The organism is Mesorhizobium sp. B2-8-1 (assembly GCF_006440955.1).
Taxonomy (GTDB): Bacteria; Pseudomonadota; Alphaproteobacteria; order Rhizobiales; family Rhizobiaceae; genus Mesorhizobium.
Window position 1 is genome coordinate 170,408 of the sequence record NZ_VFTX01000009.1, and the last position, 57,671, is coordinate 228,078.

Here is a 57,671-nt window from a genome sequence, read left to right on the forward strand (position 1 = left end):
TATCTCGCCGTCGTCGCGCTCAAGGGCGCGCGATCACTGCCTAAGGCGGAAATCCCGACCGACGCGGCGGCTATGCATCGGTATATTCTTAGGAGCCATAACACCATAGATCTCAAGAGCGCACTCCATACCGCTTGGGACTTGGGCGTCGTCGTCCTGCCGTTGCGCGACCGCGGCACCTTTCATGGCGCATGCTGGCGTTATGAAGGCCGCAATGCAGTGGTACTAAAACAGACCTCGCGCCACGAGGCGCGGTGGCTATTCGATCTTCTACACGAAGTCTTCCATGCCAGCCAGCGACCCGACGCAGAGACGTTGGAGGTGATTGAGGCCGACGAGACTTCTTCCGACCGACGTAACTCCGACGAGGAGATCGCCGCCAGCCAATTTGCCGGAGATGTCGTCCTGGACGGCAAGGCCGAAACCTTGGCTCAGGCCTGCGTCCAAGCCGCTCGCAATTCCATCGAACGGCTCAAGAGCGTCGTTCCCATGATCGCTGCAAAGAACTCGGTCGGCGTCGGCGCGCTCGCGAACTACCTCGCATTCCGTCTGTCGTGGCAGGGTGTAAACTGGTGGGGGGCGGCGGCAAACTTGCAAGCCGACGACGGCGATCCGTGGACGATCGCACGCGACGTCTTCGTCGAACGCTTTCCGTACGACATCGACAACGAGCTCGATCGACAACTACTCGATCGGGCGCTTCATTGAGGTTTTCCCATGGCCGAGTTCCACAAACCCCCGCCGCTCGACATCAAGTGCACGGCGACCGACTGCGACAACGACCTTCATTGTTTCAAGCAGCTGAAGAAGATGACGCCCGATCAGCGCGGCAAGTGCCGAGCCTGCGGAGTGGACCTAGTCGATTGGAACCGGCTGCATCGTCGCGACAAGGGTGATGCAGCGCATACCTTTGTCGCGCTTCAGCACGAACTGATCCGTCACCACTTCTTCCATCGCCCAGTCGATGACGTAGCGATGCGCCATGCCCAGCGCAAAGGCCGCGACGCGCTAAAGGAAGCGGCGAGAGACCGTCTTGGCAAGTATCTCGCCTTAGCAGAGCCGCCCCGTGACGGATACCAGACGCCGCTTGAGGGCAATGCGATTTACTATGCGCAGCATGCAACGGCCACATGCTGCCGGACTTGCCTCGAATATTGGCATGATATCCCGAAGGGCCGCCAGCTGACGCCGGAGGAGTTCGACTATTGCGTGACCCTTGTCTACCTCTTCCTTGATGAGAAGCTGCCCGATCTGGCCGACGAGCCCGTCAAGGTGCCTCCCCGCCGTCGCGGCCTGCCACCCGAGCCGGAGGGATTCCATCCGTGATGAGCGCGGCAAAGCCCATCGACACCGAGCGTTTCGCCAAGCAGTTGCGTGCCCAGGCGATCGACATCGAGGGCGGCCGCGTCCTGATATCACGCTTGGCGGGGTCGGGTCAGGAGATCGATCTGACACTACCGGCGAACTGCAATGGGTATGGGCGCGTCCGCCATTTTCGACTCGCGACCGCTGAAGGCTGGCCGGCCAATCCGCTCCCAATTACCCCTGCATGCCGGGCACTAGGGATTACCCCGATTCCCGACTTGATGACGGCGCTTGTCTTTCAGAACGCCGCCTGCGCCTGGCGTTGCTGGTACTGCTTCGTCCCGGAGGAGCTACTCAAGGCCGATCTTAACCGCTCGGAATGGTTCACCGGTACCGAGCTGGTGGATCTCTACCGCCAGATTCCCGACGCGCCCAGGATAATCGATCTCTCCGGAGGTTCCCCGGACCTCGTGCCGGAATGGACACCCTGGATGATGAGAGCCCTCATCGACGCTGGTCTCGCCGAGACGACTTATCTCTGGACTGACGATAACCTCAGCACAACTTACCTGTTCGACGAGCTTGCGCCAGCCGATCTCGCCCTCATTCGCAACTATCGGAACTACGGCCGCGTCTGTTGCGTCAAAGGTTTTGACGCTCGATCCTTCGCCTTCAACACTCGTGCTGCACCACAGGACTTCGATCGCCAGTTCAATATTCTGGGGCGCCTGTTGGCGTTAGGGCTGGATGTCTATGGGTACGTCACGCTGACCTCGCCGCACGACGATGGCGTCGCACAGGGTGTCGCCGACCTGATGGACCGGCTACAGGCGATAGATCCTAAGTTTCCGCTTCGTGTGATCCCCCTGCGCATTCAGATCTTCACACCGGTTGAGCAACGGCTGGCGCGCGACCAGGCGCGGGAAAAGAGCCTTGCAGTTCAAGAAGAGGCGATTGCCGCTTGGACAGGCGAACTTGAGCGACGGTTTTCACCGGATTTGCGCACCTTGCACATCTGCGATGTACCGCTCCGCACGAGGGTCGCATGATCCAGTCGCGCCGCTCGCTTTCGCAAACTGCCTTTGCAGCCAAAGTCGACGCGTTGATTTGCGCCGCGATTTCAAACGGCGCGACGAACTTCGCGACGCTTCTGCACGGTTTGCCGGCGGTTTACCCGACTGAGCTGCTCGCGTCGCTGGACCGGCTGGCGGCCGGCGGCATGACCAACTCGGCATTCGCTGCGTCGGTCCGTCAACAAGCCGGCGCGAGTGGGTCGGACATCATCGAAGGTCGGTCTTTGCTACCCTTGCCACACCCGCTCGATTTCGAGTGGCGGTTCACTCCCGACGCAGCACGCTCGCTGCTCAATCGCGCCGCCGAAATGACGGCGGCCGACGGCGACATCCTATTATTTGGAACTCCTGGGCTTGCCGTCGAGGCATTGACCTTGCCGATCGGCCGCCGCCTTGCCTTTTTGGCCGAAAACAACTGCGTTACCGATCGAGTCTTGGAGCTCAATCGCGCCACTGGTTCGCCACTCTCCATCGCGTTCTGCAGTGGCGGCCTTCCCCGCCAGAGCGCCGACGCCGTCCTTCTCGATCCACCCTGGTATCTCGACTTTGTGCGGCCAATGCTCGCGGCTGCGGCGCATGCCTGCCGCCCAGGCGGTGTGGTACTGATCAGCCTACCACCCGACGGGACGCGGCCGAGCGCCGAAACTGACAGGCAAACGGTTATCGGCTTCGGCCGGAGGCTTGGGCTCGACCCGATCGAGCATTGTCCACTGGCCATCAGCTATGAAACGCCGTTCTTTGAGCGTAACGCTTTGGCCGCTACCGGGATCTATCCGCCGCAACACTGGCGGCGCGGCGACCTCTTGGTGTTCAGGAAGACGCGGGCGCCGACCCGGCACCCCCTCGCCGTTTCAGCGCAACGTCGCGACTGGACAGAAGCCCGCGTCGGCCGCATGCGGCTCTTCGTGCGCGCAAATGGCGAGACGCTTTCCGGCGAAGCTGGCCTTACCTCGCTGATCGATGGCGACGTGTTGCCAACGGTGAGCCGGCGCGACGCGCGCCGTCGCTTTGCGCAAGTTTGGACATCTGGCAACCGGATTTTCCGAACCAGTAATCCACAGCTTGTTCTTGAGGCAGCAATTTCCTGTGCTGGCGAGACGATGGGCTCTGGTGTCCAGCCACGCCTTTGGGCCACTATGCAAGAACACGAGCAGCTTGAGCGAATTGCTGGCGAGTTGCTGGCCCTGGCGGCTCTTGAAGCACAAGAAGAACGAGGTGCGCCGCTGGCGGCCCTTGAAGGGAGCATGACTTGGAGATCCAGTTCGACGCCTTACTGGAACAAGTCGACAGTCACCATTTCTGGCTGACCTACTTATCCGGCGCGACGCAGCCTACGAGCCGCATCGGGATCCATCTCGCCATCTTCTCTGAACCGTACCTGTCGATGGTGCTGTCGGGTGAAAAGACGATCGAATCGCGATTCAGCCGAAATCGCTGCGCACCATATGGCGAGGTCGGCGACGGCGATATCATTCTTGTGAAGGAGGTTTCCGGGCCGATCTGCGGCATCGCACTAGCACGACGCACCTGGTGTTATGACCTCGAAGCCGAGCCGCTTGACCGCATCCGCGATCGATTTGGTGCGGGCATTGGCGCCGATGACGAATTCTGGGCGTCCCGAGCCGATGCGCTCTACGCCACGTTGATCGAGCTCGAGACCCCTGCGACCATTGCGCCCGTAAACTGTGACAAGCGCGACCGTCGCGGCTGGGTTTCGTTGCGGCCTCGGCAGATGAGTTTCGTCTTCTGATGAGCCTGTTGCTCTGTTTCTCCGGCCAAATCGGCAGTGGCAAGTCGTCGGTCAGCGCGGCCGTTGCGGAGGCACTCGGTTGGCGACGCACTGGTTTTGGAGACTACTTGCGTAGCGAGATCACGCGTCTGGGTGGAAATCCAGACAGCCGTGAGGCCTTACAGGATTTGGGCCAGAGGCGCGTCGACGAAGACCCGAAATCATTCTGCCGCGACGTCCTAACCGCAGGCGGCTTTAAATCGGGCGACAATTTCATAGTGGACGGTGTTCGGCATGTGAGTATTTTCGACATTCTTGTCGCTGAAAGCAAGCCGACCAACACGCGCCTCCTGTTCCTCGGAGCTGTCGAGACCACGCGCATTGGGCGCGTTCAGACGCGGGACGACGCGCGAGATTTCGCTCGCGCAACAACACACCGCGTTGAGGCGGAATTAGGTGATACGCTCCCGCAACGAGCCGACGCTGTTGTCAATGCCGAACAGCCTTTGGACCGCGTAGTTTCATATTGCCTCAAGCTGATTTCAGGTTGGCAAGATAACCCGCACAGCACCGGCGCGTAGTTGATGACCCTCCTAGATTGGTGCGCTGGCTGACAGGTATACTAAGCTTCATCATCGGCACCATGATGCTGATTGCTGGCATACTTAGGACGGCGGCGCAATCAAAGGCAGGTTTGGCCAGATCGGGACCTGAACCCTGCTTTGTAGGTCTGCAATTTTTTGCCTAGGCGCTGAAGCTGCCGGTCTGCTTCCGGCCCCAGAGGCGTAGTGGAGTCTATTCAGAAAAGGCAATGTGAGGGATTATATCCACGCCATTCAAGGGCAGTCGATAATGCCTCCAACTTAGATTGGAGGATTCAATGATTCCCATTCAAATCGTATTTCTCGTGGCCGTCTGCCTAACCATAGCCAGCGGAATTGCCGCCACATCGATTGTCATTTTCGGGGATACTCGCCGGAATGCCGGGCACCGGGCCGTCGCCGAGCGATTCTCACAAATCACAGTGATCGGAGCGACCGCCATTGTTGCCCTGTTGACGAATTTTCCTTCCGGATAGCCTGGCAGGGTAATCCCAGATGAAATTTTTTCGGGCGCATTAATAGAAACCCTCGACTTCACCGCCCGTCTGGGTGCAACAATACAGGTGGGCAGGGGTAAAACATGAAGACAAGCGCATTTTTACTGTGCGCCGCCGTGTCACTCGGTGGCTGCACAACCAATGCTTCGAACGTACACAAGGACCCAACAGGAGAGAGTACACTCAATTTGTGTCGCATACTCGCCACCAACCCGGACCAAGCCTACCGGACCGAGGTCGCGAAATTACTCGTTCGACGCGGGGCATCAGCAGAAAAATGTACCAAGCTTGTCACGGCCGATAATGACGTTGCAACAGCGATAGCGATCGGTGGCGCGGCAGCCGCTGCGGGTGCCGTGGCCGCCAACAATGGATACGGCGGTGGTGGATACTACCCTCAGAACTACGGGGTCGCTTGGGATCAATTCTACAACCAGTACTACCAACTCATCTGGCGATGCCGTGACCGTGCCACAGGTCGATTCGTCTACGATTCTCATTGCAGCAGCAAACCTATGAATGATTTCACATGGCCTGGCTGGAGCGCCTAATTGCCACGATCAAAACGGACCGTGACAGAGGCAACTGCTAAACTCACACATGCTGCCGTATCGCGGGCCAGCTTCCCATTCGATTCTTCTGTCAAGACGATGTTCACCGCATCGCGATGTTTAGCTTGCAGCCAAAATACATTCGCTGCTTACTGTTTCCGGGTTTTGGCGAACGGCTTGGGTGATGAAGTTGAAGATCAGAACGGTTTTGTCTGCTGTCTACATGGCGGCAGCTTTCGGGGCCGGCACACAAACCGTCCTCGCGGATGATGTCTCCGCTTCGGGGACGGGTTTTTTCGTGAACGGAAAGGGATGGGTTGTTACCAACGCTCATGTCGTGGAGGGGTGCACTACTATCAGTGTCCCGCGATTGGGGATGGAAGCGACCTGGCTATCGACAAGCAAAATGACCTCGCCGCATTTAGGCTCGGCGATGGCGAAGGCAAGCCCTTTTTGCCGCTTCGCCGTTCTCAGCCACGGCTTGGCGAGGATATTGCCGCCTACGGCTTTCCGCTCACGGGCGTGCTGTCCGACTCTATCAAAGTCACTACAGGGAACATCAATTCCCTTGTTGGCATTGAAAATGACACACGATATTTGCAGGTATCCACTCCCCTCCAACCTGGCAATTCTGGCGGGCCAGTAGTCGATCAATGGGGATCTATCGTCGGCGTCTCGACAGCAGTGCTAGGCTCCGGTTTCACGAATGCCACCGGAATAGCTGCCCAAAACGTTAATTTTGCCATTCGGTCGAATGTGGTCGAATTGTTCCTTCAAAGCCGAGGAATCCAATTCGATGCTGCCGATCCTGCATCTGACGCAAAGCCGTTTTCCACCGCCGATCTATCGGACAAGGTTGTTCCCTCCGTCGTCCAGGTCCTTTGCCATGGCGGAGGGAAGACAGTTGCTGACACTGCCATTCCTCCCACGGCGGCCGAAGCACCCGCACCTCGATCTGAGACGTCATCCGATGCGTCCATCAAGGAAGCGGCAGTCGAGGTTGTTCGCAATTTGATAGAACGCGACGGCGGTGATGCGTCGTCATCTCTGCGCGCCGTCGCTTCTATCTATGCGGATTCCATTTCGTACTACGGAAAGCAAAAGAGCATTGCCGAGGTTCTGGCAGATAAGCGCGATTATTTCATGCGATGGCCAGAACGGGATTATCGCATACGAGATGGCTCCCTGATGGTGACCTGTACCAATGGCGCGTGCATGGTGTCGGGCATCTACGATTGGGTGGTGCGGAGCATCCCGAGAAATAAACAGGCGCAGGGTTCTGCACGGTTCAGCTATACGATCTCCCTTGGGGCTAACCCGAAAATCATTTCCGAAGCAGGAAATGTGGTGAAGCCGGCCCGGCCATTGGGGGCGGCGTTCTCCGTAAGGACGGTCCGGGCACGTTGGTTCTGTCCGGCAACAACACCTACACCGGCGGAACCACCGTCACCGCAGGCATCTTGCGGGCCGGCTCAACAAGCGCCTTTGGCGGCGGCGGCATGACTGTGAACGCCGGCGCGACACTGGACCTAAACAATTTGAGCAACACGGTGGCAGGTCTCGCCGGTGCCGGCAGCGTGAATCTTGGATCAGGCACGCTGACTGTCAGCAATGGTTTTGGTTTGGTCTTCAGCGGAGGGGTCACTGGTACAGGGGGGCTCGTGAAGAGCGGACCTGGGGGGCAGACGTTGTCAGGCTGCAGCAGCAGCTATGACGGGAGCACAACGATCAGCGGGGGCGTGCTGGCGGTAAGTTGCCTGAACAATGGCGGCGTAGCCAGTTCGATTGGCGATTCCGGAGCCGCAGCGACCAACCTGGTGCTTAACGGCGGGACGCTGCTATATACTGGCGCCGGCGACAGCACGGACCGGCAGTTCACGCTGGGCAGCAGCGGTGGCGGCCTTGACGCTTCGGGCATTGGCGCAATCAATTTTACCAGCACCGCGGCCGTAGCCCTCCCGGGCGCGGGAGCCCGCACGCTGACGCTCTCCGGCACCAACATTGCCAACAACACGCTTTCGGCTCGCATCGACAACCCGTCGGGCGCTACGACCGCGCTCACCAAGTCCGGCACCGGCACATGGGTGCTCAAAAACCAGACAAGCACTTATACTGGGGTCACCAGCATCAGTGGCGGTGTGCTTGCCGTCGACAAGTTGGCCAATGGCGGACAGGCGAGCTCTATCGGCATGTCAGCCAAGGATGCCTCGAACCTGGTGGTCGGCAGCGGATCGACGCTGCGTTACACCGGCAGCGGCGACACTACGGATCGCCTCTTCACGCTCTCAACGGGCACCAGCTTCATCGAATCCTCCGGAACGGGGGCGATTGTCTTCAGCAATACAGGGTCGGCGGCCTATACCGGTCTTGGTAACCGGACACTGGCGCTTGGCGGCACAAACACCGGCCTCAATACCATGGGCGGCACCATCGTCGACGGTCCCGGCGGCGTGACCACGCTCGCCAAAAACGACTCAGGCACCTGGGTGCTGACGGGCAACAACACATTCACCGGTAACACCGTCGTCAACGATGGAAACCTGATCATCGGCAATGGCGGCACGACCGGGAACGCCGGCGCAGGCAACGTCATCGTCGCCAACGCGACCTCGACGCTGTCGTTCAACCGCAGCGACACGTTTGATTTCGCCGGCAATCTCAGCGGCACCGGCAACATCGCCCAGATCGGCACAGGCACCACCAGGCTCACCTCGGCGATCGACAGCAGTATCGGCGGCACGACGCGGGTCGACGCCGGGATGTTGGAGCTTGCGAGTAATCTCACGAGCGGAGGCGGCACCACCGTGAATGCCGGCACGCTGCAGGTCGATGCGGGCAAGACACTGATCACGCCGACACTTGCCCTGAATGCCGGCTCGACGCTGAACGTCGCCGGCACAGTGCAGGCTGCCGGGCCCACGCCCGTGGCGATCACTGGCGACGCGGGGGCGAGCACGATCAGCATCGATAGCGGCGGCACACTGCGCGGCACTGGCGACCTTGGCGGCGGCAGCGACATCGTCAATCTATCGGGAACCTTGGACACCGGCGCCGGAGCGCTGAACCTTGGCGCCGGCAATGACACGCTGGCGCTGAACGATGGCGGGGTCTTCACCGGCGCTGTCAATGCCGGCACCGGCGGCGAGACCGGCGCAGGCGACACGCTGCAGGTAAACACCGTTGCAGGCCGGATCCTGGACGCCGCCAACGTGGCCGGCTTCGAGAGCCTGCTGAAACAAGGGACCGCCACGCTCATGCTGACGGGCAATCACAGTTACAGCGCAGGCACGACGATCGCGCAAGGAACCCTGCAGATCGGCAACGGCGCGACGGCTGGCGCTCTGGCGACCCCGACCGTGGCGAACAACGGCACGCTCGTCTTCAATCTGGACAGCGATTACACTTTCAGCGGCGCGATTTCCGGCACCGGCAACCTGATCAAGCAGGGCACCGGCGTCACGACCCTGACGGGCACGAACAGCTACACCGGCCCGACCAGCGCGGCCGGCGGCACTTTGCTTATCAACGGCGATCAATCCGGAGCCACCGGGCAGATCTCGGTCGGTTTTGCTGGAACTCTCGGAGGAACCGGCACGATCGGTGGCAACGTCGCGGTGCTGGGGACACTGAACCCGGGCAATGGCGGCAATGCTCCGGGCTTGCTCACGATCAACGGAAACCTGTCGCTAAGCACCAGCAGCGCGAAATTGAACGTCAATTTCGGCCAAGCGAACGTGCCTGGCGGCCCGCTCAACGATCTCATCAATGTCGGCGGCAACCTGACGCTCGACGGCACGCTGAATGTAACCCAGACCCCGGGAGGAAACCTGGGCCCGGGCGTGTACCGCATCATCAACTATAACGGCTCTCTAACGGATAACGGCCTCGACGTCACCGATCCCGATTATTTCGTGCAGACTTCGGTGGCCCATCAGGTGAACCTCGTCAATTCGGCCGGGCTTACCCTCAGCTATTGGGACGGCAATGCGGGTCCCCATTCCAACGGGGCGGTGAATGGCGGCAGCGGCACCTGGCGCGCCGCCGGCGACCAGAACTGGACGGATGCCGCCGGCGTGTTCGCGGCGCCGTTCGCCAATGCCAGCTTCGCTATTTTCCAGGGAGCCGCCGGCACGGTGACGGTCGACAATACCGGCGGCCAGGTCCAGGCCACGGGCATGCAGTTCGCCACCAACGGCTATGTGGTGCAAGGCAATTCCATCGTTCTGGTCGACGATCCCACGCCGGCAGGTCTCCAGTCGATCATCCGGGTCGGCGATGGCACGGCGGCAGGTGCGGCTTATGTTGCCACGATAGCTTCCAATCTGACGGGCGCCAGCCAGTTGGTGAAGACCGACCTCGGCACGCTGGTGCTGTCGGGGACCAACACCTACAGCGGCGGCACCGCCATCAATGGCGGTACTGTTCAGATCTCGGCCGACGGGAATCTCGGTGACGCTTCGGGCGTTCTTTCGCTAAACAGCGGCACGCTGCACACGACCGCCAACATGAACTCGGCGCGCGCCGTGGCGCTCAACGCCGGCGGCGGCACTTTCGAGACCGACAGCGCCACCAGCATGGTGCTGAACAGCACGGTCAGTGGCGCTGGCGCGCTGACCAAGGAAGGCGGCGGCACGCTCATCCTGGCCGGAACCAATACCTATCAGGGTGGAACGTTCATCAATGAGGGCACGGTCCAAATCCTGAGCGACGCCAACCTTGGTGTTGCGGCCGGAAAGGTCGCTTTCGACGGGGGAACGCTGCATGTGGTCGGATCGGGTTTGTCGTCGGCACGAGATGTAACGCTCAACGCCGGCGGCGGCGCGATTGCCGTTGACAATTTCGTGGAATGGGCCGGCTCGATAGACGGGTCAGGCGCACTTACGTCGGCAGGGCCCGGCTTTCTCGCCTTGAGCGGCGACAGCACCTATACGGGCGGCACGACCATTGCTGGCGGAGATCTGCAACTTGGCAACGGTGGCACAACGGGCTCGATCCTGGGCGATGTCGTCAACAACGGGAACCTGGGTTTTGATCGCTCAAACCTGTATTCCTTCGACGGTGTGATCTCCGGCAGTGGCCAAGTCACGCAGGTAGGCGTCGGCACCACGGTGCTCACAGCTGACAACACCTATGCCGGTTCGACGCAAGTCTTTGGTGGCTCCCTCTACATCGACGGCGACCAGAGCGCCGCTACCGGACAGACATTAGTCAACAATGGCACGCTGGGCGGCAATGGCATTATCGGCGGCCTAGTGACCCTCTTTCCGGGCGCCAGACTCGCTCCCGGCGATGTCGGCACCACCCCCGGCACGCTCACCATCAATGGCAGTCTTGTGCTGGCCATTGGTTCGAACCTCGACTATTCGTTCGGCCAGGCGGGTGTGGTCGGGGGCGCTTACAACGACCTGACCGTTGTGCATGGTGACCTGACGCTCGACGGCTCGATCAATGTCACGGAAGCACCCGGTGGCGATTTCGGGCCGGGCATCTATCGCGTCATCAGCTATGACGGCACGTTGACCGGCAATGGACTGAACACGACATCGCCCAACCACGTCGTGCAGACCTCGGTCGCGGGTCAGGTCAACCTCATCGACATCAGCGGTCAGACGCTCAACTTCTGGGACGGCGACGCCGGTCCCAAGAGCAATGACGTCGTGAATGGAGGAGACGGCACCTGGCGAGCCGCCGGAGACGATAACTGGACCGGCGAGGACGGCAACCTGAACGCCGCCTTCTCGAATGGCAGCTTCGCCATCTTTGCGGGCGCTCCAGGTACGGTCAGCGTCGACAACACCAATGGCCAGGTTCAGGCCGCGGGCATGCAATTCGCCACCGGCGGCTATATGGTCCAGGGACAGGACGTCGAACTTCTCGGACCGCAATCGACCATCCGCGTCGGCGATGGCACGCTGCCCGGCGCCGCTTACACGACAACCATCGCCTCCAACCTGACCGGTGCCAGTCAACTGGTGAAGACCGATCTCGGCACCCTGGTACTTGGCGGCGCTAACAGCTACAGCGGCGGCACCGTTATCAAGAACGGCACCCTCGTGGTTTCTGCCGATGCCAATCTTGGCGATGCAGCCGGCGGCCTAAGCCTGGATGACGGCGCAACACTGAAGACCACCGCGGCCTTCATTTCGGCGCGCGATGTCACGCTCACTTCGGGTACGGGCACTGTCCAGACCGATGCGGCCCTTACCCTTTCGGGCCTGATCACCGGCGCCGGTGGCTTCAATAAAACGGGCGTCGGAGCACTCACCCTGACCGGCTCCAACAGCTATGCAGGGCCGAGCACAGTGACGGCCGGCGGCCTCTATATCGATGGCGACAACAGCGCAGCCACCGGCGCAGTCTCGGTTGCCAGCGGTGCGACTATCGGCGGCAAGGGCACTGTCGGCGGCGATGTGACCGTCGCCGATGGTGCAACGCTTTCGCCCGGCTCGGTCGACGGCACGCCCGGCACACTGGCGATCGCCGGGAGCCTCAACCTGTCCAGCGGCTCTGTCCTCAACTATTCCTTCGGGGAAGCGGGCGTCGCCGGCGGGGCTCTCAACGACCTGACAACGGTCGGCGGCAATCTCGTCCTCGATGGCATCCTCAACGTCAGCGCGAGCGCGGGCGGTACCTTCGGGCCCGGCGTCTACCGCGTCTTCAGCTATGAGGGGTCGCTGACCAACAACGGCCTCGTCGTAGGCACGATCCCGTCCACGGGCTATTCGATCCAGACCTCGATCGATCACCAGGTGAACCTCGTCAACACGCAGGGCCTCACCTTCAACTACTGGGACGGCAATGCCGGCCCGAAGAACAATGGCGTGATCAATGGCGGCGACGGCGTGTGGCAGACCTCGGCGGGCAACGACAACTGGGCCAATGAGACGGGCACGGTCAATGCTCCCTTTGCCGACGCCTCCTTCGCCATCTTTGCCGGCCAGGCCGGCACAGTGACGGTGGACGACGGCTTGGGCCAGGTGACGGCCTCCGGCATGCAATTCATGACTGGCGGCTATAGTGTCCAGGGCGGCGGCATCGCGCTCGCCGGAGCATCCAGCAGCATCGTCGTCGGTGACGGCACGGCGGCCGGGGCGGGGATGACAGCAACGATCGCGTCGGCTCTTTCGGGCAATGCGCAACTGGTCAAGTCCGACCGCGGCACGCTGGTCCTGACCGGCGCCAACAGCTACACCGGCGGCACGGCGATCAATGGCGGCACGCTACAGGTCTCCGCCGACGCCGATCTGGGCGACGCCGCCGGCGGGCTCAGCTTCGATGGCGGTACGCTCAGCACGACCGACAGTTTTGCCACCTCGCGTGCTGTGAATGTCATGAGCTCCGGCACCGTCTCCACCGCGGCCGCCACGACCTTGACGCTGAACAGCGCGCTGACCGGATCGGGTGCATTTACCAAAGCCGGCGACGGCACCCTCGTGCTGGCCTCGGGAGGCTCCGCTTTTGCCGGTCCGACCTCCGTGCAGCAGGGCACCTTGGCCGCCGGTGCGGCGGGTGCGCTGGGCTCGGCATCGGCATACACGGTTGCTTCGGGAGCAACGCTCGATCTCGGCGGCTTCAACCAGACCGTCGCCTCGCTCGGCAATGCAGGCTCGGTGCGGTTGGGCACCGCACCGGGCACGACGCTGACCGTCAATGGCGACTACACCGGCAATGGTGGAACCATCTTCCTCAATGCAGCGCTCGATGGCGATGCTTCGACCACCGACAAGGTGGTCATCCATGGCGGCACTTCCGGTGCCGGCATTCTTGCGGTCACGAATGTCGGTGGGGCAGGGGCGCAGACCGTCGAAGGCGTCAGGATCGTCGATGTCGACGGAAGTTCGGCCGGCACCTTCTCGCTTGCCGGCGACTATGTCTTCCAGGGCGACCAGGCCGTGGTCAGCGGCGCCTATGCCTACCGGCTCTACAAGAACGGCGTCAGCACGCCGAGCGACGGCGACTGGTATCTGCGCTCGGAACTGACCACTCCGACCGACCCACAGGCACCGCTCTATTCGCCGGCCGTGCCGATCTATGAGGCCTATCCGGGTGTGCTGCAGAGTCTCAACGAACTGGGCACTTTGCAGCAGCGGGTCGGCAACCGCTCATGGGTGGGTGCCGCCCAAGGCGCCGACGAGATCGGCAGCGTTCCCACACAGAACGCGATCTGGGCCCGCATCGAGGGCGCCCACACGCGGCAGAGTCCCGATAGCGCCACCACCGTCTCGGACTATGACGTGACGACATGGAGACTGGAGTCAGGCGTCGACGGGCTGCTCTATGAGGACGCCACCGGCATCCTGCTCGGCGGTGTCTCTTTCCATTACGGCACGGCCTCGTCGGACATCTCCTCGATCTATGGGGCCGGCTCCATCGATGCCACCGGCTATGGCTTCGGCGGCACGCTGACCTGGTATGGTGACAATGGCTTCTACACCGACGCCCAGGCCCAGGTGACGTGGTATGACAGCGACCTGAAGTCCGCTACGCTGGGCAGCGAACTTGCCAATGGCGATAACGGGTTCGGTTATGCTCTGAGCATCGAAGCCGGCCAGAAGTTCGCGCTCCAGGGCAAATGGACACTGACGCCGCAGGCTCAACTCTCTTATTCCTCAGTCCGCTTCGACGGCTTCACCGATCCGTTCGATGCGGCAGTGTCGCTCGACAGCAGCCAGGCGCTCATCGGCCGTGCCGGCCTGTCGCTCGACTACGAGGATGCCTGGACAGGAGCTCAGGGAAGGGTAAGCCGATCGCATCTCTACGGCATTGCCAATCTTTACTATGACTTCCTGGACGGCAATGACGTCGACGTCTCCGGCACCGCGCTGCACGAGCACGACCAGCCGCTATGGGGCGGGCTGGGTGTCGGTGGATCACTGAGCTGGAACGAGGACCGTTACACCGTCTTCGGGGAGGCCTTCGCCAGGTCGAGCCTGAAAGAGTTCGGCGACAGCCGCTCCATCGGCGCAAAGCTCGGCTTCAGCGTCAAGTGGTAGGCGGACCGAAGTGATGGTTGGGCCGATCACCATAAGGTCGGCTTATCAAATGTGGTCGGCCGGCCAAGGCGCCGGCTGAGTAATGAAAGGTGATCGAATTGCGCATGTGGAAATTCCCGCTGGCCAGTGCAGCCGCGACGCTCGGCTTGATGGTGATGAGCACCGCGGCTTTGTCTCAACAGGTGACTTCAAAGCTGCCAGGCGGCGCGACTTCGCTCCAGGAGAGCTATCAAGACTGGAGCCTGACCTGTCAAAGCAGCACATCAACGGTAACGTGCGGTGTCTCCCAGCAACAGACGCAGCAGAACGGACAGCGGATCCTGGCTGTTGAGCTTAGGCGAAACAGCGACGCCACGCTCGCGGGCAATGTCGTGCTTCCGTTTGGGCTTATGCTCGACGCCGGCGCCACATTGCAGATCGATGACAGCCAGCCCCTTGAGGCGCTGCGCTTCTCAACCTGCTTGCCGGCCGGCTGCATCGTGCCGCTCACCCTCGATGAAGGAACAGTAGCCGCGTTGCGGGCGGGTTCGGTGCTGAAGATCAAGGTCAGAAGCACCGACCAGAAGGACGTCGTTCTGTCCGTATCGCTGAAAGGACTCGCACCTGCTCTGGACAGGCTAAGCGTTCTTGCTGGAGCGTGACGATTCTCTGTTGGGTGTCCGTTTCCTTACCTAGCGAAAGCCGTTGCTTGCCACTGATTTAAGCCGCATCGCGCTGAGCTGGATGTGGGGTCAGCTTTCCCTCCGGATCATGGCGAAGCGGTGGAGTCCGCTTTCGGCCTCTCAACCGTCTACCGGCGTTTCTCCGGTGGCCAATCATGGCCGAAGGAGAAACGAAAATGGTTACTTCACGCTATGATCCCGCCGTGCAAGTTCGCGGGGCATGGAATGCTCGCAAAACCGTTGGTACAAAGCGATCACTACCCAGAAACAGATCCGGGCAATCCGCTTCTTCCGAGAAAGGGCACCTGCGCGATCGCGCACTTTTCGATCTGGCAATCGACAGCAAGCTGCGCGGGTGCGATTTGGTCGGATCAAAATTGGCGATATCATTGCAGGTGCAGACGTGCGGACGCCAGCCACAGTGGTCCAGCAAAAGACCGACCGACCGACCCATTTGAATTGACCTCTGATGTGCGCTCCAGCCGGTTGGCGCGACTCGAACGTCGAAGCGGCACTGTTGCCGACTATGTGTTTCCGAGCCGCATTGATCATTCAAACATATCAGCACTCGGCAGTATGCTCGACCAGTGGACGAGTGCGCACCGCCATTGCGCTGCGCCCGGCGAAGTACGGCACGCACTCGCTTCGACAAACAAAGGCGGCGTTGATCTGCCGGCGACTGGCAACATCCGCGCGATACAAATTCTGCTCGGACACACGAACATAGAGAACACGGTCAGGTATCTCGGCGTTGACCGCTCCTCGCGGAGCGCACGGAAATCTGAAATCAGGAACGGTCGTTCGGCTGTGTCGGACGACCGGCCTCGATGTCGCCGCAATCGCGCTGCGACCGCCATCGGGGTGGAAATCGTCCAAATGGCGGACTAGCTTCGCGACATGCTGGAGCCGCTGGGATCGGACCTATGGTTTGCGGATGGTGGAGTCGTCTCGTTCAAAGGCTTCGACTATCCAACACGCATGGTCGTCGTGCGTCTTGCGGATGGTGGCCTGTGGCTATGGTCGCCAGTCGAAAGGACGGCCGCGATTGAGGACGAAGTTCGGGCGCTGGGCCCTGTTCGGCATATCGTCAGCCCCAACAAGCTGCACTACCTGTTTCTGGGCGAATGGCAGGCCGCATTCCCGGATGCAAATTTGTGGGCGACGGCGGCGACAATTGCCAAGTGCAGCGAACTTCGCTTTTCCGGGGTACTGGCCGGCGATCCGCCCGCCGAATGGAAGGGACAGATCGACCAGTTCTACTTCACCAATTCGCCTTTCATGGACGAACTGATCTTCTTTCACCGCGCGTCGCACACCGTCATCATCGCCGACCTCTCGCAGACCTTCAGCGCGACGTTCTTGAAACGCCATTGGCCTTGGTGGATGCGTTCAATCGCGAAGCTTTCGAAAATGATCGAAGGGTGGGGTTATCCCCCGATCGACTATCGGATCAGCTTCCGCAACCGCGCAACGGCGCGACCAAAGATTCGTGAGTTGATCGGAAAACATCCCGAGCATGTCGTCGTGGCGCATGGTGAGGTTGTCAGGACGGGTGGCGAAGCCTTTTTGCGGCGTGCCTTTTCATGGTTGCTCCATTAGTCCCAACGTCGGCATTGGACGGTCGCCGAATGGCCGTTATCTGCTGATTATAATAGTACAGTCGCCCTTCTGCCCATTTGCCGGTCGGGATCCTGTCGTGCGTGGTCAGGGCATCGAGATATTGCGCCATTTCGGTGCCACAGAACTGAGCATTCCCGTCGAGCGTTCGCTGCACTGTGAGGGGAGGAAGGTCCTTCAGGTTCGCAAGGGAAGAATGCGATGCCCTGTTGGCCTTCGCCTTGCCGTAGTAAGGCAAATCGCTGTTCCGAAAATATTGCACCTGAGGTCTTGGTCTCACCGAAGCGAAGAGATCCTCCGCTCATTGGTTTCTGTGCCCGCGACCGTCCCCGCGGATGCGCTAAGCTCTCTCGATCGGAAGCGCGAAGAGGGGCCTGGATTGGTAGGATGACGGCACCGGCCTGGCTGTCCTGATAGTCAGCGGGGAATCTCGTTGAAAGGGCAAACATCATCTTCGAAGGGGACGTGTCTTCGACGGAACTGTGTGCTTGCGATGATCTCCGGTCGACTGATCCGGTCCATGCGGAAGTGGCGGAAACCCTCACGGGCCGCATCCCAGGCCACGAGATACCAAACTGGCGGCAGGATCAGAATGGCCTGGGGTTCGACCTTGCGGACCGTTTCCACTTCTTTAGCGTCACGGTAGCCGAACCGGAGATGCAGCTGTTGGAGAAATGCCGCCTCGAAGGCAGGCAGCAGTTCGGGATCAATTGAACCCAGGTTTGAAATATCCTGCTTGGGCGACAACTGTCCGACATACAAGCAGTCGAGGAGCCGGCGCAGGTCTCGCACCTTGTCTGCCGACAGTGCCCTCTCGATCTTGGCAAGCCCCGCATCGGCGAGATCGGAGAAGGGAAGGGACCGGGCCGCGCGCATTGCCGCAACGCTGATAAGGAGGGCGAACACCTCCGTCACGGAGAGTCGAGCAGTGGTCTGCACCGACTTGGGGTCGAGCTGAAGCCCGCCGCCTCGGCCGGATTCGGAATGTATGACGAAGCCTTGGTTACGCAGCGCTACGATGTCGCGCAGCACCGTTCGCCGTGAAGCACCCACTTCGTCTGCCAAGTCGCTGATTGTCGAGGTTCCTTCGCGTCGGAGAACGCGCACGATAGCGTCGTGTCGGAGGCGGATGTTCATTTGCGGATCCAGGCACATTTGGTGCCAAGTTATGGCACCAATTTACTTTAGGCGGCATGGTCGCTCAACAAGGAGACTGATCATGACATCTCAAAACCAAACACCCGTCGCCAGTGCAACGCCGGTCATCGTCAACCCTTCCCACCTGCACGACCCAACGCCGAATGGCTACAGCACAGCGGTCATCACCCCTGGTTCTGGTCGGCTGGCTTTCATCTCCGGACAAGGCGGACAGGACCAGACCGGCGATCTGTCGCCGGATTTCGCAACACAGGTGGAGCAGGCATACAAAAACCTTGCCGCCGTGATCGATGCGCTTGGCGCTCGCTTGGACCAAGTCGTGAAGTTAACCGTTTTCGTGGTCGACCACGATATGCAGAAGTTGGGTGTGCTGACCCAGGAGGTGATGCGGATGTTCGGTGCCAAGCTGCCTGCACAGACGCTAGTTCCGGTGCCAAAGCTCGCCATCCACCCCATGCTTTTCGAGGTTGAGGCTGTGCTTCTCTTGGATTGAGCGCCCGACCGAAGCACGGACATTCGGGGCGCGCGCTTAGCGCGACGCGCCGGTCAAGTCGTCGGTGCACCTGGGCCTCTGGGGCTAGCGGTGATGCCTATTTGATGTCTGCTCAGCCGGCTGGTTGAGCAGACATCGGAATCTTGGCGCGCCTGGTATGGTATCGGGCTGTAGCCCGTCGGGGCGCCAGCGAAGAAGGGATGGACTTCGACGACACTGCCGAAGGTGCGGAACGGCCCTAGCTTGAGGCGCAAGCGACCAGCGCTTTCGATCAGGGCCGATGTCGAGACCATCATGGCGCTCGACGAGCGCACGCGCATCGCGCCGGGAGGGGGCGAGGACGTTGTCGAATAGAGCAGAAAGCGCTCGCCGTTGATCGGTCCGTCGATGAGCCACGGTGGCTCGACACCTTGGCTTTGATCCTCTCGCCGCGCGGCGCCCATCACTGAGCGGAGCGATGTGCCCGCCTCCGCGCCTCATCCGACAACCAAAATCAGCTCTTCGACATCAGTCCTGCCACCGGCGGGTCATTGAAAGCGAAAAATCCGAAAGGATCAGGTGATTGTATGAGTTCTCACCCTAGCGTGCGTTCTCCTTGCGCCAGGCGGCGAATTCCATCTTCGGTGCTTCGCTGGTAGCCGGGTAAAGCCCGATGATACTTGCGCCCTTCATCACCTTCTCGGTCACGAAGTCCTCATAAGCCGTCATCTCGACAGTCTCCTCGGCGATTTCGTCGGCGAGATGGGCCGGAATGACCATGACGCCCTCATCGTCGCCAACGAGAATGTCACCTGGAAAGACCGCCACATCGCCGCAGCCGATCGGCACGTTGATGTCACAGGCCTGATGCAGCGTCAGATTGGTGGGCGCCGAGGGACGCTGATGGTAGGCATGGATGGCGAGATTGGCAATCTCGGGACTGTCGCGGAAGCCGCCGTCGGTCACGATGCCTGCGACCCCGCGCACCTGAAGGCGCGAGACCAGGATGGAGCCGGCGGATGCAGCGCGGGCATTCTTGCGGCTGTCTATGACCAGCACGCAGCCCGGCGGGCATCGTTCGACGGCGGCACGCTGGGGATGATCGGGATTCCTGAAAACCTCGATCTGGTTCAGGTCCTCGCGCGCGGGAATGTAGCGCAGCGTAAAGGCCTGGCCGACCATGTTCGTCTTCTTCGGCGAAAGCGGTCGAACATCCTGGATGAACTGGTTGCGCAGGCCGCGCTTGTAGAGCGCGGTCGCAATGGTGGGCGTTGCGACACCCATGAGTTTTGCGCGTGTTTCCTTGCTCAATATATAATCGGTCATCATCGTTTCCTTGAACGTCAATGGATGTCTGGTTCGGGAACGGCGGGACCGAAGCCGGTCTCGAGGAAATCGAAGTCGGCCCCGGTATCGGCCTGCTGCACATGGCGCGCGAACATCCAGCCATAGCCGCGCCCTGTCTTCGCTTCCGGGGCTGTCCATTCCTTGCGGCGGCGCTCCAGTTCCTCATCGCCGACCAGCATGTCGATGCGCCGGCCTTGCAGGTCGAGCCGCACGATGTCCCCGGTCCGCAGCAGCGCCAGCGGCCCGCCGACATGCGATTCCGGCGAAACATGCAGCACGCAGGCGCCGTAGCTGGTGCCGCTCATGCGGGCGTCGGAGATGCGCAGCATGTCGCGATAGCCGCGCTTCAAAAGGGCCTTCGGCATCGGCAGCATGCCCCATTCGGGCATGCCTGGCCCGCCCTGCGGGCCGGCGCCGCGCAGCACCATCACATGATCCGGTGTCACGTCGAGATTTTCGTCGTCGACGGCCGCCTTCATCTCGGCATAGCTGTCGAAGACGAGCGCCGGTCCTTCGTGCCGGTGAAAGCGCGGATCGCAGGCGGCCGGCTTGATAACGGCGCCGGTCGGCGCAAGATTACCCTTGAGGACGGCGAGCGAGCCCTCATGGTAGATCGGGTTGTCGAGGGAACGGATGACGTCGTCATTATAGCACTTGGCACCCTCCAGCGTTTCGCCCAGCGAGCGGCCAGAAACGGTGAGCGCCGAAAGGTCGAGCTTGGACGACAGTTTCGCCATTAACGCCCTAAGGCCGCCCGCATAGTAGAAGTCCTCCATCAGATAGGTTTTGCCGGTGGGCCGGATGTTGGCGAGCACCGGCGTCGTGCGGCTCGCGCGGTCGAGATCGTCGAGCGAGAGCGCGACGCCGGCCCGCCGGGCCATTGCGATCAGATGGATGACGGCATTGGTGGAGCAGCCAGTGGCCATGGCGACGGCGACGGCATTGTTGACGGCGGCTGCCGTCACGACGCGGCTGGGCATGAGGTCTTCCCAGACCATCTCCACTATGCGCCGGCCGACGGCGGACGACATGCGGATATGGCCGGAATCGGCCGCGGGGATGGAGCTTGCGCCCGGCAGCGTCAGGCCGAGCGCCTCGGCGATCGCCGTCATCGTGCTCGCCGTGCCCATGGTCATGCAGTGGCCGTAGGAGCGGGCGATGCCGGCCTCGACCTCGACCCATTCCTTTTCAGTGATCGTGCCGGCGCGGCGCTCGTCCCAGAATTTCCAGGCGTCCGAGCCCGAGCCAAGATATTCGCCGCGATAATTGCCCCGCAGCATCGGCCCGGCCGGCAGGAAGATCATCGGCAATCCCATCGACAGCGCGCCCATGACCAGGCCCGGCGTGGTCTTGTCGCAGCCGCCCATCAACACCGCCCCGTCCACGGGATGCGAGCGCAACAGCTCCTCCGCCTCCATCGCCAGCATGTTGCGGTAGAGCATGGTCGTCGGCTTGACATAGCTTTCCGACAGCGAAAGGGCCGGCAGCTCCACCGGAAAGCCGCCGGCCTGGAGGATGCCCCGCTTCACGTCCTCAACGCGGTGCTTGAAATGGGCATGGCAGGGATTGGCGTCCGACCAGGTATTGAGGATGGCGATGACGGGCCTGGCGCCCCATTCCTCGGGCGCGTAGCCCATCTGCATGGTGCGCGAGCGGTGGCCGGAGCTTCTGAGGTCGTCGGGCGCGAACCAGCGCGCGCTCCGCAACTTTTCGGGCGTCTTCTTCTTCGTGGTCATGCGCGAACTCGTTAAAACTTGGGTTGAAGCGGCAGGGCGTGGCCTAGTCCTTCATGCCCCATTTCTGCAGCGTCTTGCGCTCGATGGTCTGAAAGATGAGGTTCTCGACGACGAGGCCGATGATGATGACGGTGAGCAGGCCGGCGAACACGGCGGGAATGTCGAGCAGGTTCCGGTTCTCGAAGATGAACCAGCCAAGCCCGCCTTGTCCCGACGAGACACCGAAGACGAGCTCGGCTGCGATCAGCGTCCGCCAGGCAAAGGCCCAGCCGATCTTCAGGCCCGTCAGGATCGACGGGAAGGCCGCCGGCACGAGGATGCGGATGACATAGGAAAGACCGGTCAGGCCATAGTTGGCGCCGACCATCCTGAGCGTGCGCGAGACGCCAAGGAAGCCGGAATGCGTATTCAGCGCGACGGCCCAGAGCACCGAATGCAGGAGCACGAAGACGAGGCTGGAGGGGCCGAGGCCGAACCAGATCAGCGCCAGGGGCAGCAGCGAGATCGCCGGCAGCGGATTGAACATCGCCGTCATCGTCTCGAGGAAGTCAGTGCCGATGCGTGTGTTGATGGCCAAAATGGTGAGCAGGAAGGCGAGCACGGTGCCGATCGCATAGCCGGCGAGCAGGATCTTGAGGGTCGTCCAGATGCGTGACGGAAGCGTGCCGTCGGCGAAGTTCGCGTAGAGGGACTTGAAGGTGTCGGTCAGCGTCGGGAAAAGCAGCGGATTGTCGAGCTGGCGCGCATAGAGCTCCCAGACAACGGCAAGCACGACAATGAGAAGCGTCTTGCGGAAAGCGCCGGACTGCCAGAGAAGTTCGAAGTGGCCGAGCTTCTGTTCGACGGCATCGATGTTTCCGTTGCGCGCGGGAAGATCGGCGGCAACGATGATCTCAGGGGCGGCCATGGCTTACTCCGGGTGTCCAGGCTCGGAAAAGAGCATGGTATGAATCTGCTGCTCGAGTTCGGCTGCGGCGACCGGGTCGTCGCGAACATCCTCGACGCCACGAACCTCAGCGCGGACGCGGCCGGGATGCGGCGAAAGCAGCAGGATGCGGTTGGAGATCTTGATTGCCTCGGCGATCGAATGGGTGACGAAAAGCACCGTGAAGCGCGTCTCGTCCCATAATTGCAGCAGCTCGTCCTGCATCTGCCGGCGGGTCAGCGCATCGAGCGCCGCGAAGGGCTCATCCATCAGCAGGATATCCGGTTGCATCGCCATGCCGCGGGCGATTGCCACGCGCTGCTTCATGCCGCCGGACAGCATATGCGGATAGGTGTCGATGGCGCGCGTCAGCTTGACCTTGTCGATGTATTCGCGTGCGACCGCTTCGGCCTCGGCGCGCGGCATCTTGCGGGCGACGAGCAGAGGAAACGTCACATTCTCCAGAACCGTCTTCCACGGCAGGAGCTGGTCGAATTCCTGGAAGACCATCATCCGGTCGGCGCCGGGCTTCTTCACGGGACGGCCCTTGATGGTGATCGACCCGCTGACGGGCGCCATATAGCCGCCGATCGCCTTGAGCAGGGTCGACTTGCCACAGCCGGAAGGACCGAGCAGAACGAAGCGGTCCGACCGGTCGACGCAGAAGCTGACGTCCTCCGTGGCGGTGATCAGAAGGTTCGGCGTCTTGTAGCGCAGCGTCACCTTGTCGACATCGAGCAGCGAAGCACCGGCTTCGGCAAGTGCGGCAGAGGCAACTGGCCTGATCGTGGTTTGAAGCATGCCCATTTCTCCGTGGCGGGTTCTTCGAGGGGCGGCAAACTAGACGACCGCCCCTTGTCCAGGATCAGTTGCCGTTGAGGTCGGCGGCTTGCGGGAGGTAATAGTCGGTCCAGGCCTTCGGCATGGTCTTCAGCGTGCCGGTCTTGTAGAGGTGCGCCGCGAACTTCATCGTGCCCTGGGGGTCCATCCGGTACTCCATCATATGCGGCTCCTTGAGGATCGCCATCAAGTCTTCGATGCTCGTCTTGTCGCCGGAGATGGTCTTGTAGTCTTTGAGTGCGCCTTTCGGATCCTTCTTGATGTACGCGATCGCGTCAGCGGTCGCCTCGCGGATCGCCTTGATGGTCGTCGGATTCGCCTCGGCAAATTCGGTCGTGGTGAAGAAGGTGCCCTGGCTCAAATCGCCGCCGATGATGTCGCGCGAGCTGGTGACCTGGTGGACACCGGGCATCTTCAGTTCAAGGTACTGATAGGGCGGCGCCGAGAAATGACTCTTCACCTCGTGTTTCTGGTTGGCGAGCGCCGCCATAGCGTCGGGATGGCCGAGCTGGACCGTATTGGCGTCGAAGTGATGAATGTCGTTATCTCCGAACATTTTGCCAGCAGCCATTTGCAACAGGATCGCTTGCGTCGAGACGCCGACGGTCGGAACGGCGATCTTGTCGTTCGGGCCGATGTCCTTCAGCGACTTGATGTGCGGGTCGCGCGACACGAAGATCACCGGCTGGGCGGAGTTGGTGCATATGCCTTTGACGCGGCCCTTGGTGCGGTCCCACAGAAGCAGCAGGTTGCCGGTGCCGGTGTTGACGATGTCGACATTGCCGGAAAGCAGCGCATCGGTCTGGGCGCCGCCGCCGCTGAAAGTGCGCCAGTTGATCTTGAGGTCCTTCAGGCCATCCTCGGCGGCATGCTTTTCGATCAGCTTCTGCGTCTCCATCACGTGGCTGGCGAGATAGAGGATGCCGGGCTGGCGGGTGATGGAAATCTCGGTCTTTTCCTGGGCAAAGGCGGATGTGCCGAAACCGATGGCGATGCCGAGCGCGGCGATGCCTCTGATGATGGATCGCATGGATTTCCTCCCGAAATGAGCGATTGGCGCAATTCACTTGGCCGCGGTCCTCCGACGACGGTTGGCGCATTAAAACACTAATGCATCAGTGCATCAATAAGTTTTTTGTGATCTACTGAAATCAGAATCGGCAAACGGGTGGTCGGATCATGGGCGCAAAGGCCAACGAAAGAGTCTTGGATCGGTCGCGGCAGGTCGCCCTGCAGATTCACGAGATATTGAGAGATCGTATCCTGACTGTGGAGCTGGCGCCCGGAACGGTGCTTTCGAGGGCCTCACTGCAGGTCGAATTCGGTGTCAGCCAGACGCCCGTGCGCGATGCGCTGATGCGCTTGCAGGAAGAGGGCATGGTCGAGATTTACCCCCAATATGCCACAGTGGTCGCACGCATCGACATTCGGCATGCCCGGCAGGCGCAGTTCCTGCGGCTTTCGGTCGAACTTGAGGCGGTGCGCCGGCTGACGCTCGAAAGCCCGGCTCAGACGGCTGCCGAACTTGACGATATTCTGACTCGCCAGGAGATCGTCGCATCGCCCAAGACCTATGATGTCTTCGATTCGCTGGATCGGGAGTTCCATCGCAAGATTTATGAGCGCGCCGGCATATTGGAGCTATGGGCGACGGTGCGGCGACAGAGCGTCCATCTTGACCGGCTGCGCCGGCTCAACCTGCCGATGCCGGGCAAGATGCAGACGGTGCTGGAGGACCACCGCGCCATCGTGAAGGCCGTCCGCTCCGGCGACACAGATGCCGCCGCTTCCGCCCTTCGCAGGCATTTGTCCGGAACGCTTTCGATTATTGACGTAATCAGCGAGCAGTTCCCAAACTATATTCGCTCGTCGTAATTCAGGCCTATCGTGCCCTGTGCTCGACGCCAATCAGCTCGACGTCGCCATTCTCAACCTGACGGTGAAAGCCCGACATGCAATGGCGGACAGCGGCACGTTCACGATCGAGACGAGCGACGCGCCAGACGATCAGGATGATCTGAAAGGGCCGGCCGCGTCCTTCGTTCGCCTGACCCTGAGCGACACCGGTCACGGATGGACAAACAAGTTCTCGCCCAGGTCTTCGGGCCCTTCTTCACCACCAAAGGCAAACTGCGAAGAAACCGGGCTCGGACTTAGCCAGGTCTATGGCTTCGTCAGCCAGTCCGGTGGACATGTCCGGATCGACAGCGAGGTCGGGAACAAACGCGCGTGCACCTCTCTGCCGCGAGCAGCTTCAGAGCGAACAGGCAGTCTCCGATCACGGTGAAGCGCGACGTCCGCGATTCTCGCGCATCGAGCTATGACGGCTCCGGTCTAAGGAAGCTGGAAACGGAGGGCACAGCGCACCGCCCGCAGAGCAGATCCTTTGGGCGAAAACTTGACCCGTATCGTACGACAAGCGAACCCTATTCGGCAGCCATTGCCAAGTGCCGTTCCCGTTCCTGCGTCGAAGCCTCGTGGATCTGATCCGCCACCGGCTTGATCCGGAACCACGCGGTATACAGGGCAGGAAGGAAGAGCAGGATCAGCACCGTGCCGACCGCCGTGCCGCCGATCAACGTATAGGCCATCGATCCCCAAAAGACGGAGTGGGTGAGGGGTATGAAGGCCAGCACCGCGGCAAGTGCCGTAAGGATCACGGGCCGCGCGCGTTGCACCGTGGCCTCGATGACGGCGTGATAGTCATCCAGGCCGGCGGCGCGGTTCTCCTTGATCTGCTCGGTCAGGATCAGCGTATTGCGCATCAGGATGCCGGCCAGTCCTATCAAGCCCAGAATGGCGTTGAAGCCAAAGGGCTGGTTAAAGGCAAGCAGCATGGGCACGACGCCGACAAGGCCAAGCGGCGCCGTCAGCACGACCATGAACATTGTCGAGAAGGATCGCACCTGCAGCATGATGACGATCAACATGGCGGCTATCATGGCCGGGAAGATCTTGCCCAACGCAGTGTTGGCCTTCTCGGCCTCCTCGACCGATCCGCCCATTTCAATTCTATAGCCGGCCGGAAGGGATGCGATCAGCGGCTGAAGGGCTTTCATGATCTGCTTTGAGACCTCCGGAGGCTGGATCGCTTCGTTGATGTCGGAGCGGATCGTGATCACCGGCGTGCGGTCGCGGCGCTTCAGGATCGGCTCTTCAAGATGGATTTCCGAATGGCCGATCTGGTCGAGTGGAATCTGCCGGCCATCGCGGCTCATCAACGAGAAATCGGCCAGGTGCGCTGGGTCCAGCCGCTCGCCGCCGGCGCTGCGTGCTACGATGGGGACGTTGCGGATGTTCTCGCGGACCTGCGTGACCGGAATGCCGGTGAGCAGGAACTGCAGTTGCTGGGCCACCTCGGCCGACGACAGGCCGATGAGGTTCAGGCGATCCTGGTCCGGAATGAAGCGAAGCACCGGCGTGCGATTGCCCCAGTCGCGGCTGGCCTGCCGCACGTCCTGGACGCCCCGCATGATGTCGAGGGCGCTCTCGGAAATGCTATAGAGTTGCACGGGATCAGGCCCCATGACCCGGAACTCGACGGGGAACGGCGTGTAGGGGCCGAATACGAGCTGCGTGACGCGAACATTGGCCTGCGGCGCAAGCCCCTGCGCCACCGCCTCCCGCAGCCGATGCTTCAGCACCTCGCGCGCCTCGGCGCTCGGCGTCAGCACGACGATCTTGGCGAAGGCAGGATCTGGCAGTTCGGGCGCCATCGCGAAGAAGAAGCGCGGCGCACCCTGCCCGACATAGCTGGTGACGATCTTGGCCTCTGGCTGGCCGCCCAGCCATTGCTCGAGCTTCTCGACCGTGGCGGTCGTGGTCTCAATGCTGGTGCCTTCCGGCAGGCGAACCTCGACAAGCACTTCCGGGCGATCGGACGTCGGGAAGAACTGCTGCTTGAGGGCGCCCATGCCGACAACGGAAAGCGCGAAGGCGATGGCGACAATACCGGATGTCACGAATTTGTGGCGCACGGCAAAGGTGATGAGCCGCCGCAGGCGCCGATAGTTCGGCGTGTCGTAGATCGCGTGGTGACCGCCCTCTCTCGGTTTGATCTCGGGCAGCATCTTGACGCCGAGATAGGGCGTGAAGACCACGGCGACGATCCAGGAGACGATGAGCGCGAATCCCACGACCCAGAAGATGTTGCCGGCATATTCGCCGGCCGTCGAGCGCGCGAAGCCCACCGGCAGGAAGCCGGCGATCGTCACCAGCGTTCCGGACAGCATCGGCGCCGCGGTATGGCTCCATGCATAGGCGGCCGCCCTGATACGGTCCATGCCCTCTTCCATCTTCACCACCATCACCTCGATAGCGATGATGGCGTCGTCCACGAGGAGACCGAGCGCCAGGATGAGGGCGCCGAGCGTGATGCGATCGAAGAACCGGCCGGTCTCCAGCATGATGAGGAACACGGCGGCGAGCGTCAGAGGAACGGCGGCCGCCACGACGATGCCGACACGCCAGCCCATACTGAGCAGGCTGATCAGCAGCACGACGCCGAGCGCCATAGCGAATTTCATCATGAACTCGTCAACCGCCGAGGTGATGTTGAGGGCCTGGTCTGACACCTTCTCGAGCGTCATCCCGAGCGGCAATGTCGGTAGCATGGCCGCCGTCCTGTCCTCCAGCGCCTTGCCGAGCGCGCGACCATCCCAGCCCTCCTGCATAACCGCCGCGAGCATGATGGTGGGCTCGCCCTGGCGGCGGATGAGGTAGGTGGGAGGTTCTTCGTAGCCGCGGCGGACCTCGGCGATGTCTGAGAGCTTCATTGTCCGCCCCGCGGCGACGATCGGCGTGTCGGCGATCGACTGGACACTGCCATAAGCACCATTGACTCTGATGAAGACCTGCGGCCCTTGGGTGTCGATCGAACCCGCCGGCGTGACGGCGTTCTGCCGCTGCAACACGGTGACGATATCCCGTGCCGACACGCCGAGTGTCGCCAGCTTGGCGTAGGAGAACTCGACGAAAATCTGTTCGGGACGTTCTCCTAGGATGTTGATCTTCTTGACACCAGGCACATGCAGGAGGTCTTGGCGGATCGCTTCCGCCTGCCTCGCCAGCTCACGCATCGGCATGCCCTTGGCCTTCAGCGCGTATAGGGCGAAGCTCACGTCCGAATATTCGTCGTTGACGAAGGGGCCGTAGACGCCGGACGGCAGGTTGCGGGCTTCATCTCCGAGCTTCTTGCGAGCCTGGTAGAACTCTTCCTGCACGGCGGATGGCGGCGTGCTGTCCTTCAGCGTGACCGTCAGATAGGCATAGCCTGGCCGCGTGGTCGTCTCCACGCGGTCATACCAGGTCAGCTCCTGGAGCCGCTTCTCCAATGGTTCGGCGACGAGGTCCTGCATCTCACGCGCCGTCGCGCCTGGCCACGCCGTCGTGACGGTGAGGGTCTTGATGGTGAAGTTGGGATCCTCCGCCCGGCCGAGCATAAGGAAGGCGTAGGCGCCGGCGGCCACCAGCAGGAGGATTAAGAACAGGGTGACGGCACGTTCACGAACGGCGATCGCGGAAAGATTGAGGTTCACGGTCAGTTGCTCCCGCTTTCGGACGCAGTCCTGACACGAGCGCCCTCCTGCAGGAGATGAGCGCCGAGCGAAACAAACCGATCGCTGGAGCTCAGTCCCGAGATCACGACAAATTCGCCGATCACACGAATAAGATTGACGGATTGAAAGTGCACCGTGGACGTGGCGTTGTCCACGACCCAGACGCCGGTCTTCTTGCCGTCGTCGAGCACGGCTCCCAGCGGCACCTGGACTTCCGGCTGACCCGCCTGGGCTGCCAGCCGAATGGTTACCGTCGCGCCAAGCGGCGCTGCCGCGGCCTCGCCGTCGAGCACATAGCGAGCCTCATAGGTGCGCGTCTGGGCATCGGCCGAGTTGGACAATTGCCGCAGATGAGCCGTATGGCGCTGCTCATCACCCCCATATACGCTGGCCTCGGCCGTGGAGCCGATCGCCGGCCGGATCGTTTCGGGAAGCGCGACCACCGCTTCGCGGGGGCCCGCCTTGGCGACCCGGACCACCGTCTGGCCGGCGGAGACGACCTGACCCGGCTCGCCAAGCGTGTCGACCACCGTTCCATCAGCGTCCGCCAGCAGGAGGGCGTAGATCGTCTCGTTCTCCGCAACCTCCGCGTCCGCTTCGGCGGCGGCGAGCTGGGCCGCGGCAGTGTCGAGCGCAGCCTTGGCCTGCTCGTAGCGCTGGCGGGGAACCCATCCCTCTTTCAGCAGATTGGCGTATCGCCGTTCATCGGGTTCTGTTTGAGCGACGATCGCACGCGCGGCAACAACGGCATTGTGCTTTGCCGCGAGTGCGAGGCGAAGGTCGGTATCGTCGATCCCCATCAGCGGCTGACCGGCTTTCACCTGCTGGCCAACATTGACCAGCCGTTCGACGATCTTGCCGGGGACGCGAAAGCCGAGATTGCTCTCGACCCTCGCCCCTATGAGCCCCGTGAAGCTGCGTTGGGAACCGCTCACCGGCGCCGCCGTCGCCAGGCTGACGACGGGCGGCTCCTGCCTCGGGTCGCTCGCGGCGGAGGCTTCCCGCGGCGAATTTGCAAATGTGGCGAATGCCGTCGCTCCCGACACCGCGATCGCCCCCGTGATCAGGATCGCGCCCACCATGATAACCGATCTCTTTTTCATGCCCATCGCCTCACGTCGAAATAGATTGCGTTCATTCTCTGTGCCGTGCCCCGCGTCGACCGACAGCGGCCGGCGGCGATCTGCGCGAGCATCAGTCCGGTAACGCGTCGGCGCGCCGATGCTTGTCGATCCCAGCCGAGACTGTCACCTCGTCGCCGGACCTGGAGAACGCGTAGAGCGAGCCCCGGTAGCCCGGCATGGAGAAGGCGACGGAGTCGCGGTCGGCGAGGCCCATGACGACGCGCTGCGGATCGCCTCCGCCCTTCGAGGCGAAGGTGGCCGTGACCTCCAGGAGATCGCCGTTCGTCGGGACGTAATAGACCACAACGTCGAGGCGTCCGTTGTGCAGGCTGCCGGCTTCGATGGGGCGTCCGATGGTGGCTTCCTCGGCAAGTGCCGGCGTAGCGATAAACAGCGCGGCCAGAAGTGATGCGCCCAGGGTTCTGCGGATCATCTGCGTATCTCCTTGTTAGATTATGATCGAACTCTATACCAGATAGATTGCAAGCGCAATCTAAAAGAAGGAACATACTCAGTCTGCGGCAAACCGCCACACCGCTCAGGTGGCGAGCCGCCCATCCCGCATCTCCTCTTGATAGATTGCGTTCGGTCTCTAACTGACATATAGATTTTGTACGTAATCTAAATATGGAGATCGAGATGCGCGTAAGTCGCGTTCAGGCTGAGCAGAACCGGCAAACCGTGATCGATGTGGCCAGCCGGCTTTTTCGGGAGCACGGGTTCGGTGGCATCGGCCTCAAGGATCTGATGAAGGCCGCCGGGCTGACCCAGGGCGCTTTCTACAAACAGTTCGCATCGAAAGAGGACTTGGCGGCGCAGGCGTCCAGGCGAGCGATGGAGAGCGCTGCCCACCGATGGGCGGAGGCAACTGCGTCGAAACCCGAGGATCCGTTGGGTGCAGTGATCGAGTTTTACCTCAGCGCGGATCATCGCGAGGAAAGGATGGACGGGTGCCCGGTTGTGTCGCTCGGCTCGGATGCCGCCAGGCAGGGCAGCGACGTCAAAGCATCATTCGAAGCAGGGATTAAAACATACCTTGAAGCCCTCGGCGGCATGATTGCCAGGGCCGACGGCGAGGAAAGCAACGAAAAGGCCATGGCCATCCTATCGACGATGGTCGGCGCGGTTGTCCTCTCGCGCATTGTAAATGATCCCCACCTCGCCCAGGCCTTTCTGAATGCGGCGGTCGACCAAGTTCGCCAAGCCGTCGCCGCCTGAAAGTGTGGAGCAAATGTCGGCTTCTTTGCCGCGCGCGATCTACCGGCGGACGTCAAGCAAGCGGGCAATAGTGATCGAGTGCCGTACGCAGTTCAGTCATAGCGTGCGCAACGCCCGGCCACGTACCCGAATCTACAGGAGCTAAAATGCGACGCATTGTCATCACCGGCATGGGGGCGGTCACGCCGCTCGCCGCGGATGTCGAAACATCATGGTCGCGCTTGCTGGCCAGTTGCTCGGGGATTTGCAGGCTTCCTGACGAAATGGTGGAAAGTCTGCCGGCGAAGGTCGGCGGCCTGGTTCCCTCCCTGGAAGAAGACCCCCAAGCCGGCTTCGATCCGAGTGCTTTCTTGGCTCCGAAGGAACAGCGCAAAGTCGATCGCTTCATTCTGCTAGCGCTGGCAGCAGCGGACGAGGCGCTTTCCCAGGCAAGATGGAAGCCCGTCTCGGAAACTGATCGAGTTCGCACCGCGACAATCATTGCTTCAGGCATCGGCGGGTTCCCCGCCATAACCGAGGCGGTGCGGACAGTCGACCATCGCGGCGTTCGGCGTCTTTCACCGTTCACGGTGCCGTCGTTCCTGGTGAACCTCGCGGCGGGCCACATCTCGATCCGCTACGGCTTCAAGGGCCACATCGGCGCACCCGTTACGGCGTGCGCCGCCGGCATCCAGGCAATCGGCGATGCGGCTCGCATCATCCGCGCCGATGAAGCCGACATCGCCGTGTGCGGCGGCACCGAAGCCTGCATAAATGTCGTCAGTCTGGGCGGCTTTGCGGCGGCACGTTCGCTTTCGACCTCCTTCAATCACCATCCTGACCAGGCCTCTCGTCCGTTCGATATATCGCGGGACGGTTTCGTCATGGGTGAAGGCGCGGGCCTGCTGGTCATCGAGGAATTGAGCCATGCGCTGGCGCGCGGCGCCGAGCCGCTCGCCGAGATCGTCGGCTACGGCACGACGGCGGATGCTCATCACGTCACTTCCGGTCCTGAGGACGGCGATGGCGCGCGCCGCGCCATGGAGATCGCGATTGCCCAGGCCGGAATTTCACCGCGTGAGATCCGCCATCTCAATGCGCACGCGACCTCCACGCCCGTGGGCGACCTTGGAGAAATCGAAGCGATCAAGAGGGTCTTCGGTACGGATTTCTCGATAGCTGTCAGCGGAACGAAGTCGGCGACCGGACATCTGCTCGGGGCCGCCGGCGGGCTTGGCGCGATTTTCACCATCCTGGCACTCAGGGACCAAGTGGCACCGCCGACCCTCAATTTGAGCGCCCCCGATCCGGCAGGTGACGGAATAGACTTCGTGGCCAACAAGGCCCGGCCGATGGAGGTGGAGTATGCGCTCGCCAACGGCTTCGGATTCGGAGGCGTCAATGCCAGCGCCCTGTTCCGGCGCTGGGACGCACGCAGGGCGAACGGCCGAGCCGGTCATGAGTGACGCTTTTGCTCCAGCCCTTTCGGCTGCTCCCAATACCAGTCCAACCCAAAGAAAGGTGACCTCCATGAACAAGACCAGTCCCGGCGTTGCCATCGTCACAGGCACATCCTCCGGCATCGGGCACGTGACGGCCAAGGCCCTGCAGAACGCGGGCTTTCGCGTGTTCGGAACCAGCCGTCGCCCGGTCTCCAAGAAATCCGACGGCTTCACGATGCTGACCTGCGACGTGACCGATGACGCGTCCGTGGCAAAACTGATCGATGATGTGTTGGCCGAAGCGGGGCGCATCGACCTGCTCGTCAACAATGCCGGCATGGGCCTGCTCGGCGGCGCGGAGGAATCCTCGACCGCGCAGGCCCAGGCTTTGTTCGACGTGAACGTCTTCGGCGTCATCAGGATGATCAACGCTGTGCTGCCGACGATGCGACGTCAAGGAAAGGGCAGGATCGTGAACTTGAGCTCGGTGCAGGGGTTTATCCCCGCCCCTTATTTCGCGCTTTATTCGGCGACCAAACATGCCGTGGAAGGCTATTCGGAATCGCTTGACCACGAACTGCGACCCTTCGGAATTCGCGTCGCATTGGTCGAGCCAGCCTATACCCGCACCTCTTTCGAAGGCAATCTTGTCAGGCCGGATCAGTCGCTCGATATCTATGACGTCGTGCGCGCCGGAATGAACGCAGCGGTGGCGAAGGCGATGGAAAAAGGCGACGCGCCCGACGTGGTCGCCAAGACCGTTTTGGCGGCCGCGACCGACCCCAGCCCGAAGCGGCGCTATGCGGCGGGAAAAATGGCGCGCCAGGTCAGCTTGCTACGCCGTTTCGTCCCCGCATCCGCATTTGACAAAAGCCTGCGAAAGCAGCTCGGACTGCCGGGCTAAAGTGGATTAAGATCATCCCGCTGCCGACATGACATCAACCGGAGCCCATTCAAAAGACGAACCCTCTTTTGGCGAGCGAGTCTCCCCCACACTCTCTAAAGGACATCCGATGAAAATCGGAATCATCGGCGCCGGAAATATCGGCATCACGTTGGCCCAAAAGCTTGTCGCCAGTGGTCATGCGGTCAACCGCGCCAATTCGAGAAGGCCGGAGACCATCCGCGATCTTGCCTGCGATCTCGGAGCCACCGCTGCTTCCAAGGAGGAGGCCGTGCAGGGAGTGAGGCGATCGTTCTTGCAATCCCGTTCGGCAAGTATCCCGATCTCGCCGGCAAGCTTGCGGCGCGCCGCGGCTTTGCAGATGCCGCGCGAAAGCCCAGTGGGGTCGGCCTGTCGGGTGTGACGATGTGGCGGGGTCGCTGGCGTCATTGATCACCGCTTACTGGTCCGGCATCTGGCGAGTGTTGGACAGCGTTGGTCTAAGGGCTTTTTAACCAAGCCGGGGTTTTGTCGACAACTGGGCCTCTCGCTCAATCCCGCGTCAACCACGTTCGTGCAAAAGCGAAGAGACTGGTTTGACGGGGGTTGCTGTGCTTAAGGATTTTTGGAGTTCCAAGAGCGGGAATTTCGCGCTTCTGATGGGCTTGGCGCTGCCCGCTATCCTGGCGGCCGTAGGTTTTGCGACGGACGTCTCCACCATAATGCGGGCAAAGGTCAGTCTTCAAAGCTCCCTGGACGCTGCAACTCTCGCCTCGTCGCATCTGTCGGATAACGAAGCCGACCGCAGGCAGCTTTTTGATCGCTATTTTCAGGCGAACGTAGCCAACCACGGCGAACTCTCGAATGCGAGAGTGACCTTTTCCGTCGACAAGGGTCTGAACTACATCAACACCAAAGCCGTTGCTTCCGCCGATGTTGCCCTCAATTTCGCTTTTCTGTTTGGTGCCAACCAGCGCATCGAGGTTGACTCGGGCGCGGTAGAGGCCACCAACAATCTCGAAGTGGTACTCGTTCTGGACAACACCGGATCCATGGCAGGGGCCAAGATCAAGGCTCTTCGGGACGCCACCAGGACGCTGCTTGATAGCCTGGAGGGAGCAAAGTCACCTAACCGCAAGGTGAGTGCTGCGCTGGTCCCCTTTGTCACCGCAGTCAACATCAATGGCGACGAGTTTGACCCATCGTGGATCGACATGGATGGCAAGTCGCCGACCAATGGCGTCAACTTCCCTTTGCTACCCGATGGCAAGCGCGTCAATCACATGGATCTATTCAGGGACCTGGCCGAGGGCACCGGTTGGAAGGGCACAGGCTGGAAGGGCTGCGTCGAGGCCCGTTCAGGAAGTGCCGGCATTTCCGACATCGCGCCGGACCAGGCTTATGCCGAGACCTTGTTCGTGCCCTATTTCGCTCCAGACGACCCCGGCGAAGCCACGGATCCGTCGGCCAGCTATGGCAACAACACCAAGATCTACAACAACTCCTATCTCTCCGATGAGGTTGAGGACGGCGCGGATAAGAAGGGAAAAGACAAGAAGATTGCGAAATATAAGGACCCGAAAGCGAAAAAGATCAACGATAAGAAAGGGCCACTTACCGTCGGCCCTAATCGGGCTTGCCCAACGCCAGTGGTCCCGTTGAGCACCGACCTCGACAAACTGCGGACCGCCGCCGCCCAGATGCAAGAATGGAATGGCTCTGGCACCAATGTCTCCGAAGGGCTCTCCTGGGGTATGCGGGTGCTGTCGCCGGGGGCACCATACACCGACGGGGCCGCATGGAAGGCACCCAACACGAGCAAGATCGTCGTTCTCCTGACTGACGGCGAGAATGTTGTCTTTGGAGCCAGCAATGAACCCGAGAAGTCGGACTACACGTCATATGGCTTTCTGTCGTCGGGCCGCTTCGGTTCGAGCAACCAGACGGACGCGGCGCGCATGGTCGACCGATGGACCCTGGACGTTTGTCAAAAGCTGAAAGCGCAGCAGGTCCAGATTTACACGATCACCCTGCAATCCGATACCGCGGCCAACAGAACACTTTACGGAAAATGCGTCACTGACCCGAGCAACTACTATGCCGTTAACGACCCGAGCAAACTCCCCAACGTGTTCCAGGAAATCGCTCGAAAGTTCACAGTGCTACAACTGACCAACTAGGGTCGGCGTATCCCATTCAAACGAATTGATCGCACCGGGCATCAGCAGCAAAGAACTGGGGCATGCGGCCCCCAACGCTCGAAAGCGAGAGATGCTGGACATTCTTTACTGCGTAAAATGGAACCATGGACGTCGCACAACCAACCCGCTGCGCGGGTGGGGCGCTCGGTCAGTGCGGGTAGCGGGCGAAAGGCGTGGAGAGATTTCTACCGTCACCGCGGTGCGGCTATCGGTGGCGGGAGGCAGACAGCAAATGACTGACGCCGTAGCTATGCCGAGGATTTGGTGGCCGTCTTGAATGCCGTCGATCGGAAATGAAGGCTTGGCAGCGCCGACTGATCGAGGCTTGCCATCAGCCGAATTACCTTGAGCACGGGGGGCGATTCGCAAGAGTAATAAATGGTTCTCTGGCTTCGCCTCGCAGTCACCAGTCCGAGCGAGCGCAAGTCCTTCAGTTGGTGAGACAGTGCGCTCTGGCGAATACCAACGCGCATTGCCAGATCGCCGACAGACACTTCGCCTTCGGCTAAATGGATCAAGATAAGGAATCGTTTTTCACCACTCATAGCCCAGAGGAGGTCGGCTGCCGGTGCGGCATAGGTGGCAAAGTGTTCGGGGAGGATGAAAAGGGGCTGCGCCTTGTGCTCCTCAACTATAGCCAGGTTCGTTGGCCCGCCGCACCGCGTTGTGACCGGAGGAATAGTAAACCGTGTTGTTGTCGCGGCGGACACGGACCAAGCTAAGTGCTCGTAACTTGGCCATGTGTTGAGAGAGTGCCGAGGGGCTAAGTCCCAATTGCTCCCGAATCGCCTCGACTGACAATTCACAGTCTAATATCAGGCTTATTATAATCAGGCGTCGCCCGTTAGCCACGGCCCTCAGAAATTCTGCTGCCTGCTCAGCGTTGGCTATAAGTTGCTTCGAGACCATCGAGACCCCTGTGGCGTAGCGCCGATGCGGCTCGACCGGCATCGAATCAGCCGCCGCTAAAATAGTCCCGAGCGGAAAAATGTCCAGTCGATGCCCCTCCACTTCCTCCGAACCCTTAGAGGACCGAGGAGTTTGCCACTGAACCACTCGCGGGCCAAAGCGCAGCGGCAGGCCCTAGCCCGCCATATTTGTCAGTGGTTCAAGATCGAGACATACCGCAGCCAGCTTCGTCGGCTGCCGGGATTGCAGGTAGTCGGGCTCTGGTGGCATTGGCTTGCACGCTGACTTCCAGGTGATGTTGAGGACTTCACTCTGGCAGAGCGCTGGTCGCCTTTCATCCCCACAGGATATTCAGCATGTCAGCCATAGAAGGCAGATTTCCAGAAGCAGACATCTCGGACAACCATGCGGCAGATCCTAGTCGCGCACCCGGTGACATTCTAATAGCAAGCTTCGACGTCCGTATTACCGAGAGCCGATATTCCAAGCCTGTAGGTTGCCTTGCCTCGGCCGGCCGCTGCTGCATCCCAGCTCACTCCTCGCCCGATCAGTTCGTGGCGCTGATCGATGCGTAGGCTTCAGCAAAGGATTGTGCCGGCAACGGCAATTTGATGGCTTGGCCATCCGACGAATAGATGATGGCGGCACCACCGACACCCTTCTGTAATGCGTCGATAAAAGGCTGCGGCACTTCTCCCTCAATAAGACATCCTTGCGCCGTGCAGCGGCTGATCGGAAATACGTTGCTATAGGTGCCAACCTTGATTGTCACACCCCTTTCGATTGCAAGACCTAGCGGCACAGCCATTTGCATGAGGACGCGGCCTTTCGCCGTTCTAGCAATTCCCAACACCAGGGCGATCTGATCGCCCACGGCTGAACGCACAATCGCCTGGCAATTCGGCTTGGCCACTTTTTCCAGGCATTCAGTCTTCCATGTTCCGAAAACCGTAGCTGCCTTGGCCGGCTGCATCTCGCGAGCGGCCGGAGCTTCGGCTTTTCGCAATCGAGGCGCCGCCAAGGGAGCGTCAGGTTTCTGATCGGACGGTGCCTTGTCGGGCAAGCCGATTTGCCGCTCCGGCACGATCGGCGCGATGATCGTATCCAAGCCTTGGCGGCCTTGAGACTGTGCAAAAGCCGTGGCGGACATTGCAGCAAGGAAAAGAGCGGACAAGACATAAATCGGGCGCATCATCATCGGATCCTGCTTCGGTATGAACGTGTTATTTGCCGTACTCTAATGCCAAACAAGCATAACCGCTAGCCGCTCCGGGACGCAGCTTGACAGGATGCGATCCAAGGATGACTTTCTGATTAGGGTAATTTCACTCACGCGAAAAGAACTGTCGGGAGAATTTCAACTTGGATCGATTTTTCGTGAAGGTCTTTTTCTTCGTCGTGTCGAGTGTCATGGCGGTATCGGCCGCTTCGGCCGATGCCTATGTCAATCAGCTCGACCAGGGCACAGGGGTCCAGGGGTTGCCGCAAATGAGCACTGGCAGAGGGCCAGCCTATGTTCAGCAGCTCCCCGCCGGTTCGCGTCCTGTGGTCGTTCGCCCGCAGAAGAACCATCGGGTGAATGATGCAGCGGCCAAGAGCCGGGCGCGAGAACTGGCATCAAGAAAGCGGTTTGTCTACCCCAACATAAGCACCGGTGTCACCCTGGCACTGGCTGCCGCGAAGGCCGATGCGCGGCTGCCCGCGGTCGGTCGCGGGGTTGTGAAACCTTGATCCACGTGTGATCAACGGCCGAAAGGCCGCATGCTCATGAATGACGAGAATGGGATTCCGCCCCATATTCTTGGATTTGCGCTGAACCCTCCCAAAAAAAGTCAGCCCGAAATTAACGTTAAGTATTGCTAAAACAGTGAGCGCTCTTGTAAGCGCCCATCCGGGACGGTAGTGCTTAACAGGGCGTTAACGCAGGAGCGACCTACGAGTAAGTCGGTCACGTGCGTCGGGGGGAATGTAAATGCGTTTGTTCAAGGTTACGGGCCTGCTGGCCCTTGCCGGCCTTGTTGTGTCCGGTTGCCAGACCGGCCAACAACTACCGACACCTCCGGCCCATCTCGAATCTCTGACCAAGACAACGCATAAGTTGTCGGATGTTCCTGTGCCGGCCGTGCCGGTCGACGTCGCGGTTTACGATTTCCCGGATCTGACCGGGCAGGCCAAGCCAAACGAGAATTTTGCAGAGTACAGTCGCGCGGTAACGCAGGGCGGCGCCAACATCCTCATCGACGTGTTGAAATCTGCCGGTCATGGCAACTGGTTCCGGGTGGTGGAGCGCGGCGGACTGAAGAACCTGGTCCAGGAACGGACCTTGATAGAAAATACGCAGCGCGCCTACGGAAAGGGACTGCCCAACCTTCCACCTGTTCGCTTTGCCGGCTTGATCCTGGAAGGTGGCATTGTCGGCTATGACTCGAACGAGCAAACCGGCGGTGCAGGAGCGCGCTATCTCGGCATTGGCGGCGATGTAAAATATCGCTCCGACCTGGTGACAATATCGTTGCGGGCCGTGAGCGTGCAAACCGGCGAGATCCTTGTTTCCACAACGACATCCAAGCAGATCTACTCCTTCGAGATTCGTGGCGGTGCTTACACATTCGCCGCGCCGACGGAATTACTCGAGGCTGAAATTGGAACGTCCTACAACGATCCGGGCCACCTGGCGGTGCGTGAGGGGATGGAACTCGCCGTTTACTCGCTGATCGTTCAGGGCGTGAAGCAAGGGCTTTGGAACTTGGGCGATCCAAACCGTGAAGCTGCACTGGTCGGTGAATTCGCGAAGACTTACGCAAAAACTCAACGACCGGTATCCTGATGAATGTATCAAAATAGATCGCAAAGAATTTCAAGTACAAGGTAAAGCATTTACGCCATCAGCGAAGATTTCACACTGTTGCTCAATTCTCTATTTGCTCGCACATATTTACCAACTAACGAACTATTAACAATATTCACTTGCGATTCACAGATGAGTTGTATTAGTTGATGCTTGGGTACCCGATCGCTTGGGCGGTCGGTGGGTTTTGAGGATTTGCCTCAGGGTTCTTTCAAGGGGAATTATCACATGACACGTTCCAGACTCTTCCGGACCAGTCTCTTGGCCAGTGTCGCCATCATGCCGATGGCGGGAACGGCGCTGGCGGCCAACACTGCCTTCATCGGCCAGCTCAACAACAGCAACTTCGCCTATCTGTCGCAGGTCGGCTCGAATAACGGCTTTATCTACCAGCACGGTGACGGAAATTTCTTCCTCCCGCTGGACGGCTCGAACAACCCATCGGATGCCCAGACCGGCAGCAACACCCTCGGTGTCGAACAGCTTGGTAAAGGCAACTACATTGGCGGCGTATTCCACCAGCAAGGCAACAACATTGCCGGCCTGGCTCAGTTCGGCGAGCACAACCTGGTCAACAGATTCCTGCAGACGGGCGACAACCGCGGCGCCATATTCCAGGGCGGCTACACCAATCTTGCCCAGAACGAACAGCAGGGCAGCAACAACGACACCGGTATCATCCAGCTCAATCCGGATTCGAGCAAGGTCGGCAACTATGCCTTCAGCACTCAGCTGTCTGGCCCAAATGTCACGGCCTCGGATTCATTCTCCGGAATTCTGCAGGGAGGCTCGAACAACCTCGCCTCCAACGCGCAGAGCCAACAGAAAGGTGCGACCGCAACGATCGCGCAGAGTGGCGAGAGCAACCAGGCCTACAACAGCCAGTTCATTGGCGTTTACAACACCGGCCCGTTGATTTCGCAATATGATATCGGCCATGGTAATGAGGCTGGCATCCTGCAGGTCGGCAACAATAATCTCGGAATCAACAGCCAGGATTCAAGCACCAGCGGCCTTGTCGCCATCGTTCAGGGCGGCGAACGCAACGAGGGCTACAACCTGCATACCGGCGGCACCGACAACGATGCAGCCATTGCTCAGCTCGGCAACGACAATTCGGCGACAAATCTGAGCCGTGACGGTGGCCATCTCGGCACCGGCAACAAGGCCGGCATTCTCCAGGTCGGCAACAGCAACAATGCCGTCAACAATTCGCAGAACGGCTTCGGCGACATCGCCGGCATCGTTCAGAGTGGCAATTCCAACACCGCCTTCAACAATCAGGTTGGCGCCGCGAACGACGTTTCGACGCCTGGCGGCACCACCGGCGCGACCGCGCTGATCCTGCAGAACGGCAACGGCAACGGCGCTACCAACCTACAGCTCGCGCAGCTTGAGGGCGGCAACAACAAGGCTGGCATCGTTCAGAATGGCGGCAGCAACGCGGCCCTCAATGCTCAGGATGCGGGCAAGAACAACGTTGCCGGCGTCTTGCAGCAAGGTGATGCCAACCAGGCCACCAACCTGCAGGATGGCGGGTCGATCGCGGCCTCGGCCGGCGTGGTTCAGATCGGCAGCGGCAATGTGGCCCTCAACGATCAGACCAATGTCGATCCGACATCGGCTCTCATCATCCAGGGCGGTACCGGCAACGCCGGTGCAAACGTCCAGACCAACGTCATCGATTCGGACGCCCTGATTACGCAGTATGGCAGCAACGCCAATGCCAACCTCGCCGGAAACGCGCAGACCGGCGTGAACAACAATTCGGCCAATATCCTCCAGGTCGGGACAGGTCCCGGCCTCAATACGGCTACGAACGCCCAGAGCGGCAACTCGGCCAATTTCGGCATCGACAACGTCGCCAACATTGCGCAGTTCGGCACAGGCAATACGGCTGGGAACGTCCAGATCGACCCGAACTACAGCAATGCCTCGATCCTGCAGGTCGGCAGCGGCAACACCGGCCTCAACGTCCAGAACAACCCGTCAACGGCCTCCGCGGCTATCGTCCAGGGCGGTACAGGCAACAGCGCTGGAAATGCGCAGACCTATGGCACCGGCAACGCCGCCGGTATCGTGCAAGGCGGTTCGACGAACGTTGCCGGCAACACTCAGTTGCACGGCTGGTACAACGACGTGCTGATCATTCAGGACGGCATCGGCAACGGCGCCGTCAATTCGCAGACCGGCGGCAACAAGAACCAGGCCGGCATCGCTCAGTCCGGCGACGGCAATCAGGCTGTCAATACGCAGAACGACAATGTCGGCGACACTACCGGTCCGGTCGACGTGGCGGGCATCCTCCAGGTCGGCAATGGCAATGGCGGCGTCAACCTGCAGGCCGGTGGCCAGGGTAATGTAGCCGGCATCGTTCAAGTCGGCGACACCAATTCGGCCGCGAATACGCAGACTGGCGGTTCGGATGCGACAGCGCTGATCGTGCAGGGCGGCACCGGAAACATTGCCGCCAATGTGCAGACCAATGTTGACCCGACCTCGGCCCTGATCGTTCAGGGCGGCACAGGCAACGTCGGCGGGAACACCCAGACCAATGTCAACGACTCGGACGCGACAATCGTTCAGTTCGGTACTGGCGGCCTGTCCAATGTCGCCTTCAACGTGCAGAACGGCGTCATCGACTCCAGTGGCTTCGTAGCCCAGTTCGGTTCCGGCAACGGTGCCGTCAACACCCAGCAGGCTGGCAGCTCGGACGTCAAGGCAGCCATCGTCCAGACCGGGAATGGCAACACGGCCAGTAACACGCAAGGCGCAATAACCCCGTACAGCGTGACAATCCCTGGACAGACAATTAATCAGAGCTTCACAAAGAGAACCGTTTACTCGCCATTTGTCTTCCAGGGCCCGGGGGCAGCGCCTGCGGCAGATTCCTCCGCCGCGGTGGCGCAGGTTGGGAACGGCAACACTGCGGCGAATACGCAGATTGGTCAGTTCCAGCCCGTTATCCCAACTACTTATATGGCAAGCGCCCAAAAGCAGAAGTTCACCCTATTTGGTGGTTGGGTAAACGACGGACCGTCATTCACTCAATCCCTGCCTGTCCCGGCTGCGCTGCAATCGGCTGGTGGCACGACACCTACCATCGCGTCCAACGCCATCATTGGCCAGTTCGGTGACAACAACGTCGCGTCCAACAGCCAGATCGCCACGTCCGGTGCCGATGCGGCCTCGGTCCAGATCGGCAACCACAACGCAGCCATCAACCAGCAGACTCTGACCGTCGGCTCGGCTGCGGCCAATCTGCAGGCCGGTAACGGCAACGTCGCCATCAACACGCAGACGCTGACGGCGAACTCCAATGCCGCAACCGTCCAGGTCGGCGACGACAATGGTGCGGTCAACACCCAGACGGCCACCGCTGACTCAGTCGCGGTCATCGCCTCCATCGGCGATGGCAACAGCGCCGGCAACGTCCAGACTGGCACGACTTCGGCTAATGCCGCCGTCGCCCAGTTCGGCGATGACAACATCGCCCTGAATACGCAGACCGGCGTCACCGACGCGCTTGCCGCCGCTGTCCAGACCGGCACCGGAAATGCCGCCGCCAACACCCAGCAGAATGGCAGCTCGCAGGTTGTGGCCGCCATCGCGCAGGACGGCAACGACAACACCGCGGCCAACGTGCAGGGCGCGCGCACCGTCACCCTGGAAGTTCTGGGAGTGCCGCTGTCGACCGCGGACTCGCCCGCAACGCTGTCGGCCGCGGCTATCGTACAGTCCGGAAACAGCAACAAGGCGGTGAACGTTCAGGGCGGCTCGATCGACCTCGCGTCCAGCGGTCTGGGAGCGGTGAGGCTGCCTGGGCCGGCAGTCGCCTCCGTGGCTGGCATCGCCCAGTTCGGCAACGACAATGACGCGGCGACCTTCCAAGTGGCCAGCGCCGGTGCTTTGTCGGCGACGCTGCAGATCGGTGACTTCAACACATCCGGAACCGTGCAGTCCGGCGTTGTGGGCGTCGCAGCGCTGACCGCTCAAAACGGCCAGCACAACACCGCGACGACCACACAGCATCTCGCCGCGGGAGCAACGTCGGCCACCCTCCAGAACGGCAAGAACAACCTTGCCAATACCGATCAGACCGGCACGGGAAGTTCGTCGTTGATCGTGCAGGATGCCGGTAATTCGGGGGCGGCCGTTGCGCAGAGCGGTTCCTCGCAGTCGTCGCTTGTCGCTCAGGCTGGCGACTACAGCTTCGCCTACATCATCCAGGACGGCAGCTCGAACAGTTCGACGGTGCTGCAGAACGGTATCGGTGCCGGGTCGAACCCGAACATCGCCTCCGTCACGCAGCACAATAGCGGCAACAACTCGCTGGTCCTTCAGTCGGGCCGTGGCAACGTTGCCGCTGTCATCCAGAACTAGTTTGCAACGGTGTGGGGCGCTTCTGGCGCCCCACATTTCCTTCACGGGCAAGGGATGCGGCGAATGGCATGGGAACCTGGCATTCCGGCAAGCGTCCTGGTTCTCGCCGGCAGCATTGGTGCTTTTTCGATGACTGATCAGACCCTTGAGGCGAAGATCCTCGACCACCGCGTCGTGAAGTGCGGCGTAACGATCGAGAGCGGTACCATGACCACGCTCCGGCCATTTATCCAAACGACCGGAAACATCGCCGGCAAGATCGCAATCAAGGTTCAGAGCCGGGCGGGATCCAATACAAATCTATCGAGTCAGACCGTCAGTTTTCCAGGCAACAGCGTTATCACCGTCGGCCGACCGACCAACCTCAAGATTGAAATGGTCGCTACATCCGAGGGTTCTGAACTGTGCCGCTTGTCGGAAGACATCGACTTCGACGCACAAGGTATCCGAATTTAACGATTGAGAAGCGCGCACCTTATGGCTGCGCATGGGGGCGAAATGGGCAAGATGCGCAAATGGAGCAAGGCGCTCAGGGGTGCCGTCGCGGTTTCAGCCTTTACGCTGGTCGCCGTATCGGCATCGGCTGAAGACTTGCTGGTCGAGAATTCACCGAATGCCGAAGCCACGCTCAACGTCCTGATGCAGCCGATCAGTCCGTTCATGCTCGGCCATACACAGTCCACGACGTCGATCGCCCAGATCGGCGACACGAACCATGCCATCTCGAACGTCAACGGCGCCAGCAACCTGTCCTCCATCAACCAGACCGGCAGCAATAACCGCGCGGTTCAGTCGATCGAGGGCAGCAATTCCGCACTTCTCCTGGTCCAGGGCGGCACCAACAACAACGTGCTGCAGGCCAGCCAGGGCGACCGGAATTTTCAGCTTGTCGGAGTTTCCGGTAACAACAACAGCGTTGCCTACCTGCAGAAGGGAAGCGATCTTGCCGGCGCGCTCGACGTGACCAATGCCAGCAACGCCACTGTTCTGGCGATCCAGACGCCGCAATCGGACCACTACCTGATGCCCACGGGTCTTCGCGGTCTGCAGAATGCGGTCGTCGTCATCGTTCCGGGCCGCATGTATGTCATTCCCAAGAAGTGATGCGATCTGCTTGGACCAAACGAAGAAGGAGATTTGATATGTTACGCACTATCGTGCTCGCCGCCGGCATCGCAGCCATTGCGGTGATCGGCACCTCGACGGCGTCGGAGCTTGTCTACAAGCCGGTCAACCCAAACTTCGGCGGCGATCCTCTGAACGGCAACGCGCTGCTTTCGCAGGCGACGGCGCAATCGGCAGGCGGCGGTTCGCCCGGGTTCTCGATCGATTTTCCTGATTTCGGCGGCATCCCGCAACCTGTTCCTGATCCGACGGATCTGCCACCTGTAGGAACGCCCAACTGACACTCTGGAGAACGCGAAGGCCGGGAAACCCCGGCCTTCTCTGAGCTGCCCAATTCAGCGTTGGCGGATGATAGCCACGTTGCCGCGGCCCTGCTGGAAAACCAATGCCTGATGGCCCGACCCGCTCTGCGTGATGGAAGCGGTGTTTTCGAGTCCGATTTGGCGAATAAGCCCGACGTTGCCGATTCCGTCCTGCGTGATCGCGGCGTTGTTGGCATCGCCGTCCTGCCAGATCATTCCGAGATTGCCCTGGCTCGGCCTCAATGCGGACATTGCGGAGGCCACCTGGAACATCGGCTTCACGATGTCTTCCGTGCGCATTGTTGCAAACGAATGCGCATATGAACCAGAGCCGATCTGGTTTACATAGGCTGGGGAATAGAAATCCGACGCATTGACGTTGTTGGATAGTAAAACTGCCATTGATGCAGCGTATATCATCGTTGTTATTTTCATGTCTTGCCCCTCTGTTGTCGCAGGACAATACACACCGCACGATAATTTATCGTTTAGCGCTATGATTTGTAATCGGTTAAAATCTCAATGCAAATTTTATCAGGACTGTCGACTCTCAGCTGTTATGCCGGATGATGACGCCTGGCAGCCCGTCTCGGTCCGCGCTTCGCTGCCCAATGCAGCGAAGCCATGCCGGGCTGGCGGCAAAGGGTCTGAACAAGGACCATTCCCGCAGACACGCTAAGGTCTCGATCGAAGACGCGCATAGAATGATGGGATGACGGCACCGGCCTGACTGTCCTGATAGTCAGCGGGGCAGTCTCGTTGAAAGGGCAAACACCATCGTCGAAAGGGACGTGCCTTCGACGAAAATGTGCTTTCGATGATCTCCGGTCGACTGATCCGGTCCATGCGGAAGTGGCGGAAATCCCCGCGGGCCGCATCCCAGGCCACGAGATACCAAGTGGCCGCAGGATCAGAATGGCCTGTGGGTGGACCTTGCGTGCGGTTTTTACTCCTTTAGCGCCACGGTAGCCGAACCGGAGATGCAGCTGTTGGAGAAACGCCGTCTCGAAGGCGGGCAGCAAAGCCGGCTCGATCAAACCCAGGCCCTGAATATTCTGCATGGGCGACAACTGCCCAACATATAGGCGGTCGAGAAGCCGGCACAGGTCTCGCACCTTTTCTGCCGGCAGCTCCCTCTCTATCTGGCAAGCCCCGCATCGGAGTGATCGGAGAACGGAAGGGACCGGGCCCATCCTGGTGTCTGCTCCGCCGGCTGGTTGAGCTGACGGGGGAATCTTGGCCTGCCAGGTATGGCTATCGGGGCTGTTGCCCGTTGGGGCGCCAGCGAGCAAGGGATGGACTTCTACGACACTGTTGAAGCTGCAGAACGGCCCTGCTTGATCGCGCGAACGACTAGCGTTTTCGATCAGAGCCGATATCCCGAAACCATTGGCGCTCGATGAGCGCGCGCGCATCCCGTCGGAGCGCACAGGCCTCATGGTGCTGCGCACCTAAGGCTGCGGCGTTGTGCCGACGCCGAGCAGGTTTTCTGCGCGCGGGAGGCACCGCAAATCGCGACGCGTTGAGGGGATTGAACCGAGGTCAAGGCCAGCCGTGAGGCTCAATGATAAATCGTCCGACCAGGACGAGGCTGAGTTCGCAATCAGAGCTGTAAATCAAATCTTCAGGGCAAGTTGGGATGCTTGCCTATTCCGATCATCATGCGGCTTGGATGGATCCAGGAGAAAGCAGTTTAAGGCCTACGGATTGTGTCAGATCATATGAACCTCGACGTGAAGGATGATCTCGCGCTAGCTGCCGAAGTTGATCGGCTTTTGGCGCGCCGCACGCGCGATATTCGGCTGAAAGGCGCGATAAAACACTTGTTTCGGGCGCGTGTTTGGTCGCAAACGGCGAAAATCATCCGCGCCTGGATGATCTGGGTAGCATTTTTGATGTGCTGACCTTGGCGCTCAACGCGGTGTTGCTTCCATGGGCGATGGCCCAGTCCATGCTCCTGCCGGGCTCCATCATTCCGCCCGTCGCCTTGGCTGTCGTCCTTGTCTGGCGAAAACCGCAGGCGCCTTGGCTCCAAGGAGTTTCGCTGATCGCAGGCATGTTCCTTATCTTGTTGTCAGTCGCATTGGTCGGAGCAAGCGCTGGTGGCGAGTTCTATGAACGGCAATTGAACGTCATGCTGTTCGTGGCCATTACAGCCATTATCATCTTCGGCATTCCGCTGGGCTGGACGGTGACTATCGCAGCGCTGGCGCTCGGTCTTTATCTCATGTTTCAACTACAGAACCAGGCCGTCGACCATGGCAGCGCCGTGGCTGGGACGCTGTTCTTCGCCAGCGGTATCTTCGCAACGGTCGCCGCGCGACGCATCATGACAATTCTCGCCCAAAAAACATTCCTGTTCGAGCTTCGCGATGGACAGGGTCGCCGAACTGGCGAAAGCAAATGATCGACTGGAACTCCTGGCGAGGACCGATCCACTCACTGGCATCGCCAACCGGCGCTGGATGACGGAAACACTCGTCCACCTATGGGGAAGTGACAAACGTTGCCTCAACGGTGCCGCGATGCTGATGTGCGACATCGATTGCTTCAAGAAGCTGAACGATCACCTCGGCCATGCCGAGGGGGACCACTGTCTGGTGGAGGTCGCGACCATTATCAGGGACAACGTGAGGCGTGACCGCGATCACGTGGCCCGTTATGGTGGCGAAGAGTTCCTCGTACTACTGCCTGGGGTGAACGAGGAAGAGGCCGCTGCTGTGGCAGATCGAATTCGTAGGAGCGTTGAGGCTGCTGCTTTATCCAACCCTGGATCCCGTGTGTCGCGCTTGGTCACGCTGAGCATTGGAGTTGCCGTTCAAACTGCGGACGAGGCGATCTCGCCGGAGCAATTACAGCAGCGGGCGGATGCGGCACTTTATCTGGCCAAGCAGGCGGGCCGCAACAGGGTAATGCTTCACAGGCCGGAGTCATCCAGGCGCAAACACATTCGGCCGGTAGCGCGTCTAAGCGGGCCGTGAGGGCAGAATAGTTTCTCCGCCACGGGCCACAGAGACGAGTCTACGGATCAACGCGCGATCATGGCTAGCATTAATCCCCGTGGGGTAATCCCATTAGGGGCCTCGAAAGGCAGTGCCCGCCACGACAAAATGAAAAATGCTGATGCGGCGCGGCGGCCTTAACAGCCATTGAACTTGTCCAAAACCTATCTGCTGACCTGATGGAGAGACCAGGATGTGAAACTTGCTCGTGCATTTGCACTCCTGCTTGTTGGAGTAGCCCCTGTTTGCTCACGACGCGCCGATAAACGCCGACAGCATAAAATCGAACCTAGTCTCCCGTCCTTCCGGTTGGTGCGCAGATCGCAGTTGTTGCAGGCGATCGTCAAAGAACGGCATTTGTCTACGGCGGCTGAAGATGCCCGCGGGCTACAAGATCCCCGCGCACAACCATCCCACTTCGGAGTATATGACAATGATCTCGGGCAGCTTCATATCGGAATGGGCGACAAGCTCGACGAGGCGAATGGCATCAAACTGCTCGCTGGCGCTTCGGCGTCGCCCCGATCGGGATGAACAACTTCGCGTGGACTACCAGCGATACAGACCAAGTTCATGGCGAGAGGCCCTTGGCAATCACGTACGTCAATCCTGCGGACGATCCGAGCAAGAAGTAACAATTGGCCAGTTTGCAGGGCGCAACTCGACAATTGGTCGAGGCGCCGCGTGAACAATAAGCGCCAGCGCACAGCGGGAAGAGATGGCCGCACTAATGTGTGCGATCCTTCTGTGCCTCGAACCGATTTCTACGCAACAGCGGACTCAACCGGTCGGGGTCAGCGCAACGGAGGGTCAACTATGGCGTCGACCGGATGTTGCCTTACATCACTGCCCGCGTCGCCGCGGCCAAGTAAGAAATGTCAGCGTTCAGGGTCGAAATGGTGGACCGCTGGGAACGGCTCGCGGCCCGTAAAACCTCAAAAAACACCTCCAATCGAGAGACTGCCACGCGATTGGGTTCACCTTACGATGCGTCCGCTTTTCGCTCCAATCTGCCTGATCGTCGATTGCATCCCTCTGCCAAGCGCAATAGGGACACTCGCGAGTTTTGCGTCGGCTGCGTGAGGCCCGACAGCACCATCCCCATCCGGGGCAGGGTAGTAGTCGCGTGATGTAGGAAACGCGGAAACCGACGACAAGCTGTTAGGCCCGCCGCCGTTCGGGTCGTCCGGGCTCGGATAGTACGCGTTCGGGTCGGGTCTGCCTCTGTCACTATTCGGATCGGGCTTGCCCTCCTCGTTTTCCGGATCTGCGGGAGCTTCTTCGTCGTCGATCATCGAAAGCGTATCGGTATCCTCGCTCGCCTGATCGGCGTCTGACTCCGGGATGCCGCCGCTGGAATCCCCACTCGCATCGTTTCCCGAATGCTCAGGCTGTTTTGTATCAAGTAAGCCGAGGCCAACGCCAATGGCTACGGCTCCCGCAAAGGCGAGTCCAATTCCTACAGCCGGCGCGGCTGCGGCACTAGCCGTGGTGCCTGCCGCATAAATGAGCAGCCGGACCTATCTGGAACGGATATTCGCCAAGACCGGAACGCATCAGCAAAGCCAACTCGTCGCGCTGCTCAAGAGCACCGAGCCGCTCAATCGCAGATAAGACGCTACATGTTTTAACCCCCTCAAGAGCTCGACTTCTGCCGGCGTCAGGTCGAACAGTCTGCGCACATGCACCTCGAAGCCATCGGGAATGCGTGGCCAACCTCCGTCATCGTGATCCGCGCATCAGCCCGGCGCCAAGCCGTAGGCGGGGCATCGAATGGCGCTGCCGACAGCACCGATCGCGTCATGTCGGATCGCGCTGGCGATTGGATTGCACCGGTCTGCGCCAACAGCTTTACGCGCCCGGTGCCTGAACTCTAGCGCGGCCCGTTCCGCCTATGTCGTGGTGAGCTCTCAATTCCAGCCAGGTTTGCGGGTTAGTTCGCCTTCTACTCGACCCCGTCATGCTCCTGGGTGCACTGGACTTGCTTGGCTACGAATGAAGCTGCCCACCGGTAAACCTGAACAGCCGACCCAATCCTCAGCTAACGCAGTAAGGTCGTCATGAGAACTCAATCACTGTGGAATTGAACGGCTATGTCGCCGTTCTTCAAGAGTCTGTCGTCTCCTCAGGCTGGCAAAAGAGCTCCGGCCGGCGCTGGCTAGCCTGCCAGCGCCGCAGTGCCAACCCAATGCCGCAGGATCGGTGATCCGATCTGTGCACTCCTCTTCTCGGGTCAGAGCCCGAGTGTCTGACCTGCTTCGAGGTGAAGGAAAGCTGCCGACGAGTTCCTGAAAACCGCCTCCTGAAAGGCCACCACAGCAGAACCGTGGGTAACATCAATCAGAACGGCGGCCGCACGCTCAACCTCATCGGCCAAGCGATCAACCCGGCCCATATGGTTTACGAGGCGATCGTGCAGCATCGACGACCGCGCGGCGTGGTAAAGGACGCTGCGCTTGTGACCGTCAGAGTTCAGTGGCTCGAACAGCATTGTCATGGCGGCAAACCTCAAATGTCTTTGCGTCCGCAATCCCTTACATTAGAAAATCGTCACTCAACCCTTTCGTTCCGCTGGCGGACCAAAAAGCCCGCAACAAGTGCAACATCTGAGGCGGGTGCAGAATGACGAGCACCGCGCGCAGCCCGCACGCCTAAGCCGATCGCAATCACGCCGCCGGTCGGCGGGCGAATAACAGAACACAAACCTGCGGTCTCATCCGCCTCGCTTTGACGTTACGTCCGGCCGGCCATGGGATCGGTAGTCGGCGGCATCCCTGGCTTCCATTCGGGCGCGGGCAAGCTCATCGCGAGCTATCGACATGCGCTCGCGCGTCCGCAAGTCTGTCACGGAGCTCACGCGCTAGGTCGACGTCGTTTATGTTGATTGATGGATCGGCAGCAGCGCCCCAACCCACACCCGTCCCGATCGTTTCGCGAACAACAACCGCAGCATCACGCAACGCCATGCGTGGGAATCAGAAGGGGTCCTCCCGCGACCCAGATATCCGATCTCTTGCTCAGAAATTTCTATCAAACATTCCCGTCCTGTACGTCTGATTTGATTAGAGGCTCGGTTCGAAATGGACTAGATAAACTTCTACGAAGGGAGGCAAGAGATGTTCGACGCGCATAGCGACATCACGCGTGCGGCCATCGAAGCCACCTTCCTGCTGCGGCACCGCTCCCTTGCTGAAACCGTTGCCTTTCATCGCGGTATAGACCGTAGCCGGCGCAACGTCGCGGCGTCACGCGAGCTTCTGAAGCGCCTTCGCCAAAGCCAGAGCGGAGACACCGCCCGAACTTGGGAAGATGCAGACTTGCCTGCCGTTGCCGTGTCCCCGTTCGATGCCGACCTTCTCCGCGCTTCATTTCGAGATTTGGTCGTGGAAATGAACTTGCCGAAGTCTCAATGGCACGATCTGGCCAAGAGCTTGGTACTCGAATACGCCAGGTGCGAGCAGATCGAAGGTGGCTTGGTAAGTTGGATCATAAGCAGGTGAGAGCCGTCCAACCTTGTTGCTTTTTTCCCCAGCTTGTCCCCATAGTGCCCGAGAGAGGGAGCTTGGGAGGTACCCAGTGGATCACCTGTTGAAATCCACCGACGCAATCATCCAGAAAGCCATTGACGAAGCTCTCGAAGGCAACGTCGTCTCCCTAAAAAGGGCCGTCGCCTTAATTCGAGCAAAGCGTCCGGAATTGAAGGACGAGCTGGACGAGCTCGGCACGGATAACGAGCTTTCAGAGCGGGTGGTCTTTGTGGCGTCAGCGACCGGAAAGGCGGTTCTCTTCGACCTCCACGAATAGGGAACCATCTGAGCGTCCCGGGAGACTCACTTCTTTTGGTTCGAGGGAGCCTTTCCATACTCGCTGTCCAACATGACAAGCAGTTCGCGCGCCCGCTGGTGATCGGAGGAATAATAGACCGTATTGTTGTCGTAGCGGACACGAACCAAGCCAAGCGTTCGCAACTTGGCCATGTGTTGAGAGAGTGCCGACGGGCTAAGGCGCAATTGCTCCCGAATCTCGTCCGCCGACAATTCACGGTCTAGCACCAAGCTCATAATAATAAGGCGCCGTCCGTTCGACATGGCCCTGAGAAATGCCGTAGCCTGGCTAATGTTGGCGATAGGTTGATCTGAGACCATCGAGACCTCCCCCTTATGACGTGGCGCGACGATGCGGCTCGGCCCGGCACCGAACCGCCGACCCCAAAGTAGTTGCGAGCGAAGGTGTCCAGTCGATGCCTCTCCGCGCCACGGGTCCGGAACCATCCAGGCAGCCTCGAAGTTCGATGCTGAAGTATCGTGCAGGCCGACTATGGAAGAACTCGACAACGCACACCAGCGGGCCATCGCCCGCCTTATTCGTCAGTGGATCAAGACAGAGACGTTCCGCCGTCACCTTCGTCAGTTGCTGAGGCTGCGGGTAGACGACGAACTTCCCCAGGAGCACCGGTCCCTGCTCGACGAACTGAAACGCAGATACGGCGAATGGTCTCATGGACCCAAGGTACGAACTGAAAAGAGACCCCAAGGGATGGACGGTGGTCGACCGAAAGACCGGGAAACCCACTGAACCCGAGGGTCACCCCGCGGTCGGCCTCGAGATCACCTACGCGACGGACCTCGTGATGCTCCTGAATGCCATCTACATGAAGGACAGGATCTCCTTAGGCCGGTTCTTCTGATGGCAACCCACTGGTTCTCCCCACCGGTCCCTGTCAGCGGCAAGCAGTCAGGCATGATCTACATCGTCAGCAATGTCGAGGCAGCCGCCGAGCATCTCTTCAGCTGGACCAAGCGCGGCCCTAAATGGAACCAGGCGGTGCGCACATGCATGCACGCTCTGGTCGACCAAGCTTCACCTCGAGAGGCTCGAGAGGCATTTCTCGCCGCCGCTAGGGAAGCGGGAGTGCTACGGGCCAATTAACAAATGACACACGTCTGAGGGAACCTAGCCGGCCTCTGACCGTTGAGCGCGTCGGGGAATAGGGAAAGCGCAGCTTCAATGACATCAGGTGCCGTCCTGGTCGCCGAGGATGAGAGCATCATCCTCTTGGACGTCGAGCACTCCCTGATCGAGGCCGGGTTCGAGGTGATGGCGTCTACAGCGGGAATGATGCTATCGCAGCCTTTGATCGTGACCCGCAGCATATTGCCGCTCTTTTGACGGACATAAGGCTTAGAGACGGTCCAACCGGCTGGGAGCTTGCCCGCCATATGCGAAGCATCAATCCGACTTTGCCGGTCATTTACATGAGCGGCGATGGTGCCGACGATTGGCCCTCATTTGGGGTGCCAAACAGCCTCATGATAACCAAGCCGTTCGTTATGGCCCAGATCATGACGGGGCTTGCAAACCTGTTCAATGCGCAAAGGGTAGGAACAGCTCCTGGCTGACTAGGTACCTGTCTCCTCAGCCACACCCTGGGAGAACTGCGGGGGACCAGGTGGATCATAGCCCCGGCCGCGGAGGAGTGCTCTTCGTTCGGGCTTTCTCTTCCCCTTCGGCCGACGCGGAACTCTGAGGCCCCCTCGTCCCTTTAGTGCATAGGTCCACCTGCCGAAGGCAAATACTCGCGGTCCTTCGAACGCCGTGGGCTCCGGCCGGCGCTTTTTCTATTTGCCAGCGAAACGAGACCCCCTCCGGCAAATTCGGAGATTGAAGGAGGTTCCGATGCGAGAGGCCGGCGGCGGACCCGAAGATGATGAGGTGATGCTATTGCTTGCCCGGCGGCTGGCTGCGGAGGCCGGCATCTCGGAACGAGAAGCGCACGGCTTGATCCAGCTCATTGGCACCGACTGGAGCTCTTTGCTGCGCGAAGCCCGTTTCCTAAAAAACCAGCGCTGACCGTTTTGATCTCGACCAGGATCGCTGTCCTTGAAGGCCTTGCACGGCCAGAGGGGCTGCTGCATGTTCTCGGTGGTGGATTCCGGGAGAAAATCATGCCAATTCAACGAAAGGCGGCCGAGAGCGGTATTTTCAACGCATCTGAGTTGGCATTGCTTGGGCGGGTCTTCGACAAGCTTAAGCTGGGCAACCCATCGCCTGACGAGCGCGAGGTGATTGCCTCCCGGATTATCGCGAATTACATGGCAGGTGTGGTTGACGAGGCCGAGTTGGTTTTGCTTTCGAAGCAGCCGCTGGGCCGCTAGCCAACTCTCGGAACTTACCGCCCGCCCAGTTTTTGCGTTTCGGGGCCTCGTCGGTCTTTTTTCGTTGACGCGGAACAACGTGCTATTTCCGAAGTTGGAGCGCCGGAAGCTTCGCAGTGAGACTCCCAGCTTCCGCAGCCCGTCTCGCCCCACGGCAATGGCTTGAGGCGGGCTGCTTTTGCATTTCGGCGATGCCACGGCGACCATTAAAAACGCGTCCACTGGCGAAAGGTGCCGGTTTTTTGCTGTCCGGGGGAACCCGGCCTAGGGACACTCGTTCTGTGCGGCAACACTGGGCGGCAACGTCAGATCGGGGTAGTGATGCGGAAAAGGCAGCGGTTCACCGAGAAGGAAAAACAAGACAGAACGGAGCGCACCTCGGATGCTGCGCGCGAGTTGATCGAGGTCGAGCGCGCGGCAAGGGATGCGAAAACAGCTCGGCTGCGGGAGCAGCGGCTGACGCCTGACATTCCCTATACGACTTCGGCGCCCAGGAAAAAGCGCGAGAACGCCCAATAGCCCGCCAGCGCTCGACGGAACATCGGCGCGAGAGATCGTGGCACCAGTTAATCGATCTCGAGCGGCTCGTGGTCTGGGTGTTCATGCCCGGTGACCTGATGCAAAAAGGTAGCGCCGCCAGCCGGTATTCTTCATACGCATTCTGTCCAGCGAAGCGCAACCGCCACCGCAAACCGACGTTCATCGGGGTGAAAAGACGGCCGGCGCCGGTTGGGAGCTGGCGGGCATAGGGTGCCAAGGTCTAATCGACATTGGGTGACAGTTCAGTGGCAGCAGAACTGCAATGACCTTTTCACGTTCCGCCCATGTAGATGTCCATGATTTGTCGGTCGTCGCGCACGTCCCGAGGCCTTCCCTCGAAGCGCCTTTCGCCGGCCGCCAGGATGTAAAGCTTGTCTGCGATGGGCATGGCCTCGCGGATATTCTGCTCCACCATCACGATGCCGATGCCATGCGCGGTGAGGGTGGTAACGCGTTCTAGCGTCTCGATGACCATGGCCGGCGACAATCCCGCGGAAGGCTCGTCAAGCAGAATGAAGCGCGGTTGCGAGACCAGCGCTCGCGCCAGCGCAAGCATTGCCTGCTCGCCGCCTGAAAGCGAACCGGCCGCGGTGCGCCGCCGCCGCGCCAAAGAGGGATATTGCTCGATCAGCGCCTCGATGCGCTGCTCGACTAGCCGGCGGTCCGCGATGGCGTAGCCACCCATACGCAAATTTTCCATCACTGTCAGGCGTGGGAACACGCCGCCGCCCTGGGGCATCAGCACCAGCCCCTCGCGCACTACCTCATGAACGGCAAGGTTGGAGAGCGTTGTATCGCCCAGGCTCGCCCTGCCGCTCCACACCGGCAGCGCGCCGGCAATGGCCTTGAGCAAGGTTGACTTGCCACAGCCGTTCGGGCCGAAGATGCAGGTGATCTTGCCAGCCTCCGCACTAAGCGAGACGCCATGGACGATCTCCTGCTTGCCATAGCCGGTGACGATGTTTTCTGCGGTGAGCGTGGCGCTCATTGCGGCCGCCCCAGATAGGTCTGCATCACTTCCGAGTCGCGAATGATGTCGTTGAAAGAGCCGCTAGCCACGACACGGCCTGCGTCCATGACGATGATGCGGTCGCACACATTGCGCACCATCTCCATGTCGTGCTCGATGATCAGGAAGGTGATGCCGCGCTTGCGCAGCCGCGCGATGGCCTCGACGATAATCTTACGGATGGTTGGATGCACGCCCGCCGTCACCTCGTCGAGCAGAATGAGCGAGGCCTGGCGCATAATGACGCGCCCGAACTCCAGCAGCTTCTGCTGGCCGCCCGAAACGTCGGAGGCGCGATTGTCGGCGACATGGTCCAGCTTGAGCAGCGCCAGTGTTTCGGCCGCCCGTTCACGCGCGCCCTGCCAATGGCCCTCGGCCGCTGCCGCCAGCAGGTTTTCTATGACCGTCATATTGTCGAACATGGCCGGAATCTGGAAGGTGCGGGCAAGCCCCAGCCGCGCGATAGCGTGAGGCTTTCGGCCGCCGATTTCGTGACCGTCGAAACGGATCTGGCCGCGATCAGGGGTCACCGCGCCCGACACCAGGCTGAACAGCGTCGACTTGCCCGACCCGTTAGGCCCGATCAGGCCGGCGATCTCGCGCCGAGCGACATCCAGGGAGACACCGTCGACGGCTTTGATGCCGCCGAAATGGCGGTAGAGTTCGCGCACGACGAGGATAGGGTCGCGGTCACCAGCCGCTCTGTCGTCGGCCGCGCTCAATTGGGCCCTCCCTGGTCCTCGCCGACCAGCTTGCCGACCGCCTTGTCCAGCACGGCGCCGGAGTCGCCGGCGCGCTTCGAAAACAGGCCGGCGATGCCGTTCGGCATGAACAGCACCACCAGCACGATGGCCGCGCCCAATATGGCGATATAGAAGGCGGTGTCGCCCCAATACATCCAGATCAGCCGGTTGACGACGAATAGCCCCACGCCGCCCAGTGCCGGCCCCCACAGGCTGCCCAGCCCGCCCAGCAGCACCATGACCACCATCTGGTCGGTGATGTCGCCGCCGAAGACGCTCTTCGGATTGATGAAAGTGACCCAGTAAGCGAAGATCGCGCCAAACACGGAGGCGCTGACAGCGCTGAGCACGAAGGTCTGCAGCTTGACCAGCGAAGTGTTGATGCCCATCGCCTCGGCCGCTAGTTCGTGGTCGCGCAGTGCTTTGACCTTCAGACCAAACCGTGAGCGCTCGAACAGCGCCCAGGTGATTAGGTAAGTCAGCGCCGCTGCGGCGAACATGGCGAAGTAGAAGAAGCGCTCATCGAGAAAGGGCGGCAGCCCAATTCCGCCGATGCCGCCGGTGACGTCCATCACCGAGGCGAACTGGATGAGCACCTCGGCGAAGGCCCAGGTGGCTATGGCGAAATAGGCGCCGCGCAGGCGCAGCGTCGGCGCGCCGATGATGATGGCAAACAGCGCTGTCACCACCATACCGGCGGGGACGGTGGCGAAGAAGGGCCAGGCGAGCTCGTCGCCCATCAG

Annotated in this window: 52 protein-coding genes and 2 pseudogenes (2 of these 54 running past the window's edge); 35 read left to right on the forward strand and 19 right to left on the reverse strand. The window is 60.7% G+C overall.

Going from position 1 to position 57,671, the window contains the following annotated elements; genetic code table 11:
* From FJ428_RS22400 to FJ428_RS22455, 12 genes and pseudogenes are all read left to right on the forward strand, one after another.
* Positions 1-708, forward strand: partial view of a helix-turn-helix transcriptional regulator gene (locus FJ428_RS22400; RefSeq protein WP_224519023.1) — the final stretch only. The gene continues 741 nt to the left of window position 1, outside the view; 708 of the gene's 1,449 nt are visible here — the last part of the coding sequence; the start codon falls outside the window, past its left edge; its stop codon occupies positions 706-708.
* A gap of 9 nt (positions 709-717) precedes the next feature.
* A complete protein-coding gene (locus tag FJ428_RS22405) occupies positions 718-1,326 on the forward strand; it encodes a DUF4186 family protein (RefSeq protein WP_140880221.1) in 609 nt (202 codons plus the stop codon).
* Positions 1,326-2,354 (forward strand): hypothetical protein, encoded by a 1,029-nt coding sequence (locus FJ428_RS22410; protein WP_140880222.1) that lies wholly within the window; start codon positions 1,326-1,328, stop codon positions 2,352-2,354. The genes FJ428_RS22405 and FJ428_RS22410 overlap by 1 nt, the downstream gene beginning before the upstream one ends.
* Positions 2,351-3,685 carry a hypothetical protein gene (locus FJ428_RS22415; protein ID WP_140880223.1) on the forward strand — a complete coding sequence of 445 codons (1,335 nt, stop codon included), beginning with the start codon at positions 2,351-2,353 and terminating at the stop codon, positions 3,683-3,685. The genes FJ428_RS22410 and FJ428_RS22415 overlap by 4 nt, the downstream gene beginning before the upstream one ends.
* Positions 3,628-4,128: an ASCH domain-containing protein gene (locus FJ428_RS22420; protein WP_140880224.1), complete on the forward strand. Its 501-nt coding sequence runs from the start codon at positions 3,628-3,630 to the stop codon at positions 4,126-4,128. Before FJ428_RS22415 ends, FJ428_RS22420 begins: the two co-directional genes overlap by 58 nt.
* Entirely contained in the window at positions 4,128-4,688 is a 561-nt protein-coding gene (locus FJ428_RS22425) for an AAA family ATPase (RefSeq protein WP_140880225.1), read from the forward strand. Before FJ428_RS22420 ends, FJ428_RS22425 begins: the two co-directional genes overlap by 1 nt.
* Before the next feature lie 601 nt (positions 4,689-5,289).
* Positions 5,290-5,757, forward strand: coding sequence for a hypothetical protein (locus FJ428_RS22430; RefSeq protein WP_140880226.1), 468 nt, complete (start codon positions 5,290-5,292; stop codon positions 5,755-5,757).
* 345 nt (positions 5,758-6,102) lie between these two features.
* Positions 6,103-7,260, forward strand: coding sequence for a serine protease (locus tag FJ428_RS22435; protein ID WP_181167360.1), 1,158 nt, complete (start codon positions 6,103-6,105; stop codon positions 7,258-7,260).
* 158 nt (positions 7,261-7,418) lie between these two features.
* Positions 7,419-14,750, forward strand: a complete 7,332-nt coding sequence (locus tag FJ428_RS22440; protein ID WP_246675791.1) for an autotransporter outer membrane beta-barrel domain-containing protein — start codon at positions 7,419-7,421, stop codon at positions 14,748-14,750.
* An 89-nt stretch (positions 14,751-14,839) separates the two neighbouring features.
* The gene (locus FJ428_RS22445; RefSeq protein WP_224519022.1) at positions 14,840-15,391 is read left to right on the forward strand and encodes an invasion associated locus B family protein; all 552 of its coding nucleotides are present in this window, start codon (positions 14,840-14,842) and stop codon (positions 15,389-15,391) included.
* A 197-nt stretch (positions 15,392-15,588) separates the two neighbouring features.
* A pseudogene (locus FJ428_RS22450) lies at positions 15,589-16,168 on the forward strand (tyrosine-type recombinase/integrase); the annotation flags it as partial.
* A 141-nt stretch (positions 16,169-16,309) separates the two neighbouring features.
* Positions 16,310-17,011, forward strand: coding sequence for a DUF4336 domain-containing protein (locus FJ428_RS22455; protein ID WP_140880229.1), 702 nt, complete (start codon positions 16,310-16,312; stop codon positions 17,009-17,011).
* A gap of 435 nt (positions 17,012-17,446) precedes the next feature.
* Here FJ428_RS22455 and FJ428_RS22460 read toward each other — a convergent pair whose 3' ends face one another.
* Positions 17,447-18,166, reverse strand: a complete 720-nt coding sequence (locus FJ428_RS22460) for a WYL domain-containing protein (RefSeq protein WP_140880230.1) — start codon at positions 18,164-18,166, stop codon at positions 17,447-17,449.
* Positions 18,167-18,248: 82 nt separating this feature from the next.
* Here FJ428_RS22460 and FJ428_RS22465 point away from each other — a divergent pair, with 82 nt between their 5' ends.
* A complete protein-coding gene (locus FJ428_RS22465; protein ID WP_140880231.1) occupies positions 18,249-18,680 on the forward strand; it encodes a RidA family protein in 432 nt (143 codons plus the stop codon).
* A 579-nt stretch (positions 18,681-19,259) separates the two neighbouring features.
* Here FJ428_RS22465 and FJ428_RS22470 read toward each other — a convergent pair.
* The 5 genes from FJ428_RS22470 to FJ428_RS22490 form a co-directional block, all read right to left on the reverse strand.
* The gene (locus tag FJ428_RS22470) at positions 19,260-19,985 is read right to left on the reverse strand and encodes a ribonuclease activity regulator RraA (RefSeq protein ID WP_140880232.1); all 726 of its coding nucleotides are present in this window, start codon (positions 19,983-19,985) and stop codon (positions 19,260-19,262) included.
* 17 nt (positions 19,986-20,002) lie between these two features.
* A complete protein-coding gene (araD, locus tag FJ428_RS22475) occupies positions 20,003-21,742 on the reverse strand; it encodes an L-arabinonate dehydratase (protein ID WP_140880233.1) in 1,740 nt (579 codons plus the stop codon).
* 43 nt (positions 21,743-21,785) lie between these two features.
* Positions 21,786-22,649 (reverse strand): ABC transporter permease, encoded by an 864-nt coding sequence (locus FJ428_RS22480; protein WP_140880234.1) that lies wholly within the window; start codon positions 22,647-22,649, stop codon positions 21,786-21,788.
* A gap of 3 nt (positions 22,650-22,652) precedes the next feature.
* Positions 22,653-23,468: an ABC transporter ATP-binding protein gene (locus FJ428_RS22485; RefSeq protein ID WP_140825623.1), complete on the reverse strand. Its 816-nt coding sequence runs from the start codon at positions 23,466-23,468 to the stop codon at positions 22,653-22,655.
* 64 nt (positions 23,469-23,532) lie between these two features.
* Entirely contained in the window at positions 23,533-24,537 is a 1,005-nt protein-coding gene (locus tag FJ428_RS22490; protein ID WP_140880235.1) for an ABC transporter substrate-binding protein, read from the reverse strand.
* Positions 24,538-24,713: 176 nt separating this feature from the next.
* On the opposite strand from FJ428_RS22490, the gene FJ428_RS22495 reads away from it, so the two are divergent.
* Together FJ428_RS22495 and FJ428_RS22500 are read left to right on the forward strand one after the other, a co-directional pair.
* A complete protein-coding gene (locus FJ428_RS22495; protein ID WP_224519021.1) occupies positions 24,714-25,382 on the forward strand; it encodes a GntR family transcriptional regulator in 669 nt (222 codons plus the stop codon).
* A gap of 19 nt (positions 25,383-25,401) precedes the next feature.
* On the forward strand, positions 25,402-25,794 hold the full coding sequence (locus tag FJ428_RS22500) for an ATP-binding protein (protein ID WP_181167362.1): 393 nt from the start codon (positions 25,402-25,404) through the stop codon (positions 25,792-25,794).
* Positions 25,795-25,933: 139 nt separating this feature from the next.
* Here FJ428_RS22500 and FJ428_RS22505 read toward each other — a convergent pair whose 3' ends face one another.
* The 3 genes from FJ428_RS22505 to FJ428_RS22515 form a co-directional block, all read right to left on the reverse strand.
* Positions 25,934-29,044: an efflux RND transporter permease subunit gene (locus FJ428_RS22505; RefSeq protein ID WP_140880238.1), complete on the reverse strand. Its 3,111-nt coding sequence runs from the start codon at positions 29,042-29,044 to the stop codon at positions 25,934-25,936.
* Between the two features lie 2 nt (positions 29,045-29,046).
* Entirely contained in the window at positions 29,047-30,168 is a 1,122-nt protein-coding gene (locus FJ428_RS22510) for an efflux RND transporter periplasmic adaptor subunit (RefSeq protein WP_140880239.1), read from the reverse strand.
* 91 nt (positions 30,169-30,259) lie between these two features.
* Positions 30,260-30,622: a hypothetical protein gene (locus FJ428_RS22515; RefSeq protein ID WP_140880240.1), complete on the reverse strand. Its 363-nt coding sequence runs from the start codon at positions 30,620-30,622 to the stop codon at positions 30,260-30,262.
* A gap of 206 nt (positions 30,623-30,828) precedes the next feature.
* On the opposite strand from FJ428_RS22515, the gene FJ428_RS22520 reads away from it, so the two are divergent.
* From FJ428_RS22520 to FJ428_RS22540, 5 genes are all read left to right on the forward strand, one after another.
* On the forward strand, positions 30,829-31,407 hold the full coding sequence (locus tag FJ428_RS22520; protein WP_140880241.1) for a TetR/AcrR family transcriptional regulator: 579 nt from the start codon (positions 30,829-30,831) through the stop codon (positions 31,405-31,407).
* Between the two features lie 146 nt (positions 31,408-31,553).
* The gene (fabF, locus tag FJ428_RS22525) at positions 31,554-32,852 is read left to right on the forward strand and encodes a beta-ketoacyl-ACP synthase II (protein ID WP_140880242.1); all 1,299 of its coding nucleotides are present in this window, start codon (positions 31,554-31,556) and stop codon (positions 32,850-32,852) included.
* A gap of 64 nt (positions 32,853-32,916) precedes the next feature.
* Entirely contained in the window at positions 32,917-33,732 is an 816-nt protein-coding gene (locus FJ428_RS22530) for an oxidoreductase (protein ID WP_140880243.1), read from the forward strand.
* A 28-nt stretch (positions 33,733-33,760) separates the two neighbouring features.
* Positions 33,761-34,135, forward strand: a complete 375-nt coding sequence (locus FJ428_RS22535; protein ID WP_224519020.1) for an NAD(P)-binding domain-containing protein — start codon at positions 33,761-33,763, stop codon at positions 34,133-34,135.
* Positions 34,136-34,307: 172 nt separating this feature from the next.
* Positions 34,308-35,891 (forward strand): pilus assembly protein, encoded by a 1,584-nt coding sequence (locus FJ428_RS22540; protein WP_224519019.1) that lies wholly within the window; start codon positions 34,308-34,310, stop codon positions 35,889-35,891.
* Between the two features lie 269 nt (positions 35,892-36,160).
* Here FJ428_RS22540 and FJ428_RS30765 read toward each other — a convergent pair whose 3' ends face one another.
* The 3 genes from FJ428_RS30765 to FJ428_RS22555 all read right to left on the reverse strand — a co-directional run bounded on the left by FJ428_RS30765 (position 36,161) and on the right by FJ428_RS22555 (position 38,016).
* Positions 36,161-36,622: a metalloregulator ArsR/SmtB family transcription factor gene (locus FJ428_RS30765; RefSeq protein WP_224519018.1), complete on the reverse strand. Its 462-nt coding sequence runs from the start codon at positions 36,620-36,622 to the stop codon at positions 36,161-36,163.
* Positions 36,540-36,863, reverse strand: a complete 324-nt coding sequence (locus FJ428_RS22550) for a metalloregulator ArsR/SmtB family transcription factor (RefSeq protein ID WP_348642860.1) — start codon at positions 36,861-36,863, stop codon at positions 36,540-36,542. Before FJ428_RS22550 ends, FJ428_RS30765 begins: the two co-directional genes overlap by 83 nt.
* Positions 36,864-37,368: 505 nt before the next feature.
* Positions 37,369-38,016, reverse strand: coding sequence for an invasion associated locus B family protein (locus FJ428_RS22555; protein ID WP_210242255.1), 648 nt, complete (start codon positions 38,014-38,016; stop codon positions 37,369-37,371).
* A gap of 167 nt (positions 38,017-38,183) precedes the next feature.
* Here FJ428_RS22555 and FJ428_RS22560 point away from each other — a divergent pair, with 167 nt between their 5' ends.
* The 6 genes from FJ428_RS22560 to FJ428_RS22585 all read left to right on the forward strand — a co-directional run bounded on the left by FJ428_RS22560 (position 38,184) and on the right by FJ428_RS22585 (position 45,458).
* Positions 38,184-38,552 carry a hypothetical protein gene (locus FJ428_RS22560; protein ID WP_140880247.1) on the forward strand — a complete coding sequence of 123 codons (369 nt, stop codon included), beginning with the start codon at positions 38,184-38,186 and terminating at the stop codon, positions 38,550-38,552.
* Positions 38,553-38,793: 241 nt separating this feature from the next.
* Entirely contained in the window at positions 38,794-39,648 is an 855-nt protein-coding gene (locus FJ428_RS22565) for a CsgG/HfaB family protein (protein ID WP_140880248.1), read from the forward strand.
* 201 nt (positions 39,649-39,849) lie between these two features.
* On the forward strand, positions 39,850-44,052 hold the full coding sequence (locus FJ428_RS22570) for a hypothetical protein (protein WP_140880249.1): 4,203 nt from the start codon (positions 39,850-39,852) through the stop codon (positions 44,050-44,052).
* Between the two features lie 63 nt (positions 44,053-44,115).
* Positions 44,116-44,508, forward strand: a complete 393-nt coding sequence (locus tag FJ428_RS22575) for a hypothetical protein (protein WP_140880250.1) — start codon at positions 44,116-44,118, stop codon at positions 44,506-44,508.
* A 21-nt stretch (positions 44,509-44,529) separates the two neighbouring features.
* Positions 44,530-45,156: a hypothetical protein gene (locus tag FJ428_RS22580; RefSeq protein ID WP_140880251.1), complete on the forward strand. Its 627-nt coding sequence runs from the start codon at positions 44,530-44,532 to the stop codon at positions 45,154-45,156.
* Positions 45,157-45,194: 38 nt separating this feature from the next.
* Entirely contained in the window at positions 45,195-45,458 is a 264-nt protein-coding gene (locus tag FJ428_RS22585) for a curli assembly protein CsgF (protein ID WP_140880252.1), read from the forward strand.
* A gap of 54 nt (positions 45,459-45,512) precedes the next feature.
* Here the strand turns inward: FJ428_RS22585 and FJ428_RS22590 are convergent, their stop codons facing one another.
* Both FJ428_RS22590 and FJ428_RS30970 read right to left on the reverse strand, forming a co-directional pair.
* Entirely contained in the window at positions 45,513-45,914 is a 402-nt protein-coding gene (locus tag FJ428_RS22590; protein WP_140880253.1) for a hypothetical protein, read from the reverse strand.
* Positions 45,915-46,154: 240 nt separating this feature from the next.
* A complete protein-coding gene (locus tag FJ428_RS30970) occupies positions 46,155-46,325 on the reverse strand; it encodes a hypothetical protein (protein WP_224519028.1) in 171 nt (56 codons plus the stop codon).
* 875 nt (positions 46,326-47,200) lie between these two features.
* On the opposite strand from FJ428_RS30970, the pseudogene FJ428_RS22600 reads away from it, so the two are divergent.
* A pseudogene (locus FJ428_RS22600) lies at positions 47,201-48,460 on the forward strand (diguanylate cyclase).
* 2,254 nt (positions 48,461-50,714) lie between these two features.
* On the opposite strand, the gene FJ428_RS22605 reads toward FJ428_RS22600, so the two are convergent.
* Positions 50,715-50,978 (reverse strand): hypothetical protein, encoded by a 264-nt coding sequence (locus tag FJ428_RS22605; protein WP_140880254.1) that lies wholly within the window; start codon positions 50,976-50,978, stop codon positions 50,715-50,717.
* Positions 50,979-51,597: 619 nt separating this feature from the next.
* On the opposite strand from FJ428_RS22605, the gene FJ428_RS22610 reads away from it, so the two are divergent.
* Together FJ428_RS22610 and FJ428_RS22615 are read left to right on the forward strand one after the other, a co-directional pair.
* On the forward strand, positions 51,598-51,981 hold the full coding sequence (locus FJ428_RS22610; RefSeq protein ID WP_140880255.1) for a hypothetical protein: 384 nt from the start codon (positions 51,598-51,600) through the stop codon (positions 51,979-51,981).
* Positions 51,982-52,057: 76 nt separating this feature from the next.
* On the forward strand, positions 52,058-52,285 hold the full coding sequence (locus FJ428_RS22615; RefSeq protein ID WP_140880256.1) for a hypothetical protein: 228 nt from the start codon (positions 52,058-52,060) through the stop codon (positions 52,283-52,285).
* A gap of 26 nt (positions 52,286-52,311) precedes the next feature.
* Here the strand turns inward: FJ428_RS22615 and FJ428_RS22620 are convergent, their stop codons facing one another.
* Positions 52,312-52,626, reverse strand: a complete 315-nt coding sequence (locus FJ428_RS22620; RefSeq protein WP_140880257.1) for a metalloregulator ArsR/SmtB family transcription factor — start codon at positions 52,624-52,626, stop codon at positions 52,312-52,314.
* Positions 52,627-52,979: 353 nt separating this feature from the next.
* Here FJ428_RS22620 and FJ428_RS22625 point away from each other — a divergent pair, with 353 nt between their 5' ends.
* From FJ428_RS22625 to FJ428_RS22645, 6 genes are all read left to right on the forward strand, one after another.
* A complete protein-coding gene (locus tag FJ428_RS22625) occupies positions 52,980-53,168 on the forward strand; it encodes a hypothetical protein (protein ID WP_140880258.1) in 189 nt (62 codons plus the stop codon).
* Entirely contained in the window at positions 53,168-53,410 is a 243-nt protein-coding gene (locus FJ428_RS22630; RefSeq protein WP_140880259.1) for a DUF982 domain-containing protein, read from the forward strand. The genes FJ428_RS22625 and FJ428_RS22630 overlap by 1 nt, the downstream gene beginning before the upstream one ends.
* Before the next feature lie 78 nt (positions 53,411-53,488).
* On the forward strand, positions 53,489-53,650 hold the full coding sequence (locus FJ428_RS30770) for a hypothetical protein (protein WP_224519017.1): 162 nt from the start codon (positions 53,489-53,491) through the stop codon (positions 53,648-53,650).
* Between the two features lie 507 nt (positions 53,651-54,157).
* Positions 54,158-54,331, forward strand: coding sequence for a hypothetical protein (locus tag FJ428_RS30360; RefSeq protein ID WP_181167363.1), 174 nt, complete (start codon positions 54,158-54,160; stop codon positions 54,329-54,331).
* 95 nt (positions 54,332-54,426) lie between these two features.
* Entirely contained in the window at positions 54,427-54,636 is a 210-nt protein-coding gene (locus tag FJ428_RS22640) for a hypothetical protein (protein WP_140880260.1), read from the forward strand.
* 321 nt (positions 54,637-54,957) lie between these two features.
* Positions 54,958-55,155, forward strand: coding sequence for a hypothetical protein (locus FJ428_RS22645; protein WP_140880261.1), 198 nt, complete (start codon positions 54,958-54,960; stop codon positions 55,153-55,155).
* 292 nt (positions 55,156-55,447) lie between these two features.
* Here the strand turns inward: FJ428_RS22645 and FJ428_RS22650 are convergent, their stop codons facing one another.
* The 3 genes in view from FJ428_RS22650 to FJ428_RS22660 are tightly spaced (each overlapping or abutting the next) and all read right to left on the reverse strand, a layout consistent with a single transcriptional unit that may run on beyond the window.
* Positions 55,448-56,164: an ABC transporter ATP-binding protein gene (locus FJ428_RS22650; protein ID WP_140880262.1), complete on the reverse strand. Its 717-nt coding sequence runs from the start codon at positions 56,162-56,164 to the stop codon at positions 55,448-55,450.
* Positions 56,161-56,907, reverse strand: a complete 747-nt coding sequence (locus tag FJ428_RS22655; RefSeq protein ID WP_140880263.1) for an ABC transporter ATP-binding protein — start codon at positions 56,905-56,907, stop codon at positions 56,161-56,163. The genes FJ428_RS22650 and FJ428_RS22655 overlap by 4 nt, the downstream gene beginning before the upstream one ends.
* On the reverse strand, positions 56,904-57,671 hold the 3' portion of the coding sequence (locus tag FJ428_RS22660; RefSeq protein ID WP_140880264.1) for a branched-chain amino acid ABC transporter permease. 219 nt of this gene lie beyond the right edge of the window; the window shows 768 of its 987 coding nt (coding positions 220-987); its start codon lies off the right edge, out of view; the stop codon is at positions 56,904-56,906. Before FJ428_RS22660 ends, FJ428_RS22655 begins: the two co-directional genes overlap by 4 nt.

Coding starts and splice junctions, on each gene's coding strand:
- FJ428_RS22550 (WP_348642860.1), bottom strand. CDS start 36,863: ATGCCGGTCGAGCCGCATCGGCGCTACGCCACAGGGGTCTCGATGGTC.
- FJ428_RS22530 (WP_140880243.1), top strand. CDS start 32,917: ATGAACAAGACCAGTCCCGGCGTTGCCATCGTCACAGGCACATCCTCC.
- FJ428_RS22455 (WP_140880229.1), top strand. CDS start 16,310: ATGCTGGAGCCGCTGGGATCGGACCTATGGTTTGCGGATGGTGGAGTC.
- FJ428_RS22555 (WP_210242255.1), bottom strand. CDS start 38,016: ATGATGCGCCCGATTTATGTCTTGTCCGCTCTTTTCCTTGCTGCAATG.
- FJ428_RS22630 (WP_140880259.1), top strand. CDS start 53,168: ATGGCAACCCACTGGTTCTCCCCACCGGTCCCTGTCAGCGGCAAGCAG.
- FJ428_RS30770 (WP_224519017.1), top strand. CDS start 53,489: ATGACATCAGGTGCCGTCCTGGTCGCCGAGGATGAGAGCATCATCCTC.
- FJ428_RS22480 (WP_140880234.1), bottom strand. CDS start 22,649: ATGGCCGCCCCTGAGATCATCGTTGCCGCCGATCTTCCCGCGCGCAAC.
- FJ428_RS22415 (WP_140880223.1), top strand. CDS start 2,351: ATGATCCAGTCGCGCCGCTCGCTTTCGCAAACTGCCTTTGCAGCCAAA.
- FJ428_RS22470 (WP_140880232.1), bottom strand. CDS start 19,985: ATGACCGATTATATATTGAGCAAGGAAACACGCGCAAAACTCATGGGT.
- FJ428_RS22620 (WP_140880257.1), bottom strand. CDS start 52,626: ATGGTCTCAGATCAACCTATCGCCAACATTAGCCAGGCTACGGCATTT.
- FJ428_RS22405 (WP_140880221.1), top strand. CDS start 718: ATGGCCGAGTTCCACAAACCCCCGCCGCTCGACATCAAGTGCACGGCG.
- FJ428_RS22460 (WP_140880230.1), bottom strand. CDS start 18,166: ATGAACATCCGCCTCCGACACGACGCTATCGTGCGCGTTCTCCGACGC.
- FJ428_RS22590 (WP_140880253.1), bottom strand. CDS start 45,914: ATGAAAATAACAACGATGATATACGCTGCATCAATGGCAGTTTTACTA.
- FJ428_RS22430 (WP_140880226.1), top strand. CDS start 5,290: ATGAAGACAAGCGCATTTTTACTGTGCGCCGCCGTGTCACTCGGTGGC.
- FJ428_RS22580 (WP_140880251.1), top strand. CDS start 44,530: ATGGCTGCGCATGGGGGCGAAATGGGCAAGATGCGCAAATGGAGCAAG.
- FJ428_RS22535 (WP_224519020.1), top strand. CDS start 33,761: ATGACATCAACCGGAGCCCATTCAAAAGACGAACCCTCTTTTGGCGAG.
- FJ428_RS22425 (WP_140880225.1), top strand. CDS start 4,128: ATGAGCCTGTTGCTCTGTTTCTCCGGCCAAATCGGCAGTGGCAAGTCG.
- FJ428_RS22645 (WP_140880261.1), top strand. CDS start 54,958: ATGCGGAAAAGGCAGCGGTTCACCGAGAAGGAAAAACAAGACAGAACG.
- araD (WP_140880233.1), bottom strand. CDS start 21,742: ATGACCACGAAGAAGAAGACGCCCGAAAAGTTGCGGAGCGCGCGCTGG.
- FJ428_RS22510 (WP_140880239.1), bottom strand. CDS start 30,168: ATGAAAAAGAGATCGGTTATCATGGTGGGCGCGATCCTGATCACGGGG.
- FJ428_RS22575 (WP_140880250.1), top strand. CDS start 44,116: ATGGCATGGGAACCTGGCATTCCGGCAAGCGTCCTGGTTCTCGCCGGC.
- FJ428_RS22520 (WP_140880241.1), top strand. CDS start 30,829: ATGCGCGTAAGTCGCGTTCAGGCTGAGCAGAACCGGCAAACCGTGATC.
- FJ428_RS22410 (WP_140880222.1), top strand. CDS start 1,326: ATGAGCGCGGCAAAGCCCATCGACACCGAGCGTTTCGCCAAGCAGTTG.
- fabF (WP_140880242.1), top strand. CDS start 31,554: ATGCGACGCATTGTCATCACCGGCATGGGGGCGGTCACGCCGCTCGCC.
- FJ428_RS22640 (WP_140880260.1), top strand. CDS start 54,427: ATGCCAATTCAACGAAAGGCGGCCGAGAGCGGTATTTTCAACGCATCT.
- FJ428_RS22485 (WP_140825623.1), bottom strand. CDS start 23,468: ATGCTTCAAACCACGATCAGGCCAGTTGCCTCTGCCGCACTTGCCGAA.
- FJ428_RS22565 (WP_140880248.1), top strand. CDS start 38,794: ATGCGTTTGTTCAAGGTTACGGGCCTGCTGGCCCTTGCCGGCCTTGTT.
- FJ428_RS22625 (WP_140880258.1), top strand. CDS start 52,980: ATGGACCCAAGGTACGAACTGAAAAGAGACCCCAAGGGATGGACGGTG.
- FJ428_RS22610 (WP_140880255.1), top strand. CDS start 51,598: ATGTTCGACGCGCATAGCGACATCACGCGTGCGGCCATCGAAGCCACC.
- FJ428_RS22490 (WP_140880235.1), bottom strand. CDS start 24,537: ATGCGATCCATCATCAGAGGCATCGCCGCGCTCGGCATCGCCATCGGT.
- FJ428_RS22605 (WP_140880254.1), bottom strand. CDS start 50,978: ATGACAATGCTGTTCGAGCCACTGAACTCTGACGGTCACAAGCGCAGC.
- FJ428_RS22515 (WP_140880240.1), bottom strand. CDS start 30,622: ATGATCCGCAGAACCCTGGGCGCATCACTTCTGGCCGCGCTGTTTATC.
- FJ428_RS30970 (WP_224519028.1), bottom strand. CDS start 46,325: ATGGACCGGATCAGTCGACCGGAGATCATCGAAAGCACATTTTCGTCG.
- FJ428_RS22650 (WP_140880262.1), bottom strand. CDS start 56,164: ATGAGCGCCACGCTCACCGCAGAAAACATCGTCACCGGCTATGGCAAG.
- FJ428_RS22465 (WP_140880231.1), top strand. CDS start 18,249: ATGACATCTCAAAACCAAACACCCGTCGCCAGTGCAACGCCGGTCATC.
- FJ428_RS22585 (WP_140880252.1), top strand. CDS start 45,195: ATGTTACGCACTATCGTGCTCGCCGCCGGCATCGCAGCCATTGCGGTG.
- FJ428_RS30360 (WP_181167363.1), top strand. CDS start 54,158: ATGCGAGAGGCCGGCGGCGGACCCGAAGATGATGAGGTGATGCTATTG.